We start from the raw sequence: 56,144 nt of genomic DNA, 5'->3' as shown, positions 1-56,144 counted from the left end.
GCACATCGTCGCGACGCAGCTGCCGTTGCTCTACGACGACTGGAAGCGCCGGCGGCTGCCCCGGCGGTCGCGGACGGCCGGGTCCGGGCCGCCGGGGCGCAGGCTCCCCTCTTCCCGTCCCCGCCCGACGCAGCGGCGCTGGAGCGGGCCATCGCGGGTCTGGGCGCCGACCACCCGGAGGCGACGGCCGCGCTGGTGCGGGTGGGCGGTACGAGCGGTTCCTGGAAGGGCGCATCAGGGGTCGCGGACGTCCGCAGCGGGCGCGGGGTGATCGAGGACGGCCGGTTCCGGGCGGGTTCGGTGACGAAGGCCTTCACCGCGGCCGTGGTGCTGCAGCTGGCCGCCGAGGGCAGGGTGGATCTGGACCGGCCGGTGCAGGAGTACCTGCCGGGGCTGCTGCCCGGCGGGCCCGGCGGCTTCGAGGCCGTCTCCGTACGCCAGTTGCTGAACTACACGAGCGGTCTGAGGTCGGCGGACGGCCCGGGGGACGATTTCGCGGACGAGTACGCCCACCGCTTCGACGTGGTGGACCCGCGGGCGCTGATCGCCAACGCGGTGGCCAAGGGCCCCGAGTCCCGGCCCGGCGAGAAGCAGCACTACAGCAACATCCACTACACGGTGCTCGGCGTGCTGATCGAGAAGGTGACGGGGACGACGTACGAGAAGGCGGTGTCCCAGCGGATACTCCGGCCGCTGGGGCTGCGTGACACCTCGTTCCCGGCCCGCACCCAGACCCGGATACCGGGCCCCCACAACCACGGCTACCAGGCGGTGCCGCGGCCGGGCGGGGGCAGCTCCCTGGTGGACGTGACGGAGTGGAACTCCTCCTCCAACTGGGCGGCCGGGGACCTCATATCGACCACGACGGACCTGGAACGGTTCACGGTGGCACTGTTCGGCGGCAAGGTGGTACCGCGGCCCCAACTGGAGGAGATGTTCACCGTCCCCGACGTGCAGGACGCCGAGACCGGCGGGCACGCGGTACAGACGGCCGGCCTGAAGGAGTTCAGGCTGCCGGGCGGCGCCGTGGTCTACGGCAAGACCGGGGGCCGCTTCGGCTACAACACCGTGATCGGCGGCAGCCGCGACCTCTCCCGCACGCTCGTGTACTCGGTGAACTCCACCGATGCCAAGGGCCGGGACATGAACAAGGTGGCCATGGGCATCGTGGGCGCGGCCTTCGCGAAGTAGCGGGGTGCCCCCGCTCAGGCGGGCAGCGCTTCCAACCGCTTGATCATGCGCCGCAGGGCCAGCAGGGGGATCACGCCGAAGACGCCGAACGACATGTCGATCAGTGACCACCCGAAGGGGATCCCGCGTATCGGTCCGCAGATCAGTGCCAGCGGGATGATCCCGAGGCAGGCGATCATGCCGGCCTCCACGATCCAGATGTTGCGGACGGGGTCGCGGTGGACTCCGTAGAAGAAGACCGCGATGACCAGGTGGGCGAAGGCGAGCCAGTCGGTGCCGTAGAGGAGGAAGGGGTAGTCGGCGTCGGCCCGGTCCAGTCCGTCGCCCACGCGCCGCAGCCAGTCGTTGCCCACCAGGGAGTTGGCCCAGTGGAGCTCGGTGACCAGGGGGAAGGCGGTGAGCCCGCTGAGGACCAGGCAGACGACGAACAGCAACAGCCAGGCACGGATCCGCCGTTGGAGGGCGCTTCTCTCGCTCATGGGAGAAGCCTACGACCAGAACTGAACACGTTCAGCCAATTTCCTGAACGCGTTCAGTGCGAACTGGGCGGGGCGGGCGGTCCGGTCAGAGTCCGACGATGGAGTTCCAGCGCTTGGCGAAGGAGGAGCGTTCGGCCGAGGAGATGTCCCGGGCCACGACGAGGCGCTTGCGCATCCCTTCGTCGGGGAAGATCAGCGGGTTCTCGGCGAGCTTGGCGGTCTCCTTGTCCGGGGAGGCGGCCAGCACCTCGCGGGCGGCGGGCACCGGGCAGACGTAGTTGACAGCGGCCGCGAGTTCGGCGGCCACAGCGGGATCGTAGTAGTAGTCGACGAGGGCCTCGGCGTTGGTCTTGTGGCGGGCGAGGTTGGGGACGAGCAGGCTCTCCGCCCAGAGTTCGGCACCCTCCTCGGGGACCACGAACTCGATGTCGGGGTTGTCGGCCTGGAGCTGGATGACATCGCCGGAGTAGGCCTGGCAGGCCAGGACGTCCCCCTTGCTGAGGTCGGAGGTGTAGTCGTTGCCGGTGAAGCGGCGGATGTGCCTCTTCTTCACCATGCTCTCGACCTGGTCGCACATCCGGTGGAAGTCGGTTTCGGTCCACCGGGTGACGTCGGCGCCGTTGCCCTGCATGAGCAGGGCGAAGGACTCGTCGAGACCGGAGAACAGCGTCACCTTGCCGGCCAGGTCCGGCTGCCAGAGGTCCCTGACGGACTTGATCTCCCGGCCCAGGGCCTTGCGGTTGTAGGCGATGCCGGTGATCCCCGACTGCCAGGGGACGGTGTGCAGCCGGCCCTCGTCGAAGGCGGGGGAACGCAGTTGGGGGTCGAGGTACCTGGCCACGTTGCCCTGGGCGGAGCGGTCCATCTTCTGGGCCCAGCCCAGGTGGACGAAGCGGGCGGCCATCCAGTCGCTGACGACCACGAGATCGTGACCGGTCGACTGGTGGTTCATCAGGGCCGGGCTGACCTTGCCGAAGAACTCGTCGTTGTCGTTGATCTCCTCGGTGTACCGGACCTCGATGCCGGTCTTCTTCGTGAAGGCCTCCAGCGTAGGGCGGCTCTCCTCGTCCTGGTCGTCGGTGTCGATGTAGAGCGGCCAGTTGGAGAAGGCGACGCTCTGGTCCCGGTCCGAGAGGTCCTGGCCCTGCCGCCGGTCCTCGGGGACGTAGGCGGCGGGCACACCACATCCGGTGAGGGCGGCCAGCAGGCCCGCGGCACCGAGGCCGCGCAGCGCCGCGCGGCGGGAGAAGGCGAGTTCAGGCATGGGCACAGCCTCGGCGAACGCGAAGGGGCGGGCAATAGACAAGGTGTCTACTGCCCGCCCCTTCAGCGGCCTGCGGTGATCAGTGCGCGCCCGTCACCGCGACGGTCCCGGCGGATCAGCCGTCGAGCGAGGTCATCACGTGCTTGATGCGGGTGTAGTCCTCGAAGCCGTAGGCGGAGAGGTCCTTGCCGTAGCCGGACTTCTTGAAGCCGCCGTGGGGCATCTCGGCGACGAGCGGGATGTGGGTGTTGATCCACACGCAGCCGAAGTCGAGGTTCTTGGACATGCGCATCGCGCGGCCGTGGTCCTTGGTCCACACGGAGGAGGCGAGGGCGAACTCGACTCCGTTCGCGTACTCCAGGGCCTGCGACTCGTCCGTGAACGACTGGACGGTGATGACGGGGCCGAAGACCTCGTTCTGGATGATCTCGTCGTCCTGCTTGAGGCCCGAGACGACGGTCGGGGCGTAGAAGAAGCCCTTGTCGCCGACCCGGTGGCCGCCCGCCTCGACCTTGGCGTGGGCGGGGAGGCGCTCGATGAAGCCCGCGACCTGCTGGAGCTGGTTCGGGTTGTTCAGCGGGCCGTACAGCACGTCCTCGTCGTCCGGCTGTCCGGTCTTGGTCTCCGCGGCGGCCTTGGCGAGCGCGGCCACGAACTCGTCGTGGATCGACTCGTGGACGAGTACGCGGGTGGCGGCGGTGCAGTCCTGACCGGCGTTGAAGTAGCCGGCGACGGCGATGTCCTCGACGGCCTTGGCCAGGTCGGCGTCCTCGAAGACCACGACCGGGGCCTTGCCGCCGAGCTCCAGGTGGACGCGCTTGACGTCCTTGGAGGCGCTCTCGGCCACCTGCATGCCCGCGCGCACGGAACCGGTGATGGAGGCCATCGCCGGGGTGGAGTGCTCGACCATGGCCTTGCCGGTCTCGCGGTCGCCGCAGACGACATTGAAGACGCCCTTGGGCAGGACGGAGTCGATGATCTCCGCCATCAGGACGGTGGAGGCCGGGGTGGTGTCCGAGGGCTTCAGGACCACGGTGTTGCCCGCGGCGATCGCCGGGGCGAACTTCCACACGGCCATCATCATCGGGTAGTTCCACGGCGCGACCTGGGCGCACACGCCGACCGGCTCGCGGCGGATGATCGAGGTCATCCCGTCCATGTACTCGCCGGCCGAACGGCCCTCCAGCAGGCGCGCGGCGCCGGCGAAGAAGCGGATCTGGTCCACCATCGGCGGCAGCTCCTCGCTGGCTGTCAGGCCCAGCGGCTTGCCGGTGTTCTCCGACTCGGCGGCGACGAGCTCGTCCGCGCGCGCCTCGAAGGCGTCCGCGATCTTGAGCAGGGCCTTCTGGCGCTCGGAGGGCGTGGTGTCGCGCCAGCCCGGGAAGGCGGCCGCGGCGGCGGCCATGGCGGCGTCCACGTCGGCCTGGCCGGACAGCGGGGCGGTCGCGTAGACCTCTCCGGTGGCGGGGTTGACCACGTCGGTGGTCCGCCCGTCGGCGGCGTCCTTGAACTCCCCGCCGATGTAGTTGCGCAGACGACGCAGTTCGGTGGTCACTACAGCCACGCTCCTGATCACATGTCCAATGATTGAGACGACCCCCCAAGACTAGCGCCTCCGGCGACGCTTTCGACAGAGCCGGACACCACGAACTACGAAATCCGTGCAATCGAAGACCTCCCGCAACGGATTTCATCGATTACGGGTTGCGGAACGGACGACTCCTCGTGCACAGTGAGGTCGTGGTCAGTCGAAGCGCAGATTCCAGGAACAGACAACCGTCCCCTTCGGTCGATGCTGTGTCCCTGGCGATCATCGAGCAACTCCAGGAAGACGGTCGCCGTCCCTACGCGTCGATCGGCAAGGCAGTCGGCCTCTCCGAAGCCGCCGTCCGCCAGCGCGTGCAGAAGCTGCTGGACCAGGGCGTCATGCAGATCGTCGCCGTCACCGACCCGCTCACCGTGGGTCTGCGGCGCCAGGCCATGGTCGGCATCAACGTCGAGGGCGACCTCGACCCGGTGGCCGACGCACTGACCGCGATGGCCGAGTGCGAGTACGTCGTGATGACCGCGGGCTCGTTCGACCTCATGGTGGAGATCGTCTGCGAGGACGACGACCACCTGCTGGAGACGATCAACAAGAAGATCCGCACGCTCCCCGGCGTGCGATCAACCGAGAGCTTCGTTTACCTGAAGCTCAAGAAGCAGACCTACATGTGGGGAACCAGATAACCGTGAGCCAGGACCTCTCCAAGACCGCGTACGACCACCTGTGGATGCACTTCACCCGCATGTCGTCCTACGAGAACTCCCCCGTACCCACCATCGTCCGGGGCGAGGGCACCTACATCTGGGACGACAAGGGCAAGCGCTACCTGGACGGCCTCGCGGGCCTGTTCGTGGTCAACGCCGGTCACGGCCGCAAGGAACTGGCCGAGGTCGCCTACAAGCAGGCGCAGGAACTCGCGTTCTTCCCCATCTGGTCGTACGCGCACCCCAAGGCCGTCGAGCTGGCCGAGCGCCTTGCCCACTACGCCCCGGGCGACCTGAACAAGGTCTTCTTCACCACCGGTGGCGGCGAGGCCGTCGAGACCGCCTGGAAGCTCGCCAAGCAGTACTTCAAGCTGCAGGGCAAGCACACCAAGTACAAGGTCATCTCCCGCGCGGTCGCCTACCACGGCACCCCGCAGGGCGCCCTGTCCATCACCGGCCTGCCGGCCCTCAAGGCCCCCTTCGAGCCGCTGGTCCCCGGCACGCACAAGGTGCCGAACACCAACATCTACCGCGCCCCGATCTTCGGCGACGACCCGGAGGCCTACGGCCGCTGGTGCGCCGACCAGATCGAGCAGGAGATCCTGTTCGAGGGCGCCGACACCGTCGCCGCCGTCTTCCTGGAGCCGGTGCAGAACGCCGGTGGCTGCTTCCCGCCGCCGCCCGGTTACTTCCAGCGCGTCCGCGAGATCTGCGACGAGTACGACGTGCTCCTCGTCTCCGACGAGACGATCTGCGCCTTCGGCCGTCTCGGCACGATGTTCGCCTGTGACAAGTTCGACTACGTGCCGGACATGATCACCTGCGCCAAGGGCATGACCTCGGGCTACTCCCCGATCGGTGCCTGCATCATCTCGGACCGCCTCGCGGAGCCCTTCTACAAGGGCGACAACACCTTCCTGCACGGCTACACCTTCGGCGGACACCCGGTGTCCTCCGCCGTGGCCCTGGCCAACCTCGACATCTTCGACAAGGAAGGCCTGAACCAGCACGTGCTGGACCAGGAGGGCAACTTCTTCAACACCCTGAAGAAGCTGCACGACCTCCCGATCGTCGGCGACGTCCGCGGCAACGGCTTCTTCTACGGCATCGAGCTCGTCAAGGACAAGGTCACCAAGGAGTCCTTCACGGACGAGGAGACCGAGCGCGTGCTCTACGGCTTCCTCTCCAAGGCGCTCTTCGAGAACGGCCTGTACTGCCGCGCCGACGACCGTGGGGACCCGGTCATCCAGCTGGCCCCGCCGCTGATCGCGGACCAGGGCACCTTCGACGAGATCGAAGGCATCCTGCGCTCGGTGCTCACCGAGGCCTGGACCAAGCTGTAACCCCGGCGCCCCCGGCTCCGGCCGGGCGCCGGACCGTCCGGCACGGCAGCCGCCGGACGCCGCGATAGTCCGATCACACGGCCCGGATCCCCCGTTCGAGTGAGAACGCGGGGGTCCGGGCCGTGTGCTGTCACCATCCAAGACGTTCATCTCTTTACATCTCAGTGCGGCGCCAGTGACCGAAGGGGCTCCGCTTCGTTCCCCCGGACGGAGGTGTACGCCATGGTGGCTCCATCGGACAATGCCCCACCGGACAATGACGTGCTCTGGGCACGGGCCCTTCACTACTCCCACGGCGGTTCCCCCGGACTCATCGGGGTCACCGCCGGAGTGCGCCAGGGCGAGATCCTGGCCGTGACCGGCCCGCGCGGCAGCGGGAAGACCACGCTGCTGCGCTGCCTGACCGGCCGGCTGGTGCCCGAACAGGGCGAGGTCTGGTTCGACGGCGTCCCCGTCCACACACTCGGCCCCGTCGCCCGCGAGCGGCTGCGCCGCGACCGGTTCGCCTGGATCGGACCCGAGCCCCAGCTGCTGCCGGAGCTCAAGGTGTGGGAGAACACGGCCCTGCCCCTGTTGCTCACCGGCGCCACGCACCGCGCCGCCAAGAACGCCGCCTGCGCCTGGCTGGACCGCCTCGACATCGGCGCATTCGCCCGCAAGCGCCCCGGCGCCCTGACCCGCGCCGAATGCCAGCGGGTCGCCCTCGCCCGGGCCCTGGTCGGGGAGCCCACCGTGCTCTTCGCCGACGAGCCGACCGCCCCGCTGCACCGCGGCGAGCGCGCCCTGCTGCTGCGGACGCTCACCACCGCCGCCCGCTCCCACGGGATCACCGTGGTGCTGGCCACCCACGACGAGGAAACCGCCGCCCAGGCGGACCACAGGCTGGACCTGCTCGACGGCCGCCCGGCCGGGGCCGCCACGGCGGCCGACTCCCCCCGGACCACGGAGGACCAGGCCGCGTGCTCGCTCTCCGCCTAGCCCGCGGCTCCCGCCCCGCGGTCCAGCTGCGCCGGATGCTCGTCGCCGCCGCCTCGGCCGGCAGCGGGTTCCTGCTGCTGTACGTCCTCGCGGAGGCGATGGCCCGGCCCGCCGGCTCGCTGCCCCGGCTGCTGTGGGCCCTCGTGCCGCTCGCCGCCACCGTGCAGTTCGCGGTGGCGGTGGCCCGGACCGACCCGGCGACCCGGCCCCGCGAGGGCCTCGACGCCGTCGGGCTGGGACCCGTACGGCTCACCCTGGTCGGCGCGGTCTCCACCGCCGTCGCCTGCGCCCTCGGCAGCGCCCTGGCCCTGGCCGTCTTCCTGCACCTGCGGGGCGAACTGGCGGGCCTGCCCTTCGACGGCGCGGGAGCCGGACTGCTCCACGCCGACCAGCCGCTGCCGGTGGCCGGGGCGCTCACCCTGCTGTCCATGATCCCGCTCACGGCCTCCGCCGCCACCGTCGTCGCCCTGCGCCCCCGCCCCCCGGCGGCCGGGCTCAGCCCCCAGTCCGGAGTGCCCTGGGGTGTGGCGCTCGCCGCCAGCGGGCTCGCCGTCGAGACCTACGCCGGCCCGCGCGGCGCGGCCGTTCCGGCCGGCTGGGTCCTGATCGCGGTCGGGCTGGCCCTCGCCGGGCCCGGCCTGGCCTACGCCTGCGGCACCCTCGTCCAGGCCGTCCGCCCCGGCGCGCTGCGGCTGCTCGCCGGGCGGGCCCTCCAGGAGGAGGCCCCCCGCCTCGGCCGGCCCCTCGGGGTGCTGTGCGCCGTCGGCGCCGCCGCCCTCACCTCCGTGGCCCTGGGCGACCGGGGCGGGGCCCTCACCCCGCTCGGACCGCTGACCGGTCCGGCCGCCGCCCTCGTGGCCCTGTGCGCGGGCGCGACCCTTCTCACATCGGCCGCCGAATCCCGCCACTCCCGCTCCGCCGCCCGGGCGGCCCTCCTGGACCTCGGAACCCCGGGAACGGTGCTGCGTACGGCCGTGACCGTACGGGCCGCCGCGCTCCTCGTCGTGTGCCTCCCGCTCAGCTGGGGTGTGGCGCAGCTGACGTCGCTGGCTTTGACCCACTGAGCGGACCAGCGCCTAGTGTGGGCCGAATGGTCAACGCAGACATCGAGATCGAGACGCTCGCGGAATTCGACCGGGTCGCGGCCCGGGGCTCACTGAGCGGGTACCGCGTCCAGTCGGTCAACCTGCTGGAGCGGACGTTCGCGCTGCTGTCCGCCGACACCTCCGACGCCGTGTTCCTGGGCTGCGCGATGGAGCCCGACGCCTCGGCGAAGGTCCGCGCGGACGGCGCGCTCGTCTTCCCCCCGGTGCCGGACCTGCCCTTCGACCCGTACCGGGGGCGGCTGTACACGGCGGACGAGCTCTTCGTCGGCCTCGCCGACGGTTACGGGTCCACCCCGGACGCCCAGGCCTACGCCTGGTTCCAGGAGACCAAGGCCGACGGGGACGTCTTCTCCTCGATGCTCCGCTCCGTCCACGACGACGCCGTCTCCGACGCCCTCGACGAGCACCTCGCGGGTGCCCGCGTGGTCGGCGTGATGGGCGGCCACGCCGTGGAGCGCGGCGGCCGCGACTACCGGGGCGCCGCCGAACTCGGCCGGGCGCTCGCCCGGTCGGGCATGACCGTGGCCACCGGAGGCGGGCCGGGTGCGATGGAGGCCGCCAACCTCGGCGCCTACCTGGCGCCGGCCCCCGACGGAGCCCTCACCGAGGCACTCGACATGCTCGCGAAGGCACCCTCCTTCGCCCCGTCGGTCTCCGACTGGGCGCGCGCCGCCTTCGCCGTACGGGAGCGGTGGCCCGAGGGCGGCGATTCCGTCGGCATCCCGACCTGGTTCTACGGTCACGAGCCGCCGAACCCCTTCGCGGGCCACATCGCCAAGTACTTCGCGAACGCCACCCGTGAGGACGGGCTGCTCGCCCGGTCGACGGCGGGCGTGGTCTTCCTGCCCGGTGCGGCGGGCACCGTGCAGGAGGTCTTCGACAACGCGACGCCCAACTACTACGCGTCGGGGTCCGTACCGGCCCCGATGGTCCTGGTCGGACGCGCCCACTGGACCGGGCACCTGCCGGTCTGGCCGCTGCTCCAGGCCCTGGCGCGCGGCCGCGCGATGGAGTCGCGGATCGCGCTGGTGGACTCCGTGGACGAGGTCCCGGACGCCCTCGCCTCGATGCGCTGACTTATCACCCGTTCCCGAGGCAACTTCCGGGGCCGTTCACACGTCTGGTCTAGGTACCGCAAAACCTGCCAGACGTGAACGGAGCCCTCTGTGCTCATAGGCCTGCTGACCGCTGTCGCGGCGTCCATCTGCTACGGCACGGGATCCGTCCTGCAAGCCGTGGGCTCGCGCCGGGCCGCCCGGACCTCCCCGGCCGCCGCCGGGGTGACGGCGCACGGCGGACCGAACCTCACCTCGACCGCCAAGGCGGCGATGACCTGGGAGTTCATCGTCGGCACGATCCTCGACTTCGTCGGGTTCGGACTGGGTGCGCTGGCCGCGCGGATGCTGCCGCTGTTCCTGTCCCAGACGGTCATCAGCGCGAACCTGGTCATCACCGCCGTGCTGAGCGTCAAGATGCTGGGCATCCGGCTGACCCGCAAGGAGTGGGGCTCCATCGCGGTGGTGTGCGCGGCGCTGGTGCTGCTCGCCACGGCCGCCGGTCACGAGGGCGGCCACCACGCCCCGATGGCCACGCACTGGTGGCTGCTCGCGGTGACCGCGCTGATCATCGTCGGCGGCACGGTGGCCGTGCGCTTCCTCGGCGCCCGGGCCGCGATCCTGGCGGGCCTGCTCTCGGGGCTGGCCTTCGGCGCGCTGGGCGTCGGCGTGCGGATCCTGGACGGCGTCGAGCCCTTCGCCCTGGGCACGATGCTCGCCGACCCGGCCCTCTACGCCATCGTGCTGGCCGGGGCGGGTGGCATGTACCTGCACACCGTCGCCCTCCAGATCGGCTCCGTCAACGGTGCGACGGCGGCGCTGGTCGTCGGCGAGACGGTGCTCCCCGGAGCCATCGGCGTGCTCTGGCTCGGCGACGCCTCCCGGCCGGGACTGGCATGGCTGGCCGTACTGGGCTTCGTCCTGGCGGTCACGGGCGCCGTGGCGGTGGCCTGGTACGGCAACCACGACGGGGCCGGGGAACCGGCGCCGGAGCCCGTCCCCGAGCCGGTGTCCTGACGCGCGGACACCCCTGCGGCGGCCGCGGGCCCGTCGCCCCGTTCACCCCCGCGGGTGCCCGGGGTGGCGGGCCCGCGGCCGCTGCCGCTTGCTGGGTGCATGGAGACCACCACCGCCCGGATGGAGACGCCGCGCGCCGCCGGTGCGGCCGGGATCCTCTTCGCGCTGCTGACGGCTGCCTCGATCGCCCTGATCCGCTACGCCCTCCCCTCGGACGTCGCCCACGGACCCGTGGATCCCGACCGGCGCTGGGCGGTGAGCGCGGCGCTGGAGATCGTCCCGTTCGCGGGGATCTTCTTCCTCTGGTTCATGGGCGCCCTGCGCGCCCACACCGGGGACGCCGAGGACCGCTTCGTGGCCACCGTCTTCCTGGGCAGCGGCATCGTCTTCGCGGCCACCCTGTTCGTCGCCGCCGCCGCGGCGGGCACCGTCCTCCAGGAGAGCACGGCCCAGTCCGGCTTCGGCCGCTCCTTCGCCTACACGGTGCTGACGACGTACGGGATGCGGATGGCGGCCGTGTTCGTCTTCACGACCTCGTCCATCGGCATGCGGCTCGGAGTCTTCCCGAAGCCGCTGGTCCGGCTGGGCTTCGTCGTCGGGCTGGTGCTGCTGCTGGTGGGTTCCTCGCTGCCCTGGTCCGAGATGCTCTTCCCGGCCTGGGCCCTGGCCGTCAGCGGGTACATCCTGCGGGTGAGCAGGCGCTAGTCCTCCCGGCAGGCGACCCCGGGGTGGGACGTGCATTCTGGAGGTCGGGGGTGACGGGGGTGTTCGGGCCACGGAAGGGCTGATGCCTCATGAGGCTTGTCGTCGACCTCAACCGCTGCCAGGGATACGCCCAGTGCGCGTTCCTCGCTCCTGAAGTGTTCGCGATGCACGGTGACGAAGCGCTGCTCTACGACCCGAACCCGGCCAAGGACGGGGAAGCGGACACGGAGCTGCGCGAGAACGTCACCCGGGCGGTGGCCGCCTGCCCGGTGCGGGCGATCCTGCTGGAGCTGGCGGACGGCCATGCCGGGGACGGACCGGGAGGCGCGTCATGAGCGCCGACGGCAGCCTGGAGCGGCTCAAGCGCGAGGGGCGCATCGTCGTCGTCGGTGCTTCGCTGGCGGGCCTGCGGGCCGCCGAGACCATGCGGGAGAAGGGCTTCACCGGCTCCCTCACGATGATCGGCGACGAACCGTACGAGCCCTACGACCGGCCCCCGCTGTCCAAGCAGGTGCTGCTGGGCCGGGCCGGCCCGGAGCACACCGCGCTCCCCCGCCGCCGGGACATCGGGGCCGAATGGCGTCTCGGAGTCCCCGCGACCGGCCTGGACATGGCGGCCCGCCGGGTCCGCCTCGGCGACGGGAACGAGGTGGAGTACGACCGGCTCCTGATCGCCACCGGCGTACGGGCCCGGCCCTGGCCCCAGGCGGACGAGGCCGCGCTCGACGGGGTCTTCGTGCTGCGCACCCGTGACGACGCGGCCGCGCTGGAGCAGAAGCTCGCCGCCGGACCGCGCCGGGTGCTGGTGATCGGCGCCGGATTCACCGGCTCCGAGATCGCCTCCGCCTGCCGGGAACGCGGGCTGCCCGTCACGGTCGCCGAACGGGGCGCCGCGCCGCTGGTCGGCGCCCTCGGCGGGGTGATCGGCGAGGTGGCCGCCGAGATGCACCGCGAGCACGGGGTGGACCTGCGCACCGGGGTCATGGTGACGGGGCTGGAGGGCGACGCCACCGGGCGGGTCCGCGCGGCGCACCTGTCCGACGGCACCACCCTGGAGGCGGACGTGGTGGTCGTCTCCCTCGGGGCCATGCGCAACACCGAGTGGCTGGCCGGGTCCGGGCTGGGCGCGGGCCCCCGCGGCATCGCGTGCGACGCGGGCTGCCGGGCCTTCGACATCCGGGGCATCGTCACCGACGACATCTACGTGGCGGGGGACGTGGCACGTTCCCCGCACGCCCTGTTCGGGTACCAGTTCCTGTCCCTGGAGCACTGGGGCAACGCGGTCGCGCAGGCGGAGACGGCCGCGCACAACATGCTCAGCGAGAGCGCGGACCGCCGCCCCCACCTGTGGGTGCCGGCGTTCTGGTCCTCCCAGTTCGGCGTGAACATCAAGTCGGTCGGAGTGCCCTCGATGGGCACGGAGATCCTGATCGCCCAGGGCTCGCGCGGCGAGCGCCGGTTCACGGGCGTGTACGGCTACCAGGGCCGCGTGATCGGCGCCGTCACCTTCGACCAGTCGCGGTGGCTGCAGTTCTACGAGCGGCTCATCGAGGAGACCGCGCCCTTCCCGCCGCCGTTCACCACCATGGACCGCAGGCCGGAGGGCAACCGGCCGATGCCCGCGGACTTCCCCGACCCGTCGGTGCCCACGCACGGCCCGACCATCACCCTCAGCGGCTATTCGCCGGCCGACCGGCGGATGACGTTCACCCCCGCGCACCACTGACCCGGACGCGCCCTCCCCGGAGGAACGCGAGGAGCACGAGGACCCCTCATGACCCAAGACATCCTGCGTCAGATCCTGGACTACTCCAACCGGGCCGACCCGTACCCGCTCTACAAGGAGCTGCGCCGGACGCCGGTCTACCACGACGGCAGCGGGCCGTTCGTCGTCAGCACCTACTACGAGATCCAGGCCCTGCTGCACGATCCGCGGATCAGCTCCGACGCCCGCAACCTGGCGTCCACGGCCGCCGACCCGCTGGCCGAGCCGGGCGGGGAGGAGGAGACGGTCCTGCCGCCGTCCTTCCTGAAGCTCGACCCGCCCGAGCACGACCGGCTGCGCCGGATGACCAACCGGCCCTTCGGCCCGCCGCACTCCCCGCACCGCGTGCACGACATGCGGGGCGACCTGCACGACATCGTCAAGGGCCTGATCGACAAGATCGCGGAGAACGGCAACGCCGAACGGATCGACCTGGTCGAGGACTTCTCCTACCCCTTCCCCGTGACCGTGATCTGCCGGCTGCTGGGCGTGCCGCCCGAGGACGAGGCGCGCTTCCACGTCTGGGCGGACACCCTCGCGGCGAGCCTGGACCCGGATCCGGACGCGGACCCCAAGGAACGCGAGAGGCGTACGCACGACTCCCGTATGGAACTGGGCATGTACCTGTCCGGACTGATCGAGGAGCGGCGCAAGAACCCGACCGGCGACATGCTCTCCGAGCTGGCCACCGGGAACAGCCCGGACGGCACCATGACCACGATGGAGGTGCTGAGCACGGCAGCGCTGCTGCTCATCGCCGGCCACGAGACCACGGTCAACCTGATCACCAACGGAATGCTCACGCTGCTGCGCTTCCCGGACGTGCTCGACCGGCTGCGCAACGAGCCGGAGCTGTCCGTCAACCTCGTGGAGGAACTGCTGCGCTACGAGCCCCCGGTGCAGCTGGTCCCCCAACGCACCACCCTCGCCGACATCGAGGTGGCGGGCGTGTCCATCCCCAAGGGCGCCCCCCTGTGGCTGGTCCTGGCCGCCGGGAACCGTGACCCCCTGCGCTTCGAGGACCCGGACCGCTTCGACCCGGACCGCGCGGACATCCAGCACCTGGGCCTGGGCAGCGGCATCCACAGCTGCTTCGGGGCACCGCTGGCCCGGCAGGAGGCCCAGCTGGCCCTGAGCGAGCTCGCCCGCAGGCTGGAGAACCCCCGGCTGCTGGCCGACCCGCCCGAGTACCGCCAGAACGCGGTGCTGCGCGGCCCCCGCCACCTGCCGATCGCGGTCGACGGCATCCGGCCCTGAGGGCGCCGACGGCGCGGCGCGATCCGAGGGCCGGGCGGGCCCCGCGGGCCACGGCCCTCAGGGCCCGCCCGGCAGGACGACCACCTCGGACGGGGCGAAGGTCACCCGGACCCGGTCACCCACGGCCGGAGCCCCCGCGAGGCCGCACTCGGCCTCCAGTACCGGCCCCTCCTCGGGCCTCAGCAGCAGGGCCACATGGGTGCCCCGGAAGGTGCGCGAGGCCACCTCGCAGCTCAGGCCGTCCGCTCCCAGACGTACGCCGGCTGGGCGGATCAGCAGCCGCCGCTCGCCCTCCGGCGCCCCGGCGGGGACCGGGACCTTCCCCCACGGGGTCGCGGCCGCGCCAGCGGACACGGTGGCCGGGACCACGTTCTCGAAGCCGAGGAAGCGCGCCACGAACTCGGACGCCGGCCGCTCCCAGACCTCCAGCGGCGTCCCGGCCTGCGCGATGCGCCCGTCGCGCATGACCACGACCCGGTCGGCCAGCGCGAAGGCCTCGCCCTGGTCGTGGGTGACGGCGAGCACGGTGGTGCCGAGGCGGGAGAACAGGGAGCGCAGTTCCACGACGAGCCGCTCCCGCAGCCCCCGGTCGAGCTGTCCCAGCGGCTCGTCCAGCATCAGCAGCCGCGGCGAGGGGGCCAGCGCCCGGGCCAGGGCCACCCGCTGCTGCTCACCGCCCGACAGCGAGGCCACCGCCCGGCGCCCGGCGCCCGGAAGGCCGACCAGCTCCAGCAGCTCCGCGACCCGGGCGGCCGCGGACCCGCCGGAGGCACCCCGCATCCGCAGTCCGAAGGCGACGTTCCCGCCGACGTCCCGGTGCGGGAACAGCTGGTGGTCCTGGAACATGAGACCGACCCCGCGCCGGTGCACCGGTACCGCCGCCTGGTCCGCGTCGCCGAGCAGCACCCGCCCGCCGGACACGGCCTGGAGCCCGGCGACCACCCGCAGCAGGGTGGACTTGCCGCTGCCGCTCGGCCCCAGCACGCAGACGATCTCGTGCTCGGCGACCTCCAGGTCCACCTCGTCCACGACGGCCCGGTCGCCGAAGCGGACCGACACGCCGTCGAGCCGGAGCAGGGTCATCAGAACTCTCCCGAGGTCGTGGCGGGTCGCAGCCGTTCCAGCAGCAGCAGGGACACCGCGCACACCAGCATCAAAATCGTGCTCAGGGCCATCGCCTGCCCGTAGTTCATCTCCCCGGCCCGCCCCAGCAGCCGGGCCACCGCCACCGGCAGCGTCGGGTGGTCCGGCCGGGCGATGAACACCGTCGCCCCGAACTCCCCGAGCGAGACGGCGAAGGCGAAGCCCGCGGCGATCAGCAGCGCCCGCCGCACCAGCGGCAGGTCCACCTCCCGCCAGGCCCGCAGCGGCGACGCCCCGAGCACGGCCGCCGCCTCCCGCAGCCGCCCGTCCACGGCCCGCAGCACGGGCAGCATGGTCCGCACGACGAACGGCACGCCGACGAGCGCCTGCGCCAGCGGCACCAGGATCCACGAGGTCCGCAGGTCCAGCGGCGGCTCGTCCAGCGTGATCAGGAAGCCGAAGCCCACCGTCACGGCGGACACGCCGAGGGGGAGCATCAGCAGCGCGTCGAAGCCCCGCACGAACCGGCCTCCGCGACGGGTCAGCGCCGCAGCCGCGAGCCCTCCGACGAACAGGGCGATGGCGGTGGCGGCCAGCGCGTACTGCAGGGAGTTCCAGATGGCCTCCAGCGGCGGCACCAGAAACGTTCCGCCACCGGAGCCCGCGTCCTGCAGCGCCCGGTAGAAGCCGAGCCCGTACCCGCCGGGCGCGTCGAAGGACCGCTCCACCAGCACGGCCAGCGGGGCCACGATCAGCAGCGCCACGGTCAGCAGCACCCCGCCGAGGAGGCTCCGCTGGGCCCAGCCGCGCGGGCGGTGCGCGGTGTGCGCCGGGTCCACGAGCCGCAGTGCGCCCTCGCGCCGGCGCACGGTCCGGGCGTGCACGGCGAGGATCAGGCCGACGGCGGCGAACTGGACCATCGTCAGCACCGCGGCCGTCGGCAGGTCCAGGAGCTGCGCGGTCTGCCGGTAGACCTCCACCTCCAGCGTGGAGTACGCGGGCCCGCCCAGGATCTGCACGACGCCGAAGGAGGTGAAGGTGAACAGGAACACCATCAGCGAAGCCGCGGCCACCGCCGGGCCCAGCGCGGGCAGCGTCACCCGCCGCCAGGCGGCGAACCGTCCCGCGCCCAGGACCCGGGCGGCCTCCTCCTGGCGCGGGTCCAGCTGGGCCCACAGCCCGCCGACCGTCCGGACGACGACGGCGTAGTTGAAGAAGACGTGGGCGAGCAGGATCGCCCAGACGGTGGTGTCCAGCCGGACGCCCCACAGTTCGTCGAGCAGTCCGCCCCGCCCCACCAACGCCAGGAAGGCCGATCCGACCACCACGGTGGGCAGCACGAACGGCACGGTGACCAGCGCCCGCAGCAGCTGTTTGCCGGGGAACTCGAAGCGCGCGAAGACGTACGCGGCGGGAAGGGCGATGAGCAGGGTGAGGACGGTGGAGGCGAACGCCTGCCACGTGGTGAACCACAGGACGCCCGCGATGTCGGGCCTGGCCAGGACCTCGCCGACGCGCCCGAACTGCCAGCCCTCGTCCGTCTTCAGCCCGCGCCCCACAATCGCGGCGACGGGATAGGCGAAGAACAGCCCGAAGAAGGCGAGCGGCACCGCCATCAGGGCGAACCTGACGGCGGTGGCGCGCCCGCCCTCCTTCGGGGAGGCGTCCCGCACTACTTCACGACGAGCGAGGACCATGCCTTGACCCACTGGTCACGGTTCTTGGCGATGGCGTCGGGGGCGACCGTCTCCGGCTTCTCGACGACCACGCCGTGCTTCGTGAACACCTCCGGCAGCTTCGCGTCCTTGATCACCGGGTTCACGAACATCTGGAGCGGCATGTCCTCCTGGAACTTCTTGCCCACCAGGAAGTCGATGAGCGCCTTGCCGCCCTCCTCGTTCTTCGCGCCCTTGAGCAGGCCCGCGAACTCGACCTGGCGGAAGCAGGTGCCGGTGGCCACGCCCGTGGGGGCCTCGGCCGGCTGCGGCTCGCCGTAGAGGACCTCGACCGGCGGGCTGGAGGCGTAGGAGACGACCAGCGGACGGTCGCCCTTGGCCTTCTTGCCGCCCGCGGAGCCGGAGAAGCGCTCGTTGTAGGCCTGCTCCCAGCCGTCGACGACCTCGACGCCGTTGGCCTTGAGCTTGCTCCAGTAGTCCTTCCAGCCGTCCTCGCCGTACTTGCCGACGGAGGCGAGGAGGAAGCCGAGGCCGGGCGAGGAGGTCGCGGCGTTCTCGGTGACCAGCAGGTTCTTGTACTCCGGCTTGGTCAGGTCGTCCAGCGTCTGCGGCGGGGCGATCTTCTTGTCGGCGAAGTAGGCCTTGTCGTAGTTGACGCAGATGTCACCCGAGTCGACCGGGGTGACACGGTGCTGCTGGTCGAGCACGAACTCCGGCTTGACCTGGTCCAGGCCCTTGGCCTGGTACGGGGTGAATATCCCGTTGTCGAGGGCGCGCGAGAGGAGCGTGTTGTCGACGCCGAAGAAGACGTCGCCGCGCGGGGAGCCCTTGGTGAGGATCTCCTGGTTCAGGGCGGCGCCCGCGTCGCCGGACTTCAGGACCTTGACGGTGTAGCCGCTCTGCTGCTCGAACTCCTTGAGGACCGTGTCGGTCACGTTGAAGGAGTCGTGGGAGACGAGGGTGATCGTCTTGGACTTCGGGGCGTCGCTCGCGCCCGCCGGCTTGTCCTTGGCGTCGCCGCCGCAGGCGCTGAGCGTGCCGACGCCCAGCGCGGCCACGAGCGCCGCGCCCGCGATCTTCTTGGTGGTGCTCACTGGTGAATTCCTCCTGGGATGTCCAGGAGAAGACGCGGCCCTGCCCGGCGCTCTGTGGGAGCGGACGCCGGGCAGGGCGCAACAGCTTGAGTGATGACCGAACTTCCTACCCCGAATGACCGGGGCGAGGTTCAGAGGGTCTGCGGATGACGGTTACCGCACTCTCAGCGCTGTGGCGCTCCCCTGTCGGAATGATGAAGTTGTCCGGCCACAGGGTACCTCGTGGCCGATTACGGGCGGTCGCGGCCGGAACCTAGCGCTCGGAGGCGGCCAGCTGGCCGCACGCGCCGTCGATCTCCTGGCCACGGGTGTCGCGTACGGTCACGGGCACGCCGTGCCGGGCGATGGCCTCGACGAAGGCCTTCTCGTCCTCGGGACGCGACGCGGTCCACTTCGAGCCCGGGGTCGGGTTCAGCGGGATCAGGTTGACGTGCACGCGCTTGCCCTTGAGCAGGCGGCCGAGGAGGTCACCGCGCCAGGCCTGGTCGTTGATGTCGCGGATCAGCGCGTACTCGATGGAGATGCGCCGGCCGGACTTCTCGGCGTACTCCCAGGCCGCGTCGAGGACCTCGCGGACCTTCCAGCGGGTGTTCACCGGGACCAGGGTGTCGCGCAGCTCGTCGTCCGGCGCGTGCAGCGAGACGGCGAGGCGGCACTTGAAGCCCTCGTCGGCGAAGCGCAGCATGGCCGGGACCAGGCCGACGGTGGAGACGGTGATGCCGCGCTGCGACAGGCCCAGGCCGTCGGGCTCCGGGTCGGTGAGGCGGCGGATGGCGCCGACGACCCGCTTGTAGTTGGCCAGCGGCTCGCCCATGCCCATGAAGACGATGTTGGAGAGCCGGGCCGGGCCACCGGGGACCTCGCCGTCGCGCAGCGCGCGCATGCCGTCGACGATCTGGTGCACGATCTCGGCCGTGGACAGGTTGCGGTCCAGGCCCGCCTGGCCGGTGGCGCAGAACGGGCAGTTCATGCCGCAGCCGGCCTGCGAGGAGATGCACATGGTCACCCGGTCGGGGTAGCGCATCAGCACGGACTCGACGAGCGTGCCGTCGTGCAGCTTCCACAGGGTCTTGCGGGTGGTGTCGTCGTCGCAGCTGATGTGCCGGACGACGTTCATCAGCTCCGGCAGCAGCTCCTGCTGGAGCTTCTCGCGCGACGCGGCGGGGATGTCGGTCCACTCGGCCGGGTCGTGCGCGTAGCGGGCGAAGTAGTGCTGGGAGAGCTGCTTGGCCCGGAACGGCTTCTCACCGATCGCGGCCACGGCCTCCCGGCGCTCGGCCGGGGTCAGGTCGGCGAGGTGCCGGGGCGGCTTCTTGGCCCCACGAGGGGCGACGAAGGTGAGCTCTCCCGGAACGGGGCGGGCCATGGCGGGTACTCCTTGTAAGACGAAAGGCGCGCCGCAGAAGCAGCGCGCCTTCCAAGAGTAACCGCCCGGCGTATCGCCCGGCTTTTTCGCAGGTCAGCCCGTGCCCACGAAGGCCGCCAGCAGCAGCCAGACGACCGGAGCGGTCGGCAGCAGCGAGTCGAGCCGGTCCATGATGCCGCCGTGGCCCGGGAGCAGGGTGCCCATGTCCTTGATGCCCAGGTCGCGCTTGATCATCGACTCGCCCAGGTCACCCAGGGTGGCGCTGACCGCGACAGCCAGGCCCAGCACCAGGCCCTGCCACCAGGCGCCGCCGTCGACCAGGAACTCCATGCACAGCGCGCCGGCCGCCATCGCGAAGGCCACCGCCCCGAAGAGTCCCTCGCGGGTCTTGCCGGGGCTGATGCGCGGGGCGAGCTTGGTCTTGCCGAAGCGCCAGCCGACCGCGTAGGCCCCCGTGTCGCTGACCACCGTCAGGACCAGGAAGGTCACCACCCGCTGGGGACCGTCGTCGGCGGTGAGCAGCATCGCGACGAACGTGGCCAGGAAGGGCACGTAGAACGCCGCGAAGACGCCCGCCGTGACGTCCTTGAGGTAGTCCTCGGGCGCTTCGGTCATCCGCCAGACGAGCACGGCCAGCGCCGTGAGCGCCATGGCCACCCAGGCGCCCTCGGCCCCCCGGACGTATCCGGCGATCACCATGGCCGCGCCGCCGACCGCGAGCGGGACGAGCGGGGCCTTGATGCCCTTCTTCTCCTGGAGCCGGGAGGTGAGCTCCCACAGGCCGACGACGACGGCGACGACGATCACACCGACGAAGACGGCCTTGACGATGAACAGCGAAGCGAAGATCACCGCGCCGAGGCCGACGCCGACCCCTATGGCGGCACGCAGATCCCGCCCCGCGCGCTTCTTCTGCGGCGGCGGGGAGGCGTCCTGCGGTACCTGCGAAGGCGGAGGCGGGGGGCTGGGCATGGGCTCCTGCGGCGGCGTCTCGGCGCGGAACGGGGGGCCGCCGAAGGCGGCGGCCCCCCGATCGCGTGCTTCCCGGTCGTCGAAATCACGGCCGGCGGCATCGGGCACGATGGACATGGGCCGAGTCTGCGGGCCCACCAGCGCATCGTATGCGGGACCCGCCGCCACCGGCTCGGCGGCCCAGGGAGAGTCGTTCATCAGACCTCGAGCAGCTCGGATTCCTTGTGCTTGAGCAGCTCGTCCACCTGCGCGACGTACTTCGCGGTGGTGTCGTCGAGCTCCTTCTCCGCGCGGCGCACCTCGTCCTCGCCGGCTTCCTTGTCCTTGACGAGCTTGTCGAGGGCGTCCTTGGCCTTGCGGCGCACGGAACGGATGGAGACCTTGGAGTCCTCGGCCTTGGTGCGCGCGACCTTGATGTACTCCTTGCGGCGCTCACCGGTGAGCTCCGGGAAGGTCACCCGGATGATGCGGCCGTCGTTGCTCGGGTTGACACCGAGGTCGGAGTCGCGGATCGCCTGCTCGATGTTGCGCAGCGCGGACGCGTCGAACGGCGTCACGATCGCCATGCGCGGCTCGGGAACCGCGAAGGAGGCAAGCTGGTTGATGGGCGTGATGGCACCGTAGTAGTCCGCCACGATCTTGTTGAACATCGCCGGGTGCGCACGGCCCGTGCGAATCGCGGCGAAGTCCTCCTTGGCGACGACGACGGCCTTCTCCATCTTCTCCTCGGCCTCGAGGAGGATTTCTTCGATCACCACGTGCTCCTGCATGTCAGATTTGGATGGTTCAGGCGGGCGGGGCGGTACGAGCCGCCCGGACCGGGCCCGGCCGGAGCCGGGCCTCGGTGGGGCTCAGACCCGGGTGCCCTGGTCGCTCACGAGCGTGCCGATCTTCTCACCCTTGACGGCGCGGGCGATATTGCCCTCGGCGAGGAGTTCGAAGACCAGGATCGGAAGCGCGTTGTCGCGGCACAGCGTGATGGCCGTGGCGTCGGCGACCTTGAGGTCCCGGGACAGCACCTCGCTGTACTCCAGCGCGTCGAACTTCACCGCGTCCGGGTTGGTCTTCGGGTCGGAGTCGTAGACCCCGTCGACGCCGTTCTTGCCCATGAGGAGGGCTTCGGCGTCGATCTCCAGGGCACGCTGGGCGGCCGTGGTGTCGGTGGAGAAGTAGGGCATGCCCATGCCGGCGCCGAAGATCACGACGCGGCCCTTCTCCAGGTGCCGGACGGCGCGCAGCGGGATGTACGGCTCCGCTACCTGGCCCATGGTGATGGCGGTCTGGACGCGGCTGTCGATGCCTTCCTTCTCCAGGAAGTCCTGGAGGGCGAGGCAGTTCATGACGGTGCCGAGCATGCCCATGTAGTCGGACCGGGCCCGGTCCATACCGCGCTGCTGCAGCTCGGCGCCGCGGAAGAAGTTGCCGCCGCCGATGACGATCGCGATCTCGGCGCCGTCTCGGACCACGGCCGCGATCTCGCGGGCGATGGCGTGCACGACGTCAGGGTCGACACCCAGCCCGCCGCCGCCTGAGAAGGCTTCGCCGGAGAGCTTCAGCATGAAGCGGCGACCCTTCTTCTCGTGGTCGCTCTTGTCGTCGGAAGCGGTGTGGGTGTCCACGCCCTGATTCATGGAGATCTCCTCGTGCACATACGAAGAAGGCCATTGCCGGTGGGTCCTTGCGGTTCCCTCTACGGCAATGGCCTCCTCGTCAGATCTGCGGTCGCCTCGCGCGAGCGCGGACGACTGCTTCAGACCCTACCGGGGTCCGGTGTCCGTCGCGTACGGACGGACTCAGATGCCGACCTTGATGCGGGTGAAGCGCTTCAGGGTGACACCGGCCTCGTCCAGAACCTTCTGGACGGACTTCTTGTTGTCCAGGGCGTACGGCTGGCCGAGCAGCGTGGCGTCCTTGAAGAAGCCGTTGACGCGACCCTCGACGATCTTGGCGATCGCGGCCTCGGGCTTGCCCTCGGCGCGGGTGGTCTCCTCGGCGACGCGGCGCTCGGACTCGACGATCTCGGCCGGGACGTCCTCGGCGGTGAGGTACTTCGGCGCGAACGCGGCGATGTGCTGGGCGATGCCCTTGGCCAGGTCGGCGTCGGCCTTGTCCAGCTCGACCAGGACACCGATCTGCGGGGGCAGGTCGGGCATGGTGCGGTGCATGTAGGAGGCCACGAAGGCACCCTCGTACGCCGCGAAGCGGTCCAGGACGATCTTCTCGCCGAGGTTGGCGTTGGCCTCGTCCACGAACGCCTGGACGGTCTTGCCGGCCTCGATCTCGGACGCGAGCAGCGCCTCGATGTCCGCGGGCTTGCTGGCGGCCACGTGGGCGGCGAGCTGGTCGGCGACGGCCAGGAACTTCGGGCTCTTCGCGACGAAGTCGGTCTCGCACTTGAGCTCGACGAGGACACCGGAGGTGGCGTCGGCGGCGATCAGGGAGGTGACGGCACCGTTCTCGGCGGAACGGCCCTCGCGCTTGGCGACACCCTTCAGGCCCTTGACGCGCAGGATCTCGTTGGCCTTGGTGACGTCACCGTCGGCCTCGACGAGCGCGTTCTTGCAGTCCAGCATGCCGGCGCCGGTGAGCTCGCGGAGCTTCTTGACGTCAGCGGCGGTGTAGTTCGCCATGAGTCTGTGATTCTCTCTCGAAGTCGTAGATCTACGGGTGAACGGCGGAGGCGCCGCGCTCGTGGCGCGGCTCCCCCGCCGTCATCGTCCGTGCTGCGAGTGCCCGGCGGATGAACGCCGGGCCCACTCAGTGGGTCAGGCCTGCTCGGCGTCGGCGGCCGGAGCCTCGACAGCCTCGGCGGCCGGGGCCTCGACGGCGGCGTCGGCCGCGGGGGCCTCGGCGTCGTCGGCCTTCTTCTCACCCTCGAGCAGGTCGCGCTCCCACTCGGCGAGCGGCTCGGCGGCGGCCTTCTCGCCCGGCTTCGAGTCACCGGTCGCAGCGCCGGAGCGGGCGATGAGGCCCTCGGCGACGGCGTCGGCGATCACGCGGGTGAGCAGGGTGACGGAGCGGATCGCGTCGTCGTTGCCCGGGATCTTGTAGTCGACCTCGTCGGGGTCGCAGTTGGTGTCGAGGATCGCGACCACGGGGATGTGCAGCTTGCGCGCCTCACCGACCGCGATGTGCTCCTTCTTGGTGTCGACGATCCAGACGGCGCTGGGAACCTTCGACATCTCGCGGATACCACCGAGGGTCTTCTCCAGCTTGGTCTTCTCGCGGGAGAGGACCAGGAGCTCCTTCTTGGTGAGACCCGAGGCGGCGACGTCCTCGAAGTCGATCGCCTCAAGCTCCTTCAGACGCTGGAGGCGCTTGTAGACGGTGGAGAAGTTGGTGAGCATGCCACCGAGCCAACGCTGGTTGACGTACGGCATGCCGACACGCGTCGCCTGCTCGGCGATGGCCTCCTGGGCCTGCTTCTTCGTACCGACGAACATGATGGAGCCACCGTGCGCGACGGTCTCCTTCACGAACTCGTAGGCGCGGTCGATGTACGACAGCGACTGGAGCAGGTCGATGATGTAGATGCCGTTGCGCTCGGTGAAGATGAAGCGCTTCATCTTCGGGTTCCAGCGACGGGTCTGGTGACCGAAGTGGACGCCGCTTTCCAGCAGCTCCCGCATCGTTACGACGGCCATGGCCATCTCCTTGTTTTCTCGGTTTGGTTCCTGACGCCCCGCCGCGCCCTGCCCCGAAGAGGGACCGAGAGACGCTTTCACCAGGCCGGATCCGGCCGATGCTGGGGCGTGCGAAGTCGACCCGGTGACCCGGATCGCCACAAGAAGTGTACGGGACCCGGCGGTATGCCGGGTGACGCCGTTGTCCACACCCTTTCGGCCATCCACAGGCGCGGCCGCCCGCGACCGTGTGCGCGGGAGCCTGTGGACATGACGACACTGCTGCTCACCCTGCTGCTCGCGCTGGCCCCCGCGCTGCCCCGGACCCTCGTCCCGGCCCCGGTCCCCGACCCCGTCCCGGCGGTCCGGCCGCTGCCCCCGCCGCTGTCCGTGGCGCGCTGGTGGGATCCGCCGCCGACGCCCTACGCGGCCGGCCACCGCGGGGTGGACCTCGCCGCTCCGGTGGGGGCGCGGGTACGGGCGGTCGGACCGGGCCGGGTGCACTACGCCGGGCAGGTCGCGGGCCGCGGGGTGCTCTCGCTCACCCTCCCCGGGGGCCTGCGCACGACCTACGAGCCGGTGCGGCCGCTGGTCGCGGAGGGGGAGGAGGTCACGGCGGGCCAGGAGGTCGCGGTCCTCACGGCCGGCTCGCACTGCCCGGCCCCGTGCCTGCACTGGGGCCTGCTGGCCGGGGAGAACACCTATCTCGACCCGCTGACCCTGCTCCCCCGCCCCACGCCCCGCCTCCTGCCGACGGCCGGGCCCCAGCCGGACGGGACCCCGACCTCGGCCTCCTAGCCGCGCACGCCCCGCAGGGCCATGGCGACGGCGGCCTCGGTCACCACGCCGGGTTCCTCGGCCGCGCCGAGCTCGATCCGGCGCACCGCGGCGTCCACGACGCCCTGCAGCAGCATCGCGGCCAGTCGCGGTTCCGTGTGGCCCAGGGCGCCGAGGGCCTCGACGACCATCGCGACCAGGCCGCCGTGCGCGGCGCGGATCTTCTCCCGCGCGCCCGCGTCCAGCTCGCTGGCGGAGATCGCCACCACCGCCCGGTGCCGGCGGTCCCCCACCAGGGCGAGCTGGCTGCGCACGTACGCCTCGATCTTGGCCTCGGGCGTCGGCGCCGCCTCCATGGCGGCCTCGATCTCGGCGGCCCACACGGGGAAGTCCACCGCGCACAGCTCTTCGACCACGGCCGCGCGCGACCGGAAGTACTCGTACACGGAGGACCGGGCGAGCCCGGTCCGCTCCGCGAGGGCGGGAAAGGTCAGGGCTTCCGTCCCGCCTTCGGACAGCAGGGAGCGCGCCGCGTCCAACAGGGCGCCGCGCTGCATCGACCGGTGCTCGGCCACGGAGGCCGCTCGAATCCTGGGCACGTCACCACTGTACGGAGGGTGTGCAAGGCCCGTGCCGGGTCAGCGGCCGACGTCGGCGAGCTTGGCCCTCAGCTGGAGCACGGACTTGGTGTGGATCTGGCTGACGCGGCTCTCGGTCACGCCCAGCACGTTGCCGATCTCGGCGAGGGTGAGGCCCTCGTAGTAGTAGAGGGTCACGACCGTCTTCTCCCGCTCGGGGAGCGTGTTGATCGCCCGTGCGAGCAGTCGGCGCAGTTCCCGGTCCTCGGCCACCTCGACCGGGTCGTCGGCGGCGTGGTCCTCCAGGGTGTCCATGAGGGAGAGCCGGTCGCCGCCCTCCCCGCCGACGTGCAGCAGCTCTTCGAGGGCGACCACGTTGGCCAGGGACAACTGACTGAAGACCGTGTGGAGTTCCTCCACCCCGATCCCCATCTCACCCGCCACCTCGCCCTCCGTCGGGGTCCGCCGCAGCTGGGCCTCCAGGGTGGCGTAGGCGCGCTCCACGGCCCGTGCCTTCTGCCGCACGGAGCGCGGGATCCAGTCGAGCGCCCGCAGCTCGTCGATCATCGCGCCGCGGATCCGGGTGATGGCGTACGTCTCGAACTTGATGGACCGTTCGATGTCGAACTTCTCGATCGCGTCGATCAGGCCGAAGACCCCGGAGGAGACGAAGTCGGCCTGTTCCACGTTGGGCGGCAGGCCGACGCTGACCCGGCCCGCCACGTACTTCACCAGCGGCGAGTAGTGCAGGATCAGCTGCTCCCGCAGCCGTTCGTCGCCCGAGTCCTTGTATGAGCGCCAGAGCACCTCCAGGGACGAGGGCGCGGTGGACCGCACGCTGCCACGGGCAGCGGGGGGCACCGCAGCGCGGTCGGACCCTGAGGTGTGCTGGGGCATGCTTCGCCTTTGCCGGAGCCGGATTCCTTGGGAGCGTAGCGTGACGGAAGTGTCGCGGTGCGCGAAGAGTACGGGATGGCGCGGGGGCGCAGCGGCGCCCGGACCCGCACGGGCGGCCCGGGACCGGCGCCTGGCGCTCGGCCCCGGCGGCTGCCACCGGGAAGACCGCGTCTCTCATCGCCTTCACTCTTTCACCGGAACGCCCCAGGTCAATGACCGCCTCGCCGGGTGGCCCGGGATTGCGCCCCCTCTCGTGGCGGGCGCGGGGTCAACCGCCAGTCGTCGCCCTGCCGTTCGACGAACCCCAGAGAGTGAAGTTCGTACAGTCTGCCGATGACTTCATCGGTGCCGGTGGCCGCGGCGAGGGAGATCTCCTCCAGCCGCGCGGGCCGGCCGGCCGGGAGCGCGTCGAGCACGCGGACGGTGTCCGGGGGAAGGAGGTCGCGGGCGAGCACCGGTCCGCGGCGCACGGGTGCCAGCTCGCCGATGTCGCCGACCAGTTCCACCACCTCGGCGGCGTCCGTGACGAGCTGTGCCTCGCCTCGCAGCAGTTCGTGCACTCCGGCGGAGAGGCCGCTGGTGGCGGGGCCGGGGACGCCCATGGTGAGGCGGCCGAGCCGCTGGGCCCGGCGGGCGGTGACCAGCGAGCCGCTGCGGTGGGCCGCCTCGACGACCACGGTGCCCCGGGTGAGGGCGGCGATGACCCGGTTGCGCAGGACGAAACGGCTCGGGGTGGGGTTGCCGCCGGGCGGCAGCTCCCCCAGCACCAGCCCCTGACGGGCGATCCGGCCGAGGAGCCCGGCGTGTCCGCGGGGGTAGCTCACGTCCACTCCGCAGGCCAGCACCGCGACGGTGGCGCCGCCGGTGCCGAGGGCGCCCCGGTGCGCGGCGCCGTCGATCCCGTACGCGGCGCCGGAGACCACCACCCAGCCGCGCTCTGCGAGCCCGGCGGCGAGGGTCTGCGCCATGTGGGCCCCGTACGGGGTGCACGCGCGGGCCCCGACCACGGCGACCGAACGCAGGGCCCAGGTCCGCAGGTCGGCGCCGCCCCGTAGCCAGAGCCCGACGGGCCGGGCGTCCCCGAGGTCGTCCAGCTGGGTCGGCCACTCCGCCGAACCCGGCGGGACGAACCGGCAGCCCGCCGCGGCGGCCTCCGCGAGGTCCCGCCGGGGGTCGGCGAGGGCGGCCCGTCCGCGGTACCCGTCGAGCCGCTCGGGTCCGACCCCGGTCAGCGCGCCGGACTCCGGGCCGTCGCCGGTCAGGAGCCGCATCAGCCCGACGGCCCCGTGCTCGCGCAGCCACCGGCCCCCGCACTCGTCCCCCGGTTCCAGCACCCGGGTCAGCGCGACCCGCGCCAGCACCTCCGCCCCGGCCTCCGCTGCGGCCTCCGCCCCGTCGGCGGTCACCGCCGCGCCCCCGCGTCCATGGCCGCCCCGCGGGCGATCCCGGTGCGCAGTTCCAGCGCGACGGTCACGTCCAGCGCGTCGGGGCGGTCGCGGCCGCGCAGGTCGGCCACGGTCCAGGCGACCCGTAACACCCGGTCCAGGCCCCGCGCGGTCAGCAGTCCGCGCTCCATGTCCCGCTCGGCCCGGGCCAGCGCCCCGGGGCCGGCCGGCCAGCGGGTGCGCAACTCGTGCCCGGGCACCTCGGAGTTCAGCCGCCAGGGCGTGTCGGCGAGCCGGGCGGCGGCCCGGTCGCGGGCCTCGCGGACCCGGGCGGCGACGGTCGCGGTGCTCTCCCCCCTGCCGCCCTGCCCGAGGAGGTCGGAGCGGGTCACGGGCTCGACCCCGACCCGCAGGTCGACCCGGTCCAGCAGCGGCCCCGACAACCGGGCCTGGTAGCGGCGGACCACGGCGGCCGGACATTCGCAGTCGGCGCCGTGCAGGGTGTGCCGCCCGCACGGGCAGGGGTTCGCGGCGAGGACCATCAGGAAGCGGGCCGGCAGCCGCACCACCCCGGCGGCACGTGCGATGACCACGTGCCCCGCTTCGAGGGGCTGCCGCAGGGCGTCCAGCACCTTCCCGCTGAACTCCGCGGCCTCGTCGAGGAACAGCACTCCCCGGTGGGCCAGCGAGACCGCCCCGGGCCGGGGGATCCCGGCGCCGCCGCCGACCAGGGACTGCATCGTCGCGGAGTGGTGCGGGGCGCAGTACGGGGGCCGCCCGACCAGGGGTTCGCCGGGCGGCAGGATCCCCGCGACGGAGTGGACGGCGCTCACCTCCAGGGAGTCCTGCCGGTCGAGCGGGGGCAGGAGCCACGGCAGCCGCTCGGCCAGCATCGTCTTGCCCGCGCCGGGCGGCCCGCTGAGGAAGAGGTGGTGGCCCCCCGAGGCGGCCACCTCCAGGGCCCGGCGGGCCGCGTACTGGCCGGCGACGTCGGCGAGGTCGGGAACGTCCACGGCGTCACCCCCGCCCCGGGCCAGGCCCGTACCGAGTCCGGCGCCCGGCACCACCAGCCCCGCCAGTATCGGGTCGGGGCGTCCCGGCCGGTCCGGCGGTTCCTCGTCGGGCACCGCCCCGTCGGTCAGGACGGCGATCAGCTGCCGCAGGCTGCGCACCCCGAGCACCGCGACGTCCGGGACCAGACCGGCCTCACCGGCGCACTGCTCGGGCACCACCACCTGCCGGTACCCGGCCTCGGCGGCGGCGAGCACCGCGGGCAGGATCCCCCGCACCGGGCGGACCCGGCCGTCGAGGCCCAGCTCTCCGATGAGCACGAGGTCGGCGATCGCCCCGGGGTCGACCACCTCGGCGGCGCCCAGCACCGCGACGGCGACGGCGAGGTCGAAATGGGCGCCCGCCTTAGGTACGGACGCCGGGCTGAGCCCGACCGTGAGCTTCTTCTGCGGCCACTGGGCGCCGGAGTTCACCACGGCGGCCCGCACCCGGTCCCGGCTCTCGACCAGGGTCTTGTCGGGCAGCCCCACCAGGGTGAAGGCGGCGACCCCCGGCTCCAGGTCGGCCTGGACCTCGACCACCACGCCCTCGACGCCCACCAGGGCCACCGAGCAGGCCCGCGCGAAACCCATCAGGCCACCCCCCTGACGTGCTCCACCTGCGGCGCACCACGGCGCGGCAGCAGCACTCCGACGAGGTCGATCCGCACCCCGCCCGGGGGTGGCCCGCCGTGATCGGCGAGCCAGCGCCCGGCGAGCCGGCGCAGCCGCTCGGCCTTGGCGGCCCGGACCGCGGCCATGGGGTGCTCGAAGACCCCCTGGCGGCGCGTCTTGACCTCGCACAGGACGAGGGCGTCCCCGTCCCGCGCGATGATGTCGACCTCCCCGGCCCGGCACCGCCAGTTCCGGGCGATCACCGTCATCCCCGACTCGGTCAGCCTCCGCACGGCGAGATCCTCGCCGTAGCGTCCCAGCGCCTGTCGTGCCACGCCCTTCGCGTTCATCCGGCACCACCTCCGGCACCGAGGTTCCCGTGTCCGGACGCACCGAGTGGATCTTGGTGGACAACCGGGGCGATGTGGAAAACCCGCTCACCCCCAGGGGTGAGCGGGCGGGGCGGATCAGCCGCCCGGGAGTTCGAGGTCGCTCTTGTTGAGCTCCTCGATGTTCACGTCCTTGAAGGTCAGCACCCGTACCTGCTTGACGAAACGCGCGGGCCGGTACATGTCCCAGACCCAGGCGTCCGCCATCGAGACCTCGAAGAAGACCTCCCCCTGGACCGAGTGCACCTGCATCTCGTAGTCGTTGGTCAGGTAGAAACGGCGTTCGGTCTCGATCACGTACTTGAACAGCCCGACGACGTCGCGGTACTCCCGATAGAGCTTCAGCTCCATCTCGGTCTCGTACTTTTCGAGGTCCTCGGCACTCATGGCATGTTCCCCTTCAGCCGTGCGTCCCCCTATTGTGCGCCAGCGTCACGGGCCCCTAAACGATTTCCGGGGCCAGGACCACCGGAGCACCCGGAGGACCGTCGTCGAGCAGCGTGCGCAGCAGCTCGGCGAGTCTGGTCGGGTACACCGTCTCATGGGCCGCCAGCAGTTCCTCGGAGGTCCACCACCTCGCTCCCGCGACGCTGCGCCGCTCCAGCTCGGTGAGCCCGCCCATCTCGATCGCGGTCCGGGCGGTACGGGCGAGGAAGTACCACTCGTCCTGTTCCCAGCGCCTCCCGTCGAAGGGGAAGACGCACTGGCGGTGCCACAGCACCGGCCCCAGCTCGACCTCTGTGATCCCCGTCTCCTCGGCGAGTTCCCGCAGCGCGGCCTGCTCCCGGCTCTCGTCGCCCTCCAGTCCGCCGCCCGGCGTGAACCACCAGTCGGCGGCGGGATCGTCCGGCTCGAAGCCGTGCAGCAGCAGGATCCGGTCCTCGGGGTCCAGCAGGACCACCCGGGCGACCTTCCGCAGCTCCGGGGCCGGCTGCCCGCCGGCGCCCGGCTCAGCGGGCACCGGAGGTCTCCCGCCGCCCGCGCCCCAGGATCCGTACGAGGGGTCCGTAGGCGGCCCCCAGCACCACCAGGGCGGCTCCGGCCACCACCGCCGCAACCTGGAGCCGCAGCGGTCCCGGCGCGGAGATCCCGCCGGGCAGCGAGGCGTACGCCCGCGGCCGCTCCACCATGGTCATCGACGGCCACGCCAGCGCGTCGACCCGGGCCGACACGGCCGACCTGGGCACGGTGCCCTGGCCGGCCTCCTGGAGGTGCGCGCGGGAGTCGAGCGAGGCACCGCGATGGTCGCCGAGCAGGAAGAGGTTGCCCTCGGGCACCTTCACCTCGTACGGGGCGCCGGCCGTCCCGATCGCCGCCCCGGCGCTGCCCGCCCGGTCGAGGTAGGGCTCGTCGAGTTCCTTGCCGTTCACGGTCAGCCGGCCGCCCTGGTCGCAGCAGCGGACGGTGTCGCCGCCCACGGCCACGACCCGCTTGACCATCGGCGAGCCGCTCCACTCCGTGTCGGTGAAGACGACGATGTCGCCCCGGCGCACCTGACCGCCGTCGATCCGCTGCGCCAGCACCCGGTCGTTCGGCCGGACCGTCGGCACCATCGAGTCGGTCGGCACCGTGTACGGCTGGTACACCAGGGCCCCCCAGACGAAGCCGCCGAGGAAGAGCACGAAACCGGTGGCCACGGCGAGCCCCGACAACACGTTGCCGACGCCGCCGCGGCCACCGGTGGTCCCGCGTCTTGCCTGTGTTCCGCCCATTGCAGCGCCCCCGCCTCGGAGATCGTCGACCTGGGCGGCACCCTACCGGGCGGTACGCCCGCTAGTCAGCCTCCTCCTGCGCCACAGCACCACGGGCACCGCGCCCGTCAGGCCCAGCGCCGCCGGGCCGAGCCCGACCGGGGCGAGGCCGGAGGCCCCGAGGCCGAGGGCGGTCGCCGCCGCCTGGTGGTTGATGCCGGGCTGGTCGAAGGTGTCCGGAACCGGGAGGGTGGCCCAGCGGGTGAGCGGCCACGCGACCACCACGGCCCGCCCGACGACCTTGTCGACCGGCACGAAGCCCTGGGTGGAGTCCTGCATGTGGTAGCGGGAGTCCTGGGAGTTCTGGCGGTGGTCGCCCATCACCCAGATCTTGCCCTTGGGCACGGTGATCGGGCCGAAGGGGGCGTCGTCGCAGGCGGTGTTGCCGGGGTAGATGTACGGCTCGTCCAGCGCCTTGCCGTTGACGACGACCGGTCCCCCCTTCTTGCACTCCACGGTGTCCCCGCCGATGGCGATGGTCCGCTTGATCAGGTCCTTCTCCTCGGCGGACGGCATCAGGCCGATCCAGCTGAGGGCCTTCTGCACGATGTTCGGCTCCGGGGTGGGCTCCCCCGCCAGCCAGCTCGCCGGATCGTGGAAGACGACGACCTCGCCGCGCTCGGGCTCCGAACCGAACCACGGGGTCAGCTTGTCCACCAGCACCCGGTCGCCGCGCTGCAGGGTGTTCTGCATCGAATCGGACGGGATCGAGAACGCCTGCACCAGGAAGGTCTTGATCAGCAGGGCCAGCAGGAGGGCGATACCGATGAGGAGCGGGAGCTCCTTCCAGAAGGAACGCTGCGGCCGCGCGTCCGCATCGCCCGCCTCGGCACCGGTCTCGCGCTCGACGGCATCGTCCGGCCGCTCCTCGCCCTCATCGCGTCCGGACCGCGCGCCTACCGCCACGTCCCCCACATCCACTCCTCGTTCGGAATTCGCGTCCCGCGCCGGATCGGTCGACGGGCCCTCCCCTCCCTTAACGAGCGGGAGTTCCCTAAGGCGCGGGAGACCGAGGACACACTATGCGAACGCCGTGCCCCGACGGCGCCCAAGGCGCCCGCGCCGCCGACCGGTTCGCGCCGGATCCGGCACCGACAGGAAAGTCGCCGGCTGTTCCAGCCTGCGCCAGTGGTCGAAGGGCCAGGCGATCACCACCGCCTGGCCGACCACGCCGTTCTCGTCGATCGTGCCGTCGAAGGCCTCGTCGAGGTGGTAGCGGGAGTCGGCCGAATTGGCGCGGTGGTCGCCCATCACGAAGAGCCGTCCCTTCGGCACGTGCACCTCGAAACGGATCTCGGAGGGGGCGTTGCCCGGTGACACGTACGGCTCATCGAGCGGCGCGCCGTTGACGGTCACCCGGCCCCGCGCGTCGCAGCACTTCACGGTGTCCCCGCCGACGCCCACGACCCGCTTGATGAGGTCCTGTTCGTCGGCGGACGGCAGCAGGCCGATGAAGGTCAGGGCCTCCTTGATCTGCTTGATCCCGGCCGGGTCCTGGTCCGGCTGGGCGGCCTCGCCCTTGAGCCAGCCTCCGGGGTCCTTGAACACGACGACGTCACCGCGTTCGACCTTGGAGCCGAACCAAGGGGTGAGCTTGTCCACCAGCACCCGGTCACCGATCCGGATCGTCTGCTCCATCGAGCCGGACGGGATGAAGAACGCCTGCACCAGGAAGGTCTTGAGCAGCAGCGCGATGCACAGGGCGACGACCACCAGCAGCGGCAGCTCGCCCGCCCGGCGGGTGCGCCGGCGCCGCCGGACTCGGCGCGCCAGCCGCCGCCGCTCGGCCCGGCCACCGGGCTCCGGCGCGGCGGGTTCCTCCTCGGAACCCCCGACGGACCCGGACCCGGACCCGGACCCGGACGCGGACCCGGACACGGGGAAAGGGGCCGGGTCAGGCTCAGGAGCGGGCCGCGCCGCCGGATCCGGTTCCGCCCCGCGCCCCTTGTCCCGACCGCCCCTCGGGCGTCCCCTGCTACCCATGGGAGCCGCCGCCGACCCGGGACCACGCCCCCGCGCCGTCGGGCAGCGAGCCCCAGCGCGTCACCGGCCAACCGAGCCAGTCGGCCCGTCCGATCACCTTCTCCACCGGCACCATCCCGCCGCCCGGCTCCCCCAGGTGGTCCCGGGAGTCACGGGACTGGGAGCGGTGGTCGCCCATGACCCACAGGGTCCCCAGCGGGACCACGATCCGGAAGGGCACCGCCGAGGGCGCGTCACCGGGGTGGAGGTAGGGCTCGTCGACCGCGACCCCGTTGACCTTGATCCGGCCGGCCACGTCGCAGCACACCACGTCGTCCCCGCCGACGCCCACGACCCGCTTCACGAAATCGGTCTCCGAGGGCTCCGCGAGCCCGAGCGCCGAGAACGCGCCGTGGACGGCCTCGCCGACCGGGTTGCCCGCGGGACGTTCGCGCACGAAGGAGCCGGTCCCGTCGAAGACGACCACGTCCCCGCGCTTCGGCTCCTGGCCGAAACGGTACGCCAGCTTGTTGACCAGGACCCGGTCCCCGACCTTCAGGGTCGGCTCCATCGAGCGGCTGGGGATCAGGAACGGCTGGACCACGAAGTTGGCGAACAGCAGCAGGAAGACGGTGCAGGCCACGCCGAGCAGCCCCGCCCGCCGCCAGGACGACGCGCGTCCGCCCCGGCCGGAAAACGCAGAACGCGGCCCCTCCTCCCCCTGCTCGGGGGAGGAGTGGCCGCGCTGTGTGAGCTCTGCTTCGGTGTCCATCGGGGGCGAGCCTATCCGGCCTGCCTGTGGACCCGGAGAGGAGATCAGCGGTCGCGCTTCTCCTTGATCTTCGCGGCCTTGCCGCGGAGCTCACGGAGGAAGTACAGCTTGGCGCGACGCACGTCACCGCGGGTGACGAGCTCGATCTTCTCGAAGATCGGGGAGTGCACGGGGAAGGTGCGCTCGACGCCGACGCTGAAGGAGACCTTGCGAACGGTGAAGGTCTCGGAGACGCCAGAGCCCTGGCGACGGATGACAACGCCCTTGAACTGCTGGATACGGGAGCGGTTGCCCTCGATCACGCGGACGTGCACGTTGATCGTGTCACCCGGGCGGAAGGCCGGGACGTCCGTGCGCAGGGAGGCGGCGTTGACGCCATCGAGCAGGTGAGACATGTTCTTCGTCTGCTTTCTTCGCACGACGCCACAGGTCGCCGGTGCGGATTTCCGTAGAGAATTCGGGAGCCGTGACACGTCGCGGACGACGGTCCCCCTGTGGCAGGGGCGTACGCGAGCACACAGCAGCCGCCTATTCTTCCACGGCCTGCGGCCTGCGCCAAAATCGGCCGTCGGCGGTGGGCTTCCAGCCCAGGATGCTCAGGATCTCCCGGTCCTTCTTGTCGAAGGCGGAGGCCTCGCAGCGCTCGATCAGGTCCGGGCGGTTGCGCGCCGTCCGGCGGAAGGCCTCGTCCCTGCGCCACCGCGCGATCTTCCCGTGGTGGCCGCTGAGCAGCACCTCGGGGATCCCGCGCCCCCGCCACTGCGGGGGCTTGGTGTACACGGGGCCCTCCAGCAGGTTGGCCATCTCGCCGGGCGCGAAGGAGTCGTCGCGGTGCGATTCCGCGTTGCCGAGCACCCCCGGCAGGAGCCGGGCCACGGCCTCCGTGACGACCAGGACCGCGGCCTCGCCGCCCGCCAGGACGTAGTCGCCGATGGACACCTCGTAGACCGGCATCCGCGTCGCGTACTCGTCGATGACGCGGCGGTCGATGCCCTCGTACCGGGCCGGGGTGAAGATGAGCCAGGGGCGCTCGGAGAGCTCGACGGCCAGTTCCTGGGTGAAGGGGCGGCCGCTGGGCGTCGGGACGACCAGGACCGGACCCCGGGCTCCGGACTCGTAGCCGTCGGCCAGCGCCGAATCCAGGGCCTCGCCCCACGGATCGGTCTTCATGACCATGCCCGGTCCGCCGCCGTACGGGGTGTCGTCGACCGTGTTGTGCCGGTCGTACGTCCAGTCCCGCAGGTCGTGGACGTGTACGTCGAGCTGGCCGCGCGCCCGCGCCTTGCCGACGAGGGAGACGTTCAGCGGCTCCAGGTACTCGGGGAAGATCGTGACGACGTCCAGCCGCATCAGGCGTCGTCCCCGCCCTCGGCCCCTGCACCGGCGTCGGCGTCACGCGATGACGCGATCTCGGCGCGGTCGTCGATCAGCCCGGGCGGCGGGGTGATGACGCAGCGCTGCTCCTCCAGGTCGATCTCGGCGACGATCTCCTCGACGAAGGGGATCATGACCTCGCTGCCGTCCGGGCGCTCGACGATGAAGAGGTCCTGGGAGGGCAGGTGGGAGATCTCGGTGATCCGGCCGACCTCGGTGCCGTCCTCGAGCACCACGTCCAGGTCCATCAGCTGGTGGTCGTAGTACTCGTCGGGCTCCTCCGGCAGCTCCGCCGGGTCGACGTCGGCGATCAGCAGGATGTTGCGCAGCGCCTCGGCGCCGGTGCGGTCCTTGACGCCCGCGAAGCGGAGCAGGAGCCGGCTGCTGTGCACCCGGCCCGTCTCGATGGTCAGCGGACCCGCCGACGCCGGTTCGGTCCGCAGGACGGCACCGGGGCTGAGCCGGAGCTCCGGCTCGTCCGTCCGCACCTCGACGGTGACCTCACCCTTGATCCCGTGGGCGCGGCCGATCCGCGCGACTACCAGCTCCACTGTGCGTCTCTTCCCCTTTTCACGGCCGGACCGCCGCCGCTCTCGCGGAGGCGGTACCTCTGCGTCGTGGTTTCTCAATCAATGGTCGCTCTGCTCACGCGCAGAAACGACTCGGGCCGGGGAAGGCGACGAACGCCCTCCCCGGCCCGTGCCGGTGATTCAAATCCTCAGCGGACCTGGTCCACGTCGACGAGGTCGACGCGGATCCCACGGCCGCCGATGGCGCCCACGACGGTACGCAGCGCACGTGCGGTGCGGCCGTTGCGGCCGATCACCTTCCCGAGGTCGTCCGGGTGGACCCGGACCTCGAGCACCTGTCCGCGGCGCAGGTTGCGCGAGGCGACCTGCACGTCGTCGGGGTTGTCCACAATGCCCTTCACGAGGTGCTCAAGAGCCTCCTCGAGCATGATCAGGCCTCGGTCGACTCGGCGGCGGCCTCAGCCTCGTCCGCCTTCTTGTCGGCCTTCTTGGCCTTCTGGGTGATGGCCTCGCCCTTGGTCTCGCCGATGCCCTCGAGGGCCTTGGCGAACTCGTCGAAGGAGCGACGCTTGCTCTCCTTCGTCTCCGGCTGGAGCAGCGGCGCGGGGGCCGGGAGGCCCTTGTGCGCCTGCCAGTCACCGGTCAGCTTCAGGATGGCGAGAACAGCCTCGGTGGGCTGGGCGCCAACGGACAGCCAGTACTGCGCACGCTCGGCGTTGACCTCGATGCGCGACGGGTTGTACGTCGGGTGGTAGATACCGATCTCTTCGATCGCGCGACCGTCACGGCGGGTGCGGGCGTCGGCGACGACGATGCGGTAGTGCGGCTGGCGAATCTTGCCGAGGCGCTTGAGCTTGATCTTGACTGCCACTGGAGTGGTGTCTCCTGAACTTGACGTGGTTGGGCACATGAGATGCCACGTGGGGTTGCGGTACTCGGGTGCCCGATGGACGCGTCAGCCGGAGGAGAGAGGGGTCCTATGCGACTGTCGAGTACAGCTGTTCATTGTGCCACATGCCTGCGGCGCTTCTCACGGGGAGGGGCGATCGGAGGCGTGCGACAGCACGCCGCCGGGCCACCGCCCCGTCGACGGCCCACGCCCGACCGCCGCCCCGGTACGGCCGTGGGGCCGCGGGCTCAGGAGGCGGCCGCCGAAACGGCGACCTCGGGGATGCGGAACGGCTTCATGCAGCCGCCGCACACGATCGGCGCCTGGGCCAGCACGGACGGGACCACCCGGACGTTGCGCCCGCAGTCGCAGACCGCCTTGACCCGTACGCCGCCGCCGGAGGAGCCGTGCCGGGCGGCCGGACCGCGGAAGCTGCGCTTGGTGTCGGCGGCCGTGGCCGCCGTGTGCGCCTTCAGTGCGCGCTGGAGCCGCTCCATGGTGGGGCGGTAGCGCTTCTTGGCCTCGGGATTGAGGGAGACCAGGGAGAACCCGCTGCTGGCGTGCGGCTCCTCGGAGTGGTCCAGCCCCATCTCCTCGGCGATCGCCAGGAATCTGCGGTTGTGGTAGCGGCCGGCTCGCGAGGTGTCACGGACACCGCGGGCGGCCGCGATGCCGTGGACTGCCTCGTGCAGCAGTCGCTCGAAGGAGAGCTCCGCGCCGCAGGCGGACGAGGACTCTCCGATCAGGGACTCGGGCGCGGCAAGGTCAGGCAGCTCGGGGTGGTACCGCTGAATGTCGGCCCACGCCTGCGCCAGCTCTGCGGCGAGAACAGGTGGTGTCGTGCTCACGTCGTGACAACGAGCCGGGGTGCCCCGGTGTTCCGATTCCGGGCCATTCCAAATTTTTTGCACGTACCAGTCAGTTCACTCTGATGCGTCCCGAGGAGGACGGGTGCGTCGATCTCAGGAGGAGTCGGTACGTAACGAAGACCGGCAACGGCCACGCCCCCGGCGCGCGGCCGAAGCCGCACGCCGGGGGCGCGATCACGTGCGTCAGTACGAGCGCGCCACGATGGCGAGCGTACCGGGGGCGTCGTCCGTCTCCGGAACCGACCCGTCCGCGGCGATCAGGCAGCGTACGGAGACGGCCTGCTCGGCCAGCTTGGCCTCGCCCTCGGGGCCCAGGTCGGCCCACGGGATGCGCGCCCAGCCGCCGGCGACGGCGGCCTCGGCGGCCTCCTCGATGGTCGAGACGTCCGACGTACGGGCCTCACGGCGCTCGCGGGACTCGCGCAGCAGCTGCGCCTGGTCCTCGTCGAGGACCTTGGGCAGCAGGTCGGCGAGGGCGTCGATCTGCACCGGGGTCTTCCCGCCCGGGATCCGGCGGGCCAGCATCGCGGTGCCGGCCTCCAGGTCTCGGGGGCCGATCTCGATGCGGACCGGTACGCCCTTGAGCTCCCAGTCCACGGCGCGGCGGCCGAAGGGGGTGTCGACGCGGTCGTCGACCTGGACGCGGATGCCGGCGGCCTTCAGCTGCGCACCCAGCTCGCGGACCTTCGCCACGGCCTCGTCGCCCTTGATCGCCATGACGACGACCTGGACGTGCGCCAGGCGCGGCGGGACGCGCAGGCCGTTGTCGTCGCCGTGGGACATGATCAGGCCGCCGACCATGCGGGTCGAGACGCCCCACGAGGTCTGCCAGACAAGCTCCTGCTTGCCTTCCTTCGACAGGTACTGGGTGTTGAAGGCCTTGGCGAAGTTGGTGCCGAGCTCGTGGCTCGTGCCCAGCTGGAGCGCCTTGCCGTCACCCATCATGCCTTCGAGGGTGAGGGTGTTGATGGCGCCGGCGAAGCGCTCCTTGGCGGTCTTGCGGCCGAGCACGACGTCGATGCCGAGCACGTTCGTCATGAAGTCGCCGTAGACGTCGCGGTGGATGCGGGCGGCGTAGTCGCGGGCGTCCTCGTACGTCGCGTGGGCGGTGTGGCCCTCCTGCCAGAGGAACTCGCTCGTACGGAGGAACACGCGGGGGCGCATCTCCCAGCGGACCACGTTGGCCCACTGGTTGATCAGCAGGGGCAGGTCCCGGTAGCTCTGGACCCACTTGGAGAAGTAGTCGTTGATGATCGTCTCGGAGGTGGGCCGGACGACGACCGGCTCCTCCAGCTCCTTGCCGCCGCCGTGGGTGACGACCGCGAGCTCGGGGGCGAAGCCCTCGACGTGCTCGGCTTCCTTCGTCAGGTACGACTGCGGGATGAACAGCGGGAAGTAGGCGTTCTGCGCACCCGCGTCCTTGATGCGGGCGTCCATCTCCTGCTGCATCCGCTCCCACAGGCCGTAGCCGTACGGTCGGATGACCATGGTGCCGCGGACCGGACCGTTGTCGGCCAGCTCGGCCTTGTTGATCAGATCCTGGTACCAGCGGGGGAAATCCTCCGCCTGCGGGGTGAGAACGGGTGCCTTTGCCATGGCGCGAATGGTACGGCGCCGGGCGCACCGAGCGTGAATCGGGTGGCGCACTCCTCTGGACGCGGGGGCGAATGGGGAGTTCCCTGGCAACGGGGGCAAGGGGGCGAGACGGAATCAGGAGCGCTCTTTCGATGACACCGACGCCGACGGCGACGCTCGTCGCCCGGGACTGGGCGGAGATCCAGGAACGGATGCTGGTACCGCTGTACGAGGCGGTCTACGACCGGCTGGAGGTCGGGCCGGGCGACCGGCTGCTGGGCCTCGGCTGCGGGGCCGGGCTGCCCCTGCTGCTGGCCGCGGGCCGGGGCGCCGCCGCCACGGGCGTGGAGGCGGATCCGGCCCGCCGGGCGCTGGCCCGGGAGCGGCTGCTGGAGGTGGTGGCGGCTCCCCCGGTGCCCGCCGCGCGGCCCTACGACGTGCTGCTGGCGCTCTCGCCGGGGCCGGGCGCCCTGGCGCAGGCCCTGCCGGCGGTCCGGCGGGGCGGCGCGGTGGTACTGGCCGACTGGGGTCCGGCGGAGCGCTGCACGGTCCCGGCGGTGCTGGGCGGCGGCCCGGCGGCCCGGGACCTGGACGAGCTGGTGGCGGAGGCGGGCCTGGTGCCGGACGGGTCGGGGCGGGTGTTCTGCCCGTTCGGGTACGCGGACGTGGACAGCGCCGTACGGGGTCTGCTGTCGACGGGGCTCTACGACGCGGCGGCCGATCCCGCGCTGGCGGAGAAGGAGCTGTCCGAGGCGCTTCACCCGTACGAGCGGAGCGACGGAGCCGTCTGGCTGCCGAACATCTTCCGCTACGTCGTCGCCCGGGTCGCCTGACGGCCGGCCGCCGGGCGGCCCTCGGGCCACCCGGCGCTACTTCTCCAGTCGGGGGATCCCGGCCGCGGCGTACGCCGCCTTCTCGTCCAGGGTCTCGTGGGCGAGCAGGGCCTCCGCCAGGGCGTCGAGCCGCGGACGGTGCTCGCGCAGGACGCGGCAGGCCTCCTCGTAGCACTCGTCGACGATCCGGCGCATCTCGTGGTCGACGGCGTCGAGGGTGGCGGGTGCGGCGGCGAGGCCGTAGGGGCTCTGGCCGTCGGAGGGGATGGCGGTCAGGCGTCCGACGCGTTCGCTCATGCCCCAGCGGCCGGCCATGCCGCGGGCGATGCCGGTGACCTGTTCCAGGTCGCTCTCGGAGCCCGTGGTGATGACGTCGTAGACGACGTGCTCGGCGGCCATGCCGCCCAGGGCGCCGATGATCCGGCCGCGGAGGTACTCCTCGGTGTAGGCGTACCGGTCGGCGTCCGGGGCCGAGAGGGTGACGCCGAGGGCGCGTCCGCGGGGGACGATGGTGATCTTGCGGACGGGGTCGGCGCCGGGGCGGAGCATGCCGAGCAGGGCGTGCCCGCTCTCGTGGTACGCGGTGCGGCGGCGCTCCTCGTCGGGCATCACCAGGGACCGTTCCGCACCCAGCTGGATCTTCTCCAGGGCCTCGGACAGGTCGGCCGGGGTCACCTGGTCGCGTCGGCGTTTGACGGCCAGCAGAGCGGCCTCGTTGGCGAGGTTGGCGAGTTCGGCGCCCGTCATGCCCGGGGTGGTCCGGGCCACCCGGACCAGGTCCACGTCGGGGGCGAGCGGGATGTCGCGGGTGTGGATGCGCAGGATGGCCGCCCGGCCGTCCCGGTCGGGCGGGGAGACGACCACCGTGCGGTCGAAGCGGCCGGGGCGGGTCAGTGCCGGGTCCAGGACGTCGGCCCGGTTGGTGGCTGCCAGCACGATCACGCCCTCGGTGCCGGAGAAGCCGTCCATCTCGGTGAGGATCTGGTTCAGGGTCTGTTCGCGTTCGTCGTGGCCGCCCATGCCGGCCCCGGCTCCCCGGGCCCGGCCGATGGTGTCGATCTCGTCGATGAAGATGATCGCGGGGGCCACCTTGCGCGCCTCCGCGAACAGTTCGCGCACCCGTGAGGCGCCCACGCCGACGATCATCTCGATGAACTCGGAGGCGGAGGCGGAGAAGAAGGGCACGCCCGCCTCGCCGGCGACGGCCCGTGCCAGCAGGGTCTTGCCGGTGCCGGGCGGGCCGGACAGCAGGACGCCGCGCGGCATCCGGGCGCCCATCCGGCGGTACTGTCCGGGGTTCTTCAGGAAGTCGACGACGTCGTTCAGCTCGCCCTCGACCTCGTCGATGCCCGCCACGTCCTCGAAAGTGGTGCGCTTGACGCCCGCCAGCTCCACGGGTTTGGGCGGGGCCTTGCGGCCCAGGGCGCCCATGCCGCCGCCCATCCCCGAGCCCATCCGCCGGGCGATGACCACCCACAGGAGGATCAGGAGCAGCATGGGGGCGAGGGAGAGCAGCAGGTTGGCGAGGAAGCTGCGCTGTTCGACGACGGGTGAGGCGGTCACGGTCACGTTGTGCTGGGTGAGGTTGGCCCACAGCTGGTCGTCGGCGAACGCGGGGCGCTGGGTGGTGAACTTGGTGTAGTCGCCCTTGCCGCCGGGGAGCGGCTGCGCGGCCTTGAGCTCGCCCTGGATGGCGTCGCCCTTGGAGTAGATCTTCGAGACGTTGCCCGCGGCGACCTGCTTGCTGAACTCCGTGTACGAGACGACCGGCTCGTCGCCCTCGTTGAAGAAGGACAGGACCAGGTTGGCGATCAGGTAGACGATCAGCGCGGTGAGGATCAGCCCGCGCCAGCCGCCGGGCATCCGCTTCCTGGGCGGCGGCGCGGGCGGGGCGCCTTCCGAGCGCCAGGGGGTGTCGGCCCGGTCGCGCGGCGGTACGGGGGTGGCGCTGGGCACGGGGGCCTCCTTTTGCCGTCCTCCCGGCCGACCTTAGGCGACAAACAAGACATATGCCCCCGCGGGAAACGGGAGGGCCCCGGCCGTGCGTGCACGGCCGGGGCCCTCTTCGCGTACCGGGTGCGCCGGTGCCGGTCCTACTTCATGAACTTCTTGAACTCGTCCGGCAGGTCGAAGTCCTGACCGCCCTGGCCGCCCGTGGGGAGCCCGAACGGGTTGCCGGCGGCGGCGGGCTCGGTCGCCTGCGGGCCCTGCTCGCGCCGGGCCGCGGCCGCGGCCTCCTCTTCCTTGCGCTTCATCGGGTTGCCGCTCTTGCGCTTGCCCTTGGCCTGCTTGACCTGCTTCTTCTGCCGGCCGGGGCCACCGCCCATCCCGGGGATGCCGGGCATGCCCGGCATGCCGCCGCCCTGGGCCATGCGGGACATCATCTTGCGGGCCTCGAAGAACCGCTCGACCAGCGACTTGACGGCGCTGACCTCGACGCCGGAGCCCTTGGCGATACGGGCGCGGCGGGAGCCGTTGATGATGTGCGGGTCCTGGCGCTCGGCCGGGGTCATCGACTTGATGATCGCGGCGGTGCGGTCCACGTCGCGCTCGTCGATGTTGTTGATCTGGTCCTTGATCTGGCCCATGCCCGGCAGCATGCCCAGGAGCTTGGAGATGGAGCCCATCTTGCGGACCTGCTCCATCTGGGCCAGGAAGTCGTCGAGCGTGAACTCCTTGGGACCCTTGGCGAGCTTGGCCGCCATCTTCTCGGCCTCGGCCTGCGAGAAGGTCTTCTCGGCCTGCTCGATGAGGGTGAGCATGTCACCCATGTCGAGGATCCGGCCCGCCATGCGGTCGGGGTGGAAGGCGTCGAACTCGTCGAGCTTCTCGCCGTTCGAGGCGAACATGATCTGCTTGCCGGTGACGTGCGCGATGGAGAGCGCGGCACCACCGCGGGCGTCGCCGTCGAGCTTGGACAGCACCACGCCGTCGAAGCCGACGCCGTCGCGGAAGGCCTCCGCGGTGTTGACCGCGTCCTGGCCGATCATCGCGTCGACGACGAAGAGGATCTCGTCGGGACTGACGGCGTCGCGGATGTCCGCGGCCTGCTGCATCAGCTCCTGGTCGATGCCGAGGCGGCCGGCGGTGTCGACGATGACGATGTCGTGCTGCTTGGTACGGGCGTACTCGACGGAGTCCTTGGCCACCTGGACCGGGTCCCCGACGCCGTTGCCGGGCTGCGGCGCGTAGACGGCGACACCGGCGCGCTCGGCGACCACGGAGAGCTGGTTGACGGCGTTGGGGCGCTGGAGGTCGCACGCGACGAGGAGCGGGGTGTGGCCCTGCCCCTTGAGCCAGAGGCCGAGCTTTCCGGCGAGGGTGGTCTTACCGGCACCCTGGAGACCGGCCAGCATGATCACGGTGGGCGCGGTCTTGGCGAAGCGCAGGCGGCGGGTCTCGCCGCCGAGGATGGAGACCAGCTCGTCGTTGACGATCTTCAGGACCTGCTGGCCGGGGTTCAGCGCCTTGCTGACCTCCTCGCCACGGGCCCTTTCCTTGACGTTCGCGATGAAGGAGCGGACGACGGGAAGCGCGACGTCGGCCTCGAGGAGGGCGATACGGATTTCCCGCGCCGCAGCGTCGATGTCCTGCTCGGAGAGGCGGCCTTTGCCCCGGAGGGACTTGAAGGTCGCGCTGAGGCGGTCGGAAAGCGTATCGAACACGGTGGTCGCGATTCCTCGGGTCGGGGGCGTGGTGGTCGTCCCCCAGGGTATCGGGCCACGCCGCCTGCCCGGCCCTGCGGGAGGCAATCCCGTGCCCGCCCCCGCCCCGGCTCGCCGTGGGCGGACCCGGGGAAGCCGGACGGGAGCGGGGACGGGGTCTAGGACAGGGCCGTCTCCACCGCCGCCGCCAGGTCGGCGGCGTCGGCCCGGGACAGGGGTTTGCCGTCGGTGTCGACCACGTACAGGGTGTCCACCGCGTTGGCGCCCAGCGTCGAGACGTGGGCGCTGCGCACCCGGACCCCGCGGGACTCCAGCGCGTGCCCGATGCGGTGCAGCAGCCCCACCGCGTCGGGCGCCCGCACCTCCAGCACGGTGGCCAGCGAGGAGACGTCGGGGACGACGGTGACCCGGGGCGGCGGCGGGACCACCCCGCGCCGCCTCGGGTACGCCGCCTCGCGGTCCGCCAGCCGCGCCGGTACGTCCAGCGAGCCGTCCAGCGCCCGGACCAGGTCGGTCCGCAGCCGGGCTGCCTCCGGCAGGGCCCCGTACTCGGCGGCCACCCGCCAGCGCAGCACCAGGGCCTCCCCCAGCCGGTCCGGCAGATCCAGGAAGCGCAGCTCGGCCGCCCGCACGGTCAGCCGGTGCAGCGCCAGGACCCCGGCCGCCGCCGGGAGCACCCCCGGCTGGTCGGGGACGGCGACGACGAGCTCGACCCCGACGGCTTCGTCCTCCTCCCGGCGCGCGTGCAGCGCGAGCACCGGCTCCCCGGTGCGCAGGGCCTCCACCGCCAGGCGTTCCTGCTCGGTGGTCGGGATCTCCAGCTCGGTGGCGGCGGGCGGGGAACCGCTGAGGACGGCGGCGACCCGGGCCGCGAGGTCGGCCACGAGGGAGCCCCGCCAGGTGCTCCAGGCGGCGGGGCCCGTCGCGAGCGCGTCGGCCTCGGTGAGGGCGTGCAGGATCTCCAGGGTGCCCGTCGAGCCGACGGCCGCCGCGACGGCCTTCACGGTGGCGGGGTCGTCGAGGTCGCGCCGGGTGGCGGTGTCGACCAGCAGCAGGTGGTGGCGCACGAGGGTGCCGAGCACGGCGACGTCCTCGGGGTCGAAGCCCACCCGGGTGGCCATGTCGCGGGCGATGGTCTCGCCGGCCACGGAGTGGTCCCCGGGCCAGCCCTTGCCGATGTCGTGCAGCAGGGCCGCCATGAGCAGCAGGTCGGGGCGGCTCACCCGGCGGGTCAGCGCCGAGGCCCGCACGGCCGTCTCGATCAGGTGCCGGTCCACCGTCCAGGTGTGCACGGGGTTGCGCTGGGGCCGGCAGCGCACCCGCTCCCAGTCGGGGAGCAGCCGGGTGATCAGTCCCTCGGCCTCCAGCGCCTCCCAGACGGCCACCGTCGGCTCCCCGGCGCCCAGCAGGGTGAGCAGCTGTTCCCGGGCCTCCGCCGGCCAGGGCACGGGCAGCGGCCGGGCCCGGTCCGCGAGGCGGCGTACGGCGTGCAGCGAGACGGGCAGGCCCGCCTGGGCGGCGGCCGCGCCGAAGCGCAGCGGCAGGACGGGGTCCCTCTCGGGCCGGGCGGCCAGGGCCAGCACGGCCTCCCCGTCGGACTCCACGACGCCCTCGGCCAGCGGTGCCCGTTCGGCGGCGGGCGCGCCGCGGGTGCCGAGGAGTCCGCGCAGCCGGGGCCGGGCGGTCCGGGCCCGCAGTACCCGGCCGACCTCGCGCCAGGTGACGTCGCCCGCGTAGGAGATCACCCGGGCGGCCTCGTACACCTCGCGGAGCAGGGCGTCGGCGTCGAGCAGCCCCAGCCGGGCGGCGACCTGGGGCTGCTCCTGGAGGGAGAGCCGGTCGGTGGCCCGGCCGGTGACCAGGTGCAGCGCGTCCCGGGCGTCGAGCAGCCGGCGGCGGGCGTCGGCCAGTCCCTCGCGCGGGGCGTCGGCCAGCCAGGACGCGGCGACGGCGCGCAGGGCGGTGGCGTCGCGCAGTCCGCCGCGGGCCTCCTTCAGGTCGGGTTCCAGCAGGAAGCGCAGCTCCCCGGCCCGCTCGGCGCGTTCCCGGCACAGGTCGCGCAGCTGCGGGAGCCGTTTGACGGCCTGGTTGCGCCAGTCGGCCAGGACCGAGGTGCGCAGCCCCGCGAGCAGCCCGGCGTCCCCGGCGACGAGCCGTGCGTCCAGCAGGCCGAGGTGGGCCTTGAGGTCCTCGGCGGCGGTCTTGCGTGCCTCGCCCGGGGTGCGCACCGAGTGGTCCAGGGCCAGGCCGAGGTCCCACACGGGGTACCAGAGGCGGTCGGCGAGCGCACCGAGCGCGCGGGGTTCCGCCTTGCCGTCGTGGAGCAGCAGTAGGTCGAGATCGCTGCGCGGGGAGAGTTCCGCCCGGCCGTAGCCGCCGACGGCGACGAGGGCGGCGCCCCGTACGCCGGTCTCCCGCGTGGCCGCCGCGAACAGCGCGGACAGCCAGTGGTCGGACAGCGCGGACAGCGCGGAACGCCGCGAGGGCCCGGACCGCGATTCCTCCTGGAGGAGTCGCAGCCGGGCCGCGGCGTACCCGCTGGGTCCCGAGCCGTCCGGGCGGTCGTCGCCGGTGCCGTCGGTGGTCTCTTCGACGCTCGTCACCCGGGAGCTCCCGTCACCTAGAGCGCGTCAGCGCCGCGCTCGCCGGTGCGGACCCGTACGACCGAGTCCACGGGGACGCTCCACACCTTGCCGTCGCCGATCTTGTCGGTGCGGGCCGCCCGTACGACGACGTCGATCACGTCCTCGGCGTCCACGTCGTCGACGAGCACCTCGATGCGGATCTTCGGTACGAGGTCCACGGTGTACTCGGCGCCCCGGTAGACCTCGGTGTGGCCGCGCTGGCGGCCGTAGCCGCTGGCCTCGGAGACGGTGAGCCCCTGGACTCCGAAGGCCTGGAGGGCTTCCTTGATCTCGTCCAGCTTGTAGGGCTTGACGATCGCGGTGATCAGCTTCATGCGTCGACCTTCTTGCTCGCTGCGGCAACGGGGGCGGGGGCCGCGGCGGCGCGGGAGGAGATCCCGCCGCCGGCCCCGCTGAAGTCGTAGGCGGTCTCGGCGTGCTCGCTCTGGTCGATGCCCGAGACCTCCACGTCCTCGGATACCCGCATCCCGATGGTCTTGTCGAGGAGGAACGCCAGGACGGCGGAGACCACGAGGGAGTAGGCGAGGACGGAGAAGACGCCGACGGCCTGCTTGCCGAGCTGGGCCAGGCCGCCGCCGTAGAAGAGGCCGGCCGCGTCGGACTGGACCCCGCCGGTGGCGAAGAGGCCGACCAGGAGGGAGCCGGCGATGCCGCCGACGAGGTGGACGCCGACGACGTCGAGGGAGTCGTCGTAGCCGAACCGGTACTTCAGGCCCACGGCCATGGCGCACAGCACACCGGCGATGGCGCCGATGGCGATCGCGCCGAGCGGGGAGCAGGAGCCTCCGGAGGGGGTGATGGCGACGAGGCCGGCGACCGCGCCGGAGGCGGCACCGAGGGTGGTGAAGGAGCCGTGGCGCAGCTTCTCGTAGCCGAGCCAGGCGAGCATCGCGGCGGCGGTGGCGACCTGGGTGTTGACGAACATGACCGCGCCGACGCCGTCGTCGTTGCCGAGCCAGGATCCGGCGTTGAAGCCGAACCAGCCGAACCACAGCAGGCCGGCGCCGAGCATCACGAGGGGGAGGCTGTGCGGGCGCATCGGGTCCCGCTTGAAGCCGACGCGCTTGCCGATGACGAGGATGACGCCGAGGGCCGCGGCGCCGGCGTTGATGTGGACGGCGGTGCCGCCCGCGAAGTCGATGACGCCGAGCTCGAAGAGCCAGCCGCCGGTGCCCCAGACCCAGTGGGCGACGGGGAAGTAGACGACGGTGACCCACAGGGCGGAGAACAGCACCCAGGCGCTGAACTTCACGCGGTCGGCGAGGGCGCCGCTGATCAGGGCCGGGGTGATGACGGCGAACATCAGCTGGAAGACGGCGAAGACGTAGACCGGGATGGTGTAGCCGTCCCACAGCTCGGTGATGCCGATGCCGCTGAGGCCGACGTAGTCGGAGTTCCAGCCGATGAGCGAGCCGGAGTCGGTGCCGAAGGCGAGGCTGAAGCCGAAGAGGACCCACAGGATCGTGACGATCCCGAGGCTGATGAAGCTCATCATCAGCATGTTGAGGCTGCTCTTGACGCGGACCATGCCTCCGTAGAAGAAGGCGAGTCCCGGGGTCATCAGCATGACCAGGGCGGAGCAGATGAGCATGAACCCGGTGTTCGCGGCAGAGAGCGTCGGGGCGTCTGCCGCGAGGGTCGTGATGGCTGATGCCATCGGCGTCTCCTCGTCGTCGGTACGTTCGCGTGCGGGCGAGCGTGAAAACCTGAGCGGCGCAAGGCGTAGGCCGGGGGGCTGGCCTGGGGACTGGCCGGTTATTGGCCCTGAGATTCGCGCAGGCCGGTTTCCGGCGGCGCCGCTGGGTGTTTCGCCCCGATGACGAAGAGGTCGGGCGTGTTACGCGTCAATGAACAGAACTCGAAGGGCCCTGGATCGGTGGGGAGGGCTAGACCGCCTCGGCGGCCTCGGGAAGCCGGGACGCGAGGAGGTCGGTGAGCCGGACCACCTCGGCCACGTCGCCGTATTCACGGGCGGCGCTGTCCACGGTCTTGCGGAGCCGGGTGTTCACCCGTTCGGAGCGCACCTTTCGCGCCACGTCGAGGGCGCGGTCCACGAGGACGGTGGCCTGCTCGGGTTCCTTCTGGAGCAGGTGGACGGTGGCCATGCCGATGAGGTTCAGGGCGTACGAGCGCTGGTGTTCGTCGTCCTTGGAGAACAGCTCGACGGCCCGTGCCATGACCGGTTCGGCGAGGGAGGCGTACGTGGGGCTGCGCCCGGCGACGTAGGCCAGGTCCCGGAACGAGTGGGAGTTCTCGCCGTTGAGCTCGGCCTCGGAGAAGAAGCGGATCCAGTCGGGCTCGGGCTCGCCGTCGAAGCCGACGTCGGAGAAGGTGTCCTCGGCCATCCGCACGGCCCGCTTGCAGCGGCTCGGCTGGCCCATGTTGGCGTAGGCGCGGGCCTCCATCGCATACAGCATGGCCTGGGTGCGCGGTCCGGCGCAGTCGCGGCTGCCGTACTGGGCGAGGTGGACGAGCTCCAGTGCGTCCTCGGGGCGGCCCAGGTGGATCATCTGGCGGCTCATGCTGGAGAGGATGTACGAGCCGAGCGGCTTGTCGCCGCCCTCCTTCGCGGCGTGCAGCGCGAGGACGAAGTACTTCTGGGCGGTCGGGTGCAGGCCGATGTCGTAGCTCATCCAGCCGGCGAGTTCGGAGAGTTCGGCGGCCACCTTGAAGAGCCGCTTCATGACCGGGGCCGGGTGGTTCTCCTGGAGCAGGTCGGTGACCTCGTGGAGCTGTCCGACCACGGCCTTGCGGCGCAGTCCGCCACCGCACTGGGCGTCCCACTGGCGGAACATCACGGTGGTGGCTTCGAGGAGGCCCAGCTCCGGTTCGGTCAGCCTGGGGGGCCGCTGCCCGGGGCTCCGGCCCGCGGAGCCGCCGTCGGCGCGCGCGCCGGGGTCGGCGGCCGGGGACGGGACGAGCCAGCGCTGCATGGGCTCGATGAGGGCGGGGCCGGCGGAGAGGGCGAGCGAGGTCCCGAGGAAGCCCCGGCGGGCCAGCATGAGGTCGCTGCGGGAGAACTCGCTGAGCAGTTCCACGGTCTGCGGGCCCGCCCAGGGCAGGTCGACGCCGGAGACGGAGGGGGTCTGGTGGGCGGTGCGCAGGCCCAGCTGCTCGATGGCGACGACGGAGCCGAACCGCTCGGAGAACAGCTCGGAGAGGATGCGGGGCACGGGCTCACGGGGCTGTTCGCCGTCGAGCCAGCGGCGCACCCGGGAGGTGTCGGTGCTGATGTGGTGGGCGCCCATCTGCCGGGCGCGGCGGTTCACCTGGCGGGCGAGTTCGCCCTTGGACCAGCCGCTGCGGACGAACCACGAGGTCAGCTGGACGTTCCTGTCCTCGGCGGCATCGCCACTCGTTCCGCTTGCGCCGCTGCCGCTCACTGGAACGCCCCCATCCGCATCGCTTCTTCAGCACAAACCCTGGCCGGGGCGGGCACCGCCGCCTGGGACCTTCACAGGTCCTCCACAGTTTGCCTCCGGCATACCCACGAACGGGCTCGCCTTTCGGGTTCGTGCACCGAAAGTAATCCTACGATCACCCCTGCCGCGAGGTCGATCCCGGAAACGCCACCATTCGCCACCCCTTCGAATGAACTCCCCACCGGCCAGGCGCGATTCACTTGACACCACGGCGAAACAGAACGGTTGGACGGGAGTGCGCAGGGGGCGCGCGCGGCGAGGAGTGCGCCGGGCGGGCCCCGGTGGAAGGCGTACCGCCCCCGCCCGGCCGACCGGTCCCGCGGACGTCGTAACCACCGGCGCGTCCGACCCGTTGGAGGGGGCATGGGCATGGGCTTCACGATCGGCGGCAGCCGCGGCACCAAGGAGTTCCGTTCCGGTGTCCGGCGCCGCGGCCGGACCTCGGAGTGCACGACCGTGGCGGAGTACACGGGACTGTGGGGCTGGGACGCCGTTCCCGGCGCCCGCGCCGCGGCTCCGGCCCGGGACTGCTCCTGCGGCCGTACGGACTGCGTCGCGCCGGGCGCGCATCCGCTGGACTTCGCTCCCACCGTCCCCGGGGGCGCCACCCTGGACGAGGTCACCGAGATCTGGGGCGAGTACCCCGGCGCGGCGATCCTGCTGCCCGTGGGCCGCGCCTTCGACCTGATCGAGGTCTCGGCGGAGGCCGGGCGGCGGGCACTGGTCCGGATGGAACGCATGGGCCTTCCGCTGGGGCCCGTCACGGTGACCCCCGACGGCCGCGCGCAGTTCTTCGTCGCCCCGGGCGCCGCCGCCGAGCTCCCTCAGCTGCTGTACCGGATGGGCTGGGACGACGCCGATCTGGACCTGCGGGCCCTGGGCCACGGAGCCTTCCTGACCGCCCCGCCCAGCGACCACGGGGGCCTGGGCCCGGCCGGCTGGCTGCGCCGGCCCGCGCTGGACTGCGCGGGCGGTCCGCCGCAGGCCCGCCTGCTGCTGGGCACCCTGGCCTACACCTGCCACCGCTTCCGGCGCTGAGCCCCCCGCGGACGCCGGTGCCCCCGCATCCGGAGCGGATGCGGGGGCACCTGTACGCGTGACGGGACCGGTCCTCAGTCGCCGATCAGGGCGTCCACGAAGGCTTCCGGCTCGAAGGGTGCCAGGTCGTCCGGGCCCTCTCCGAGGCCCACGAGCTTGACCGGGACGCCCAGCTCGCGCTGGACGGCGACGACGATGCCGCCCTTGGCGGTGCCGTCCAGCTTGGTCAGCACGATGCCGGTGATGTCCACGACCTCGGCGAAGACGCGCGCCTGGGTCAGGCCGTTCTGGCCGGTGGTGGCGTCGAGGACCAGCAGGACCTCGTCCAGCGGGCCGTGCTTCTCGACGACGCGCTTGACCTTGCCGAGCTCGTCCATGAGACCGGTCTTGGTGTGCAGGCGGCCGGCGGTGTCGATGAGGACCACGTCCGCGCCCTCGGCGATGCCCTCCTTGACCGCGTCGTAGGCGATCGAGGCGGGGTCGCCGCCCTCGGGACCGCGCACGGTGCGCGCCCCGACCCGCTCGCCCCAGGTCTGCAGCTGGTCGGCGGCGGCGGCGCGGAAGGTGTCGGCGGCGCCGAGCACCACGCTGCGGCCGTCGGCGACGAGCACACGGGCCAGCTTGCCGGTGGTGGTGGTCTTGCCGGTGCCGTTGACCCCCACGACCATGACGACGCCGGGGGTGTCCACGCCGCTCTCGGTCTTCACGGCGCGGTCGAAGTCGGTGCCGACCAGGGTCAGCAGCTCCTCCTTCAGCAGCGCGCGCAGGTCGGCGGGGGTACGGGTGCCGAGCACCTTGACCCGCTCCCGGAGCCGGTCCACCAGCTCCTGGGTCGGCACGACGCCGACGTCGGCGATGAGGAGGGTCTCCTCGATCTCCTCCCAGGTGTCCTCGTCGAGGTGCTCGCGCGAGAGCAGCGTGAGCAGCCCCTTGCCGAGCGAGTTCTGGGAACGGGCGAGCCGTGCGCGCAGCCGGACCAGGCGGCCGGCGGTGGGCTCGGGCACCTCGATCTCGGGTGCGGCCGGGGCCTCGGGCTCCGCCGCCGGCGCCTCGACCGGAGCCTCGGCCTCCGCCGTCGGGAGGCCGACCTCCTCGATGGTGCGGCGCGGCTCTTCCGCCGTCTCTACGGCGTCCTCCCCCACCTGCGGTTCGGCAGGCGGGGCAGTGATGGTCGGCGTGCTCTGCGGCGCCGTGGGGGGCAGCTGCTTCTTCTTGCGGCTGCTGACCACGAGCCCGCTGATCACACCGACCGCGACCAGGGCGATGACTACAGCAAGGATCAGGATTTCCATAACCACCCCAGTATCGGCCACGGGTCGCCCGGGGCCCCGGACCTTGGGCGTTCCCACCGGAGCCGAAAGCCGCCGTTTGGGGTTTTAACGCCACATCTACGATGATGGACGACTTGCCCCATGCCCCGCCCCCAGGGAGTACCGCGTGCCTGCCGAAGAGACCGCCGTCGACGGCGCCGTCGAGAGCCGGGGCCTGGAACCCGTACCCGACGGCGAACGCGACGGCCGGGTCCGCGAGCTCTTCCCCACCTGGGTCGCCGCCAACATCAGCGTGCTGCTGCTCACCATGGGCGCGGGCCTGGTGATCTTCAACAAGCTCAACATCTGGCAGGTGCTGGTCGTCGCGGTCGCCGCGCCCGTCGTGTCGTACGGCATGGTCGGCCTGATATCCATCGCCGGAAAGCGCGGCGGGGCCCCGGGCATGGCGCTGTCGAGGGCCGTCTTCGGCCAGCGCGGCAACCTCTTCCCCGGCGCCCTGATCTGGGTGGCCCGATGGGGCTGGGAGACCATCAACGCGGTCAGCGGCGCCTACGCCGTCCTGACCGTCCTCGACCTGCTCTTCGGCGTGAAGAGCAACACCCCGCTGATCGTGGTCACCCTCCTCTTCTTCGTGGGCTGCACCTTCGTGGTCTCGGGGCTCGGCATCAACGCGCTGCGCGTCTGCTCGACGTGGTCGACGTACCTCTTCGGCGCGTTCAGCGTGCTGGTCCTCGGCTACCTGCTCGTCACCACGGACTGGTCCGCCGTCTTCGCCAAGCCGGCCGGCTCCACGGCGATGATGGTCGCGGGCATCGGCACCATCGCGGCCGGCGGCATCAGCTGGGTCCCCTCGGGGCCGGACTTCACCCGCTACCTGCCCCGCACCGCCTCCTCCAAGGGCCTGGTCGGCGCGACGATCGGCGGCGCGGGCGTGGTCGTGCTGCCGATGGTGCTGATGGGCGCGGTGATGGCCGTCGGCACCCCGGACCTGGCGGGCGCCCAGGACCCGGTCTCCTTCATCGGCGAGCTGCTGCCGACCTGGATCGCGGTCCCGTACCTGCTCGTCGCCCTCGTCGGCATGCTGCTGATCAACTCGATGTCCATGTACTCCGCCGGCTTCACCGCGCAGACCCTGGGCATCAGGGTGCCGCGCGCCGCCGCGGTCAGCGTCAACGCCGTCATCAGCCTGGTCTTCGGCTTCCTGCTGATGGTGGTCGCGACCGGCTTCTTCGGTTCGTTCATCTCCTTCCTGACCCTGCTGGCCGTGGCCTTCTCCGCCTGGATCGGTGTCTTCGGCGTGGACATGCTGCGCCGCACGTCCTACGACGGCCCGGCACTGCTGGACACCACGCCGGGCAGCGCCTACTGGTACCGGGGCGGCTTCGCCTGGCAGGCCATGACGGCCTGGGGCGCGGCCCTGGTGGCCGGGCTGCTGTTCACCAGGGTGGACTGGTTCAGCGGGCCGCTCGCCTCCACCTGGATCGGGGAGAACGGCCTCGGCTGGGTGACCGGCATCCTGACCTCCGGCCTGCTCTACGCGGTACTGCCCCGCACTCCGGCCCCGGCCGTGCGGGCTCCCGCCGAGGAGCCCGAGCCCGTCGGATCCCTGTCCAACTGACGCTGCGTCAGCTACCGTCCCCCTTCGCCCGCCCACCCACCTCCGGCGAAGGGGGACTCCTCCATGCCCATCACCGTGGTCCGGTTCAATCTCGTCGACCCGCACGGCACCCCCGAGACCCTCTCGGCCCGCTACCGGGCGGCCCTGGAGATGGCGAAGTACGCGGACGACCGCGGGATCGACACCGTCCAGACCGAGGAGCACCACGGCACCGCCAACAACTGGATGCCGTCCCCCTTCGCCTTCGCGGGCGCCGTGTTCGGCGCCACCCGCCGGATCGCGGTCACCGTGTCGGCGATCATCGGCCCGCTCCACGACCCGCTCAGGGTCGCCGAGGACATCGCCGTACTGGACCTGATCGGCGGCGGCCGGCTGGTGACGGTGGCGGGCATCGGGTACCGGCCCGAGGAGTACGAGCAGCACGGCGTGGAGTGGGGCAGGCGCGGCCGGCTCCAGGACGAGCTGCTGGAGACCCTGCTGAAGGCCTGGACCGGCGAACCGTTCACCTTCCGCGGCCGGACCGTACGGGTGACCCCGCGCCCCTTCACCCGGCCGCACCCGCTGCTGCTGGTCGGGGGCAGCTCCGAGGCCGCGGCCCGGCGCGCCGCCCGGCTCGGGCTGCCGTTCTTCCCCAGCGCGCACCTGCCGGAGCTGGAGGAGTACTACCGGGCCCGGCTGGCGGAGTACGGCACGGAGGGGTTCTGCATGATGCCGGCGGCCGAGACCCCGCTGCTGCACGTCGCCGAGGACCCGGACCGGGTCTGGGCCGAGTACGGGGAGCACTTCCTGCACGAGGCGGCCACGTACGCCTCCTGGCAGTCCAAGGACATCCGCAGCGCCGTCAGGTCGGGCGCGCGCTCGGTGGAGGAGCTGCGCGCGGAGGGCGTGTACCGGGTCCTGACACCGGACGAGGCGGTGGCGTACGGGAGGGGCGCGGGCGAGGCGGGGAACCTGGTGCTGCACCCGCTGTGCGGGGGGATGCCCCTGGACGAGGGCAGGCGGAGCCTGCAGCTGCTGTGCGAACGGGTACTGCCCCGGCTCAAGGACTGAGCCGGGGCAGCGCCCGCGGAGGAAAGGGGTGGTGGCGGGGGATGGTTACCCCATCTCCTCCAACGCCTTGCCCTTGGTCTCCGGCACCCATTTGAGGATGAAGGGGATCGAGAGCAGGGCGAAGGCCGTGTAGATCAGGTAGGCGCCGGAGAGGTTCCAGTCCGAGAGGGTCGGGAACGACACCGTGATGACCCAGTTGGCGATCCACTGGGCGGAGGCGGCCACGCCCAGGGCCGCGGCGCGGATGCGGCCCGGGAACATCTCGCCGAGGAGCACCCAGACCACCACGCCCCAGGACAGGGCGAAGAAGAGGACGAAGCAGTTGGCCGCGATGAGGGCGACCAGCCCCTGGGTGTGGGGCAAGGCGATCTGGCCGCCGCTGGTGTCCTTGTAGGAGAAGGCCCAGGCGGCGCAGCCGAGGGAGACCGCCATGCCGGCGGAGCCGATGAGGGCCAGCGGCTTGCGGCCGATCCGGTCGACCAGCAGCATCGCGATCACCGTGCCGATGATGTTCACGACCGAGGTCTCGAAGGAGTACAGGAACGAGGAGCTCGGGTCGATGCCGACCGACTGCCACAGCGACGAGCTGTAGTAGAAGATCACGTTGATGCCGACGAGCTGCTGGAAGACCGACAGGCCGATGCCGACCCAGACGATGGGCAGGAAGCCGAAGCGGCCGCCGAGCAGGTCGGTGAACCTCGGCTTGTGCTCCGAGTGGATGGCGCTGTCGATCTCGTGGACCCGGGCGTCGGCGTCGATGTGCTCGCCCTCCACCTCGCGCAGCACCGTCTTGGCCTTCTCCATGCGGCCGACCGAGACGAGGAAGCGGGGGGACTCGGGGATCGCGAAGGACAGCAGGCCGTAGAGGACCGCCGGGACCACCATGACGCCGAGCATCCACTGCCAGGCTTCCAGGCCGCCGATCTCGCCGCGCTGGTCGCCGTCGGCGAGGTTGAGGATGCCCCA

At 71.9% G+C, this 56,144-nt stretch carries 53 protein-coding genes, 1 pseudogene and 1 riboswitch; of the genes and pseudogenes, 16 read left to right on the top strand and 38 right to left on the bottom strand.

Annotated features, from left to right (window positions below):
* On the top strand, positions 1–1,191 hold a 1,191-nt coding region (locus ABZW32_RS25980; RefSeq protein WP_356219932.1), incomplete at its 5' end, for a serine hydrolase domain-containing protein.
* A gap of 14 nt (positions 1,192–1,205) precedes the next feature.
* Here the strand turns inward: ABZW32_RS25980 and ABZW32_RS25975 are convergent.
* The 3 genes from ABZW32_RS25975 to ABZW32_RS25965 all read right to left on the bottom strand — a co-directional run bounded on the left by ABZW32_RS25975 (position 1,206) and on the right by ABZW32_RS25965 (position 4,489).
* Positions 1,206–1,670, bottom strand: a complete 465-nt coding sequence (locus ABZW32_RS25975) for a hypothetical protein (protein ID WP_280918365.1) — start codon at positions 1,668–1,670, stop codon at positions 1,206–1,208.
* An 85-nt stretch (positions 1,671–1,755) separates the two neighbouring features.
* Complete coding sequence (locus ABZW32_RS25970; RefSeq protein WP_356219929.1) at positions 1,756–2,934, bottom strand: spermidine/putrescine ABC transporter substrate-binding protein; 1,179 nt, start codon at positions 2,932–2,934, stop codon at positions 1,756–1,758.
* Between the two features lie 115 nt (positions 2,935–3,049).
* Entirely contained in the window at positions 3,050–4,489 is a 1,440-nt protein-coding gene (locus tag ABZW32_RS25965; RefSeq protein WP_280918367.1) for a gamma-aminobutyraldehyde dehydrogenase, read from the bottom strand.
* A gap of 170 nt (positions 4,490–4,659) precedes the next feature.
* Between ABZW32_RS25965 and ABZW32_RS25960 the strand changes: the two genes are divergently transcribed.
* The 10 genes from ABZW32_RS25960 to ABZW32_RS25915 all read left to right on the top strand — a co-directional run bounded on the left by ABZW32_RS25960 (position 4,660) and on the right by ABZW32_RS25915 (position 14,410).
* On the top strand, positions 4,660–5,163 hold the full coding sequence (locus ABZW32_RS25960; protein WP_007266859.1) for an Lrp/AsnC family transcriptional regulator: 504 nt from the start codon (positions 4,660–4,662) through the stop codon (positions 5,161–5,163).
* Positions 5,148–6,527 carry an aspartate aminotransferase family protein gene (locus ABZW32_RS25955; protein ID WP_356219926.1) on the top strand — a complete coding sequence of 460 codons (1,380 nt, stop codon included), beginning with the start codon at positions 5,148–5,150 and terminating at the stop codon, positions 6,525–6,527. The genes ABZW32_RS25960 and ABZW32_RS25955 overlap by 16 nt, the downstream gene beginning before the upstream one ends.
* Before the next feature lie 222 nt (positions 6,528–6,749).
* On the top strand, positions 6,750–7,505 hold the full coding sequence (locus ABZW32_RS25950; protein WP_356219923.1) for an ATP-binding cassette domain-containing protein: 756 nt from the start codon (positions 6,750–6,752) through the stop codon (positions 7,503–7,505).
* Positions 7,487–8,569 (top strand): hypothetical protein, encoded by a 1,083-nt coding sequence (locus ABZW32_RS25945; protein ID WP_356219920.1) that lies wholly within the window; start codon positions 7,487–7,489, stop codon positions 8,567–8,569. The genes ABZW32_RS25950 and ABZW32_RS25945 overlap by 19 nt, the downstream gene beginning before the upstream one ends.
* 26 nt (positions 8,570–8,595) lie before the next feature.
* Positions 8,596–9,687 (top strand): Rossmann fold nucleotide-binding protein, encoded by a 1,092-nt coding sequence (locus ABZW32_RS25940; RefSeq protein ID WP_356219918.1) that lies wholly within the window; start codon positions 8,596–8,598, stop codon positions 9,685–9,687.
* Between the two features lie 90 nt (positions 9,688–9,777).
* Positions 9,778–10,683: a hypothetical protein gene (locus ABZW32_RS25935; protein ID WP_356219916.1), complete on the top strand. Its 906-nt coding sequence runs from the start codon at positions 9,778–9,780 to the stop codon at positions 10,681–10,683.
* A 99-nt stretch (positions 10,684–10,782) separates the two neighbouring features.
* Positions 10,783–11,388 carry a hypothetical protein gene (locus ABZW32_RS25930; protein WP_356219914.1) on the top strand — a complete coding sequence of 202 codons (606 nt, stop codon included), beginning with the start codon at positions 10,783–10,785 and terminating at the stop codon, positions 11,386–11,388.
* Positions 11,389–11,477: 89 nt separating this feature from the next.
* Positions 11,478–11,723 carry a ferredoxin gene (locus ABZW32_RS25925; RefSeq protein WP_356219911.1) on the top strand — a complete coding sequence of 82 codons (246 nt, stop codon included), beginning with the start codon at positions 11,478–11,480 and terminating at the stop codon, positions 11,721–11,723.
* A complete protein-coding gene (locus ABZW32_RS25920) occupies positions 11,720–13,114 on the top strand; it encodes an FAD-dependent oxidoreductase (protein WP_356219909.1) in 1,395 nt (464 codons plus the stop codon). Before ABZW32_RS25925 ends, ABZW32_RS25920 begins: the two co-directional genes overlap by 4 nt.
* A gap of 48 nt (positions 13,115–13,162) precedes the next feature.
* A complete protein-coding gene (locus tag ABZW32_RS25915; RefSeq protein ID WP_356219907.1) occupies positions 13,163–14,410 on the top strand; it encodes a cytochrome P450 in 1,248 nt (415 codons plus the stop codon).
* Between the two features lie 57 nt (positions 14,411–14,467).
* Here ABZW32_RS25915 and ABZW32_RS25910 read toward each other — a convergent pair whose 3' ends face one another.
* The 9 genes from ABZW32_RS25910 to rpsB all read right to left on the bottom strand — a co-directional run bounded on the left by ABZW32_RS25910 (position 14,468) and on the right by rpsB (position 24,245).
* Positions 14,468–15,493, bottom strand: a complete 1,026-nt coding sequence (locus tag ABZW32_RS25910) for an ABC transporter ATP-binding protein (protein WP_356219905.1) — start codon at positions 15,491–15,493, stop codon at positions 14,468–14,470.
* The gene (locus ABZW32_RS25905; protein WP_356219938.1) at positions 15,493–17,109 is read right to left on the bottom strand and encodes an iron ABC transporter permease; all 1,617 of its coding nucleotides are present in this window, start codon (positions 17,107–17,109) and stop codon (positions 15,493–15,495) included. Before ABZW32_RS25905 ends, ABZW32_RS25910 begins: the two co-directional genes overlap by 1 nt.
* A 56-nt stretch (positions 17,110–17,165) precedes the next feature.
* Positions 17,166–18,263, bottom strand: a complete 1,098-nt coding sequence (locus ABZW32_RS25900) for a thiamine ABC transporter substrate-binding protein (RefSeq protein WP_356219902.1) — start codon at positions 18,261–18,263, stop codon at positions 17,166–17,168.
* A gap of 85 nt (positions 18,264–18,348) precedes the next feature.
* Positions 18,349–18,458, bottom strand: a riboswitch (TPP riboswitch).
* Between the two features lie 58 nt (positions 18,459–18,516).
* Positions 18,517–19,629, bottom strand: coding sequence for a 23S rRNA (adenine(2503)-C(2))-methyltransferase RlmN (gene rlmN, locus ABZW32_RS25895; protein ID WP_266842615.1), 1,113 nt, complete (start codon positions 19,627–19,629; stop codon positions 18,517–18,519).
* Between the two features lie 93 nt (positions 19,630–19,722).
* Complete coding sequence (locus ABZW32_RS25890; RefSeq protein WP_356219899.1) at positions 19,723–20,799, bottom strand: phosphatidate cytidylyltransferase; 1,077 nt, start codon at positions 20,797–20,799, stop codon at positions 19,723–19,725.
* Entirely contained in the window at positions 20,799–21,356 is a 558-nt protein-coding gene (gene frr, locus ABZW32_RS25885) for a ribosome recycling factor (protein WP_030227444.1), read from the bottom strand. Before frr ends, ABZW32_RS25890 begins: the two co-directional genes overlap by 1 nt.
* 96 nt (positions 21,357–21,452) lie before the next feature.
* A complete protein-coding gene (gene pyrH, locus ABZW32_RS25880) occupies positions 21,453–22,232 on the bottom strand; it encodes a UMP kinase (protein ID WP_030227443.1) in 780 nt (259 codons plus the stop codon).
* Between the two features lie 162 nt (positions 22,233–22,394).
* Complete coding sequence (gene tsf, locus ABZW32_RS25875; RefSeq protein WP_030227440.1) at positions 22,395–23,231, bottom strand: translation elongation factor Ts; 837 nt, start codon at positions 23,229–23,231, stop codon at positions 22,395–22,397.
* 135 nt (positions 23,232–23,366) lie between these two features.
* Positions 23,367–24,245 (bottom strand): 30S ribosomal protein S2, encoded by an 879-nt coding sequence (gene rpsB, locus ABZW32_RS25870; RefSeq protein WP_280918380.1) that lies wholly within the window; start codon positions 24,243–24,245, stop codon positions 23,367–23,369.
* 249 nt (positions 24,246–24,494) lie between these two features.
* On the opposite strand from rpsB, the gene ABZW32_RS25865 reads away from it, so the two are divergent.
* Positions 24,495–25,022, top strand: coding sequence for a M23 family metallopeptidase (locus tag ABZW32_RS25865; protein WP_356219894.1), 528 nt, complete (start codon positions 24,495–24,497; stop codon positions 25,020–25,022).
* Here the strand turns inward: ABZW32_RS25865 and ABZW32_RS25860 are convergent.
* From ABZW32_RS25860 to proS, 18 genes and pseudogenes are all read right to left on the bottom strand, one after another.
* Entirely contained in the window at positions 25,019–25,576 is a 558-nt protein-coding gene (locus ABZW32_RS25860; protein WP_356219935.1) for a helix-turn-helix domain-containing protein, read from the bottom strand. The genes ABZW32_RS25865 and ABZW32_RS25860 overlap by 4 nt on opposite strands.
* Before the next feature lie 63 nt (positions 25,577–25,639).
* The gene (gene whiG, locus ABZW32_RS25855) at positions 25,640–26,476 is read right to left on the bottom strand and encodes an RNA polymerase sigma factor WhiG (protein WP_030227431.1); all 837 of its coding nucleotides are present in this window, start codon (positions 26,474–26,476) and stop codon (positions 25,640–25,642) included.
* A gap of 209 nt (positions 26,477–26,685) precedes the next feature.
* The gene (gene dprA / locus ABZW32_RS25850; RefSeq protein WP_356219891.1) at positions 26,686–27,882 is read right to left on the bottom strand and encodes a DNA-processing protein DprA; all 1,197 of its coding nucleotides are present in this window, start codon (positions 27,880–27,882) and stop codon (positions 26,686–26,688) included.
* Entirely contained in the window at positions 27,879–29,504 is a 1,626-nt protein-coding gene (locus ABZW32_RS25845; protein WP_356219888.1) for an ATP-binding protein, read from the bottom strand. Before ABZW32_RS25845 ends, dprA begins: the two co-directional genes overlap by 4 nt.
* Entirely contained in the window at positions 29,504–29,875 is a 372-nt protein-coding gene (locus tag ABZW32_RS25840) for a YraN family protein (RefSeq protein ID WP_356219884.1), read from the bottom strand. The genes ABZW32_RS25845 and ABZW32_RS25840 overlap by 1 nt, the downstream gene beginning before the upstream one ends.
* 117 nt (positions 29,876–29,992) lie before the next feature.
* Entirely contained in the window at positions 29,993–30,301 is a 309-nt protein-coding gene (locus ABZW32_RS25835; protein ID WP_003965949.1) for a DUF2469 domain-containing protein, read from the bottom strand.
* 55 nt (positions 30,302–30,356) lie between these two features.
* Positions 30,357–30,875 carry an NUDIX hydrolase gene (locus ABZW32_RS25830; RefSeq protein ID WP_356219882.1) on the bottom strand — a complete coding sequence of 173 codons (519 nt, stop codon included), beginning with the start codon at positions 30,873–30,875 and terminating at the stop codon, positions 30,357–30,359.
* Positions 30,865–31,626, bottom strand: coding sequence for a signal peptidase I (gene lepB / locus ABZW32_RS25825; protein WP_356219879.1), 762 nt, complete (start codon positions 31,624–31,626; stop codon positions 30,865–30,867). Before lepB (ABZW32_RS25825) ends, ABZW32_RS25830 begins: the two co-directional genes overlap by 11 nt.
* Before the next feature lie 42 nt (positions 31,627–31,668).
* Positions 31,669–32,571, bottom strand: a complete 903-nt coding sequence (gene lepB, locus ABZW32_RS25820; RefSeq protein ID WP_356219877.1) for a signal peptidase I — start codon at positions 32,569–32,571, stop codon at positions 31,669–31,671.
* Positions 32,540–33,648 (bottom strand): annotated as a pseudogene (lepB, locus tag ABZW32_RS25815) (signal peptidase I). Before lepB (ABZW32_RS25815) ends, lepB (ABZW32_RS25820) begins: the two are co-directional and overlap by 32 nt.
* Positions 33,641–34,399: a signal peptidase I gene (gene lepB, locus ABZW32_RS25810; protein ID WP_356219874.1), complete on the bottom strand. Its 759-nt coding sequence runs from the start codon at positions 34,397–34,399 to the stop codon at positions 33,641–33,643. The pseudogene lepB (ABZW32_RS25815) and the gene lepB (ABZW32_RS25810) overlap by 8 nt, the downstream one beginning before the upstream one ends.
* Positions 34,400–34,443: 44 nt before the next feature.
* On the bottom strand, positions 34,444–34,794 hold the full coding sequence (gene rplS, locus ABZW32_RS25805; RefSeq protein ID WP_030227407.1) for a 50S ribosomal protein L19: 351 nt from the start codon (positions 34,792–34,794) through the stop codon (positions 34,444–34,446).
* A gap of 133 nt (positions 34,795–34,927) precedes the next feature.
* On the bottom strand, positions 34,928–35,749 hold the full coding sequence (gene trmD / locus ABZW32_RS25800) for a tRNA (guanosine(37)-N1)-methyltransferase TrmD (RefSeq protein WP_280918388.1): 822 nt from the start codon (positions 35,747–35,749) through the stop codon (positions 34,928–34,930).
* Entirely contained in the window at positions 35,749–36,324 is a 576-nt protein-coding gene (gene rimM / locus ABZW32_RS25795) for a ribosome maturation factor RimM (protein ID WP_356219871.1), read from the bottom strand. The genes trmD and rimM overlap by 1 nt, the downstream gene beginning before the upstream one ends.
* A 167-nt stretch (positions 36,325–36,491) precedes the next feature.
* A complete protein-coding gene (locus tag ABZW32_RS25790) occupies positions 36,492–36,731 on the bottom strand; it encodes an RNA-binding protein (RefSeq protein WP_007266827.1) in 240 nt (79 codons plus the stop codon).
* 2 nt (positions 36,732–36,733) lie between these two features.
* On the bottom strand, positions 36,734–37,174 hold the full coding sequence (gene rpsP, locus ABZW32_RS25785; protein WP_030162461.1) for a 30S ribosomal protein S16: 441 nt from the start codon (positions 37,172–37,174) through the stop codon (positions 36,734–36,736).
* A 266-nt stretch (positions 37,175–37,440) separates the two neighbouring features.
* Positions 37,441–38,040, bottom strand: a complete 600-nt coding sequence (locus tag ABZW32_RS25780; RefSeq protein WP_280918391.1) for a hypothetical protein — start codon at positions 38,038–38,040, stop codon at positions 37,441–37,443.
* 204 nt (positions 38,041–38,244) lie between these two features.
* Positions 38,245–39,657 (bottom strand): proline--tRNA ligase, encoded by a 1,413-nt coding sequence (gene proS, locus ABZW32_RS25775; RefSeq protein ID WP_356219867.1) that lies wholly within the window; start codon positions 39,655–39,657, stop codon positions 38,245–38,247.
* Between the two features lie 131 nt (positions 39,658–39,788).
* Between proS and ABZW32_RS25770 the strand changes: the two genes are divergently transcribed.
* Positions 39,789–40,469, top strand: a complete 681-nt coding sequence (locus ABZW32_RS25770; RefSeq protein ID WP_356219864.1) for a methyltransferase type 11 — start codon at positions 39,789–39,791, stop codon at positions 40,467–40,469.
* Positions 40,470–40,505: 36 nt separating this feature from the next.
* Here ABZW32_RS25770 and ftsH read toward each other — a convergent pair whose 3' ends face one another.
* The 6 genes from ftsH to ABZW32_RS25740 all read right to left on the bottom strand — a co-directional run bounded on the left by ftsH (position 40,506) and on the right by ABZW32_RS25740 (position 50,162).
* Positions 40,506–42,425, bottom strand: coding sequence for an ATP-dependent zinc metalloprotease FtsH (gene ftsH, locus ABZW32_RS25765; RefSeq protein ID WP_356219862.1), 1,920 nt, complete (start codon positions 42,423–42,425; stop codon positions 40,506–40,508).
* A 137-nt stretch (positions 42,426–42,562) separates the two neighbouring features.
* Positions 42,563–44,134 carry a signal recognition particle protein gene (ffh, locus tag ABZW32_RS25760; protein ID WP_356219859.1) on the bottom strand — a complete coding sequence of 524 codons (1,572 nt, stop codon included), beginning with the start codon at positions 44,132–44,134 and terminating at the stop codon, positions 42,563–42,565.
* A gap of 158 nt (positions 44,135–44,292) precedes the next feature.
* Complete coding sequence (locus tag ABZW32_RS25755) at positions 44,293–46,737, bottom strand: [protein-PII] uridylyltransferase (protein ID WP_356219856.1); 2,445 nt, start codon at positions 46,735–46,737, stop codon at positions 44,293–44,295.
* A gap of 17 nt (positions 46,738–46,754) precedes the next feature.
* Complete coding sequence (locus ABZW32_RS25750; protein ID WP_030227390.1) at positions 46,755–47,093, bottom strand: P-II family nitrogen regulator; 339 nt, start codon at positions 47,091–47,093, stop codon at positions 46,755–46,757.
* Positions 47,090–48,436 carry an ammonium transporter gene (locus ABZW32_RS25745; RefSeq protein ID WP_356219853.1) on the bottom strand — a complete coding sequence of 449 codons (1,347 nt, stop codon included), beginning with the start codon at positions 48,434–48,436 and terminating at the stop codon, positions 47,090–47,092. Before ABZW32_RS25745 ends, ABZW32_RS25750 begins: the two co-directional genes overlap by 4 nt.
* Before the next feature lie 229 nt (positions 48,437–48,665).
* Entirely contained in the window at positions 48,666–50,162 is a 1,497-nt protein-coding gene (locus ABZW32_RS25740; RefSeq protein ID WP_356219850.1) for a hypothetical protein, read from the bottom strand.
* Positions 50,163–50,570: 408 nt separating this feature from the next.
* On the opposite strand from ABZW32_RS25740, the gene ABZW32_RS25735 reads away from it, so the two are divergent.
* Positions 50,571–51,239, top strand: a complete 669-nt coding sequence (locus ABZW32_RS25735; protein WP_356219847.1) for a bifunctional DNA primase/polymerase — start codon at positions 50,571–50,573, stop codon at positions 51,237–51,239.
* A 74-nt stretch (positions 51,240–51,313) separates the two neighbouring features.
* Here ABZW32_RS25735 and ftsY read toward each other — a convergent pair whose 3' ends face one another.
* A complete protein-coding gene (gene ftsY, locus ABZW32_RS25730; protein ID WP_356219844.1) occupies positions 51,314–52,531 on the bottom strand; it encodes a signal recognition particle-docking protein FtsY in 1,218 nt (405 codons plus the stop codon).
* Positions 52,532–52,676: 145 nt separating this feature from the next.
* On the opposite strand from ftsY, the gene ABZW32_RS25725 reads away from it, so the two are divergent.
* Together ABZW32_RS25725 and ABZW32_RS25720 are read left to right on the top strand one after the other, a co-directional pair.
* Positions 52,677–54,128: a cytosine permease gene (locus ABZW32_RS25725; protein ID WP_356219841.1), complete on the top strand. Its 1,452-nt coding sequence runs from the start codon at positions 52,677–52,679 to the stop codon at positions 54,126–54,128.
* Positions 54,129–54,191: 63 nt separating this feature from the next.
* Positions 54,192–55,178 carry an LLM class flavin-dependent oxidoreductase gene (locus ABZW32_RS25720; RefSeq protein WP_356219838.1) on the top strand — a complete coding sequence of 329 codons (987 nt, stop codon included), beginning with the start codon at positions 54,192–54,194 and terminating at the stop codon, positions 55,176–55,178.
* Between the two features lie 45 nt (positions 55,179–55,223).
* Here ABZW32_RS25720 and ABZW32_RS25715 read toward each other — a convergent pair.
* Positions 55,224–56,144 (bottom strand): MFS transporter (locus tag ABZW32_RS25715; protein WP_356219835.1); only part of this gene is annotated, 921 nt, incomplete at its 5' end.

Source organism: Streptomyces sp. NPDC004667 (genome assembly GCF_040609475.1).
In the GTDB taxonomy this organism is placed as follows: Bacteria; Actinomycetota; Actinomycetes; order Streptomycetales; family Streptomycetaceae; genus Streptomyces.
The sequence above is the reverse complement of the archived record's forward strand: the minus strand, read 5'-3'. Positions and strand labels throughout refer to the sequence as shown.

What these genes read in the sequence shown, in the direction of transcription:
- ABZW32_RS25975 (WP_280918365.1), bottom strand. Translation starts at nt 1,670, where the DNA reads ATGAGCGAGAGAAGCGCCCTCCAACGGCGGATCCGTGCCTGGCTGTTG.
- ABZW32_RS25970 (WP_356219929.1), bottom strand. Translation starts at nt 2,934, where the DNA reads ATGCCTGAACTCGCCTTCTCCCGCCGCGCGGCGCTGCGCGGCCTCGGT.
- ABZW32_RS25950 (WP_356219923.1), top strand. Translation starts at nt 6,750, where the DNA reads ATGGTGGCTCCATCGGACAATGCCCCACCGGACAATGACGTGCTCTGG.
- ABZW32_RS25940 (WP_356219918.1), top strand. Translation starts at nt 8,596, where the DNA reads ATGGTCAACGCAGACATCGAGATCGAGACGCTCGCGGAATTCGACCGG.
- ABZW32_RS25930 (WP_356219914.1), top strand. Translation starts at nt 10,783, where the DNA reads ATGGAGACCACCACCGCCCGGATGGAGACGCCGCGCGCCGCCGGTGCG.
- ABZW32_RS25925 (WP_356219911.1), top strand. Translation starts at nt 11,478, where the DNA reads ATGAGGCTTGTCGTCGACCTCAACCGCTGCCAGGGATACGCCCAGTGC.
- ABZW32_RS25920 (WP_356219909.1), top strand. Translation starts at nt 11,720, where the DNA reads ATGAGCGCCGACGGCAGCCTGGAGCGGCTCAAGCGCGAGGGGCGCATC.
- ABZW32_RS25915 (WP_356219907.1), top strand. Translation starts at nt 13,163, where the DNA reads ATGACCCAAGACATCCTGCGTCAGATCCTGGACTACTCCAACCGGGCC.
- ABZW32_RS25910 (WP_356219905.1), bottom strand. Translation starts at nt 15,493, where the DNA reads ATGACCCTGCTCCGGCTCGACGGCGTGTCGGTCCGCTTCGGCGACCGG.
- ABZW32_RS25905 (WP_356219938.1), bottom strand. Translation starts at nt 17,109, where the DNA reads ATGGCGGTGCCGCTCGCCTTCTTCGGGCTGTTCTTCGCCTATCCCGTC.
- rlmN (WP_266842615.1), bottom strand. Translation starts at nt 19,629, where the DNA reads ATGGCCCGCCCCGTTCCGGGAGAGCTCACCTTCGTCGCCCCTCGTGGG.
- ABZW32_RS25890 (WP_356219899.1), bottom strand. Translation starts at nt 20,799, where the DNA reads ATGAACGACTCTCCCTGGGCCGCCGAGCCGGTGGCGGCGGGTCCCGCA.
- pyrH (WP_030227443.1), bottom strand. Translation starts at nt 22,232, where the DNA reads ATGAATCAGGGCGTGGACACCCACACCGCTTCCGACGACAAGAGCGAC.
- tsf (WP_030227440.1), bottom strand. Translation starts at nt 23,231, where the DNA reads ATGGCGAACTACACCGCCGCTGACGTCAAGAAGCTCCGCGAGCTCACC.
- rpsB (WP_280918380.1), bottom strand. Translation starts at nt 24,245, where the DNA reads ATGGCCGTCGTAACGATGCGGGAGCTGCTGGAAAGCGGCGTCCACTTC.
- ABZW32_RS25865 (WP_356219894.1), top strand. Translation starts at nt 24,495, where the DNA reads ATGACGACACTGCTGCTCACCCTGCTGCTCGCGCTGGCCCCCGCGCTG.
- whiG (WP_030227431.1), bottom strand. Translation starts at nt 26,476, where the DNA reads ATGCCCCAGCACACCTCAGGGTCCGACCGCGCTGCGGTGCCCCCCGCT.
- ABZW32_RS25845 (WP_356219888.1), bottom strand. Translation starts at nt 29,504, where the DNA reads ATGGGTTTCGCGCGGGCCTGCTCGGTGGCCCTGGTGGGCGTCGAGGGC.
- ABZW32_RS25840 (WP_356219884.1), bottom strand. Translation starts at nt 29,875, where the DNA reads ATGAACGCGAAGGGCGTGGCACGACAGGCGCTGGGACGCTACGGCGAG.
- ABZW32_RS25835 (WP_003965949.1), bottom strand. Translation starts at nt 30,301, where the DNA reads ATGAGTGCCGAGGACCTCGAAAAGTACGAGACCGAGATGGAGCTGAAG.
- lepB (WP_356219879.1), bottom strand. Translation starts at nt 31,626, where the DNA reads ATGGGCGGAACACAGGCAAGACGCGGGACCACCGGTGGCCGCGGCGGC.
- lepB (WP_356219874.1), bottom strand. Translation starts at nt 34,399, where the DNA reads ATGGACACCGAAGCAGAGCTCACACAGCGCGGCCACTCCTCCCCCGAG.
- rplS (WP_030227407.1), bottom strand. Translation starts at nt 34,794, where the DNA reads ATGTCTCACCTGCTCGATGGCGTCAACGCCGCCTCCCTGCGCACGGAC.
- trmD (WP_280918388.1), bottom strand. Translation starts at nt 35,749, where the DNA reads ATGCGGCTGGACGTCGTCACGATCTTCCCCGAGTACCTGGAGCCGCTG.
- ABZW32_RS25790 (WP_007266827.1), bottom strand. Translation starts at nt 36,731, where the DNA reads ATGCTCGAGGAGGCTCTTGAGCACCTCGTGAAGGGCATTGTGGACAAC.
- proS (WP_356219867.1), bottom strand. Translation starts at nt 39,657, where the DNA reads ATGGCAAAGGCACCCGTTCTCACCCCGCAGGCGGAGGATTTCCCCCGC.
- ABZW32_RS25770 (WP_356219864.1), top strand. Translation starts at nt 39,789, where the DNA reads ATGACACCGACGCCGACGGCGACGCTCGTCGCCCGGGACTGGGCGGAG.
- ABZW32_RS25750 (WP_030227390.1), bottom strand. Translation starts at nt 47,093, where the DNA reads ATGAAGCTGATCACCGCGATCGTCAAGCCCTACAAGCTGGACGAGATC.
- ABZW32_RS25745 (WP_356219853.1), bottom strand. Translation starts at nt 48,436, where the DNA reads ATGGCATCAGCCATCACGACCCTCGCGGCAGACGCCCCGACGCTCTCT.
- ABZW32_RS25735 (WP_356219847.1), top strand. Translation starts at nt 50,571, where the DNA reads ATGGGCTTCACGATCGGCGGCAGCCGCGGCACCAAGGAGTTCCGTTCC.
- ftsY (WP_356219844.1), bottom strand. Translation starts at nt 52,531, where the DNA reads ATGGAAATCCTGATCCTTGCTGTAGTCATCGCCCTGGTCGCGGTCGGT.
- ABZW32_RS25720 (WP_356219838.1), top strand. Translation starts at nt 54,192, where the DNA reads ATGCCCATCACCGTGGTCCGGTTCAATCTCGTCGACCCGCACGGCACC.